Origin of the sequence: Nonomuraea sp. C10, from assembly GCF_008017515.1 — a bacterium.
In the GTDB taxonomy this organism is placed as follows: Bacteria; Actinomycetota; Actinomycetes; order Streptosporangiales; family Streptosporangiaceae; genus Nonomuraea; species Nonomuraea ferruginea.
In genome coordinates this window covers 237501-293094 of sequence record NZ_VPFF01000003.1, presented here as the reverse complement: position 1 = coordinate 293094, position 55594 = coordinate 237501, and the positions used below count along the sequence as shown (strand labels likewise).

Annotated in this window: 53 protein-coding genes and 1 pseudogene (2 of these 54 only partly in view); 22 read left to right on the top strand and 32 right to left on the bottom strand. The window is 71.3% G+C overall.

The features are described from left to right. The 6 genes from FR742_RS32810 to FR742_RS32785 form a co-directional block, all read right to left on the bottom strand. Nucleotides 1-135 carry the 5' portion of a hypothetical protein gene (locus tag FR742_RS32810; protein ID WP_148035200.1) on the bottom strand. It extends 258 nt beyond the left edge of the window, so the window shows 135 of its 393 coding nt (coding positions 1-135); its start codon is at nucleotides 133-135; its stop codon lies beyond the left edge, outside the window. A 68-nt stretch (nucleotides 136-203) separates the two neighbouring features. Further along, on the bottom strand, nucleotides 204-1040 hold the full coding sequence (locus FR742_RS32805; protein ID WP_148035199.1) for a hypothetical protein: 837 nt from the start codon (nucleotides 1038-1040) through the stop codon (nucleotides 204-206). Further along, the gene (locus tag FR742_RS32800; RefSeq protein ID WP_261808926.1) at nucleotides 1037-1354 is read right to left on the bottom strand and encodes a PadR family transcriptional regulator; all 318 of its coding nucleotides are present in this window, start codon (nucleotides 1352-1354) and stop codon (nucleotides 1037-1039) included. Before FR742_RS32800 ends, FR742_RS32805 begins: the two co-directional genes overlap by 4 nt. Nucleotides 1355-1391: 37 nt before the next feature. Beyond that, complete coding sequence (locus FR742_RS32795) at nucleotides 1392-2621, bottom strand: acyltransferase (RefSeq protein WP_148035198.1); 1230 nt, start codon at nucleotides 2619-2621, stop codon at nucleotides 1392-1394. Nucleotides 2622-2724: 103 nt separating this feature from the next. Beyond that, nucleotides 2725-4104, bottom strand: a complete 1380-nt coding sequence (lpdA, locus tag FR742_RS32790) for a dihydrolipoyl dehydrogenase (RefSeq protein ID WP_148035197.1) — start codon at nucleotides 4102-4104, stop codon at nucleotides 2725-2727. A gap of 40 nt (nucleotides 4105-4144) precedes the next feature. Next, nucleotides 4145-4531 carry a tautomerase family protein gene (locus FR742_RS32785; RefSeq protein WP_148035196.1) on the bottom strand — a complete coding sequence of 129 codons (387 nt, stop codon included), beginning with the start codon at nucleotides 4529-4531 and terminating at the stop codon, nucleotides 4145-4147. An 18-nt stretch (nucleotides 4532-4549) separates the two neighbouring features. On the opposite strand from FR742_RS32785, the gene FR742_RS32780 reads away from it, so the two are divergent. The 4 genes from FR742_RS32780 to FR742_RS32765 all read left to right on the top strand — a co-directional run bounded on the left by FR742_RS32780 (nucleotide 4550) and on the right by FR742_RS32765 (nucleotide 9186). Next, the gene (locus FR742_RS32780) at nucleotides 4550-5200 is read left to right on the top strand and encodes a response regulator transcription factor (RefSeq protein WP_148035195.1); all 651 of its coding nucleotides are present in this window, start codon (nucleotides 4550-4552) and stop codon (nucleotides 5198-5200) included. Nucleotides 5201-5203: 3 nt separating this feature from the next. Further along, nucleotides 5204-6418 (top strand): quinone-dependent dihydroorotate dehydrogenase, encoded by a 1215-nt coding sequence (locus tag FR742_RS32775; RefSeq protein WP_261808925.1) that lies wholly within the window; start codon nucleotides 5204-5206, stop codon nucleotides 6416-6418. Beyond that, a complete protein-coding gene (locus FR742_RS32770) occupies nucleotides 6415-6969 on the top strand; it encodes a GNAT family N-acetyltransferase (RefSeq protein ID WP_148035193.1) in 555 nt (184 codons plus the stop codon). Before FR742_RS32775 ends, FR742_RS32770 begins: the two co-directional genes overlap by 4 nt. A 66-nt stretch (nucleotides 6970-7035) precedes the next feature. After that, nucleotides 7036-9186 carry an ATP-dependent RecD-like DNA helicase gene (locus tag FR742_RS32765; RefSeq protein WP_261808924.1) on the top strand — a complete coding sequence of 717 codons (2151 nt, stop codon included), beginning with the start codon at nucleotides 7036-7038 and terminating at the stop codon, nucleotides 9184-9186. Nucleotides 9187-9190: 4 nt separating this feature from the next. Here the strand turns inward: FR742_RS32765 and FR742_RS32760 are convergent, their stop codons facing one another. From FR742_RS32760 to FR742_RS32735, 6 genes are all read right to left on the bottom strand, one after another. Beyond that, nucleotides 9191-10783 (bottom strand): beta-N-acetylhexosaminidase, encoded by a 1593-nt coding sequence (locus FR742_RS32760; RefSeq protein WP_148035191.1) that lies wholly within the window; start codon nucleotides 10781-10783, stop codon nucleotides 9191-9193. Then, nucleotides 10780-11634: an N-acetylmuramoyl-L-alanine amidase gene (locus FR742_RS32755; protein ID WP_148035190.1), complete on the bottom strand. Its 855-nt coding sequence runs from the start codon at nucleotides 11632-11634 to the stop codon at nucleotides 10780-10782. The genes FR742_RS32760 and FR742_RS32755 overlap by 4 nt, the downstream gene beginning before the upstream one ends. A 54-nt stretch (nucleotides 11635-11688) precedes the next feature. Then, a complete protein-coding gene (locus FR742_RS32750; protein ID WP_148035189.1) occupies nucleotides 11689-11937 on the bottom strand; it encodes a hypothetical protein in 249 nt (82 codons plus the stop codon). Nucleotides 11938-12058: 121 nt separating this feature from the next. Next, nucleotides 12059-13093, bottom strand: coding sequence for a LacI family DNA-binding transcriptional regulator (locus FR742_RS32745; RefSeq protein WP_261808923.1), 1035 nt, complete (start codon nucleotides 13091-13093; stop codon nucleotides 12059-12061). Between the two features lie 388 nt (nucleotides 13094-13481). Further along, a complete protein-coding gene (bldC, locus tag FR742_RS32740; protein ID WP_013133571.1) occupies nucleotides 13482-13685 on the bottom strand; it encodes a developmental transcriptional regulator BldC in 204 nt (67 codons plus the stop codon). A gap of 322 nt (nucleotides 13686-14007) precedes the next feature. Next, nucleotides 14008-14871 carry a hypothetical protein gene (locus FR742_RS32735; protein ID WP_148035188.1) on the bottom strand — a complete coding sequence of 288 codons (864 nt, stop codon included), beginning with the start codon at nucleotides 14869-14871 and terminating at the stop codon, nucleotides 14008-14010. A gap of 105 nt (nucleotides 14872-14976) precedes the next feature. Between FR742_RS32735 and FR742_RS32730 the strand changes: the two genes are divergently transcribed. After that, the gene (locus FR742_RS32730) at nucleotides 14977-16056 is read left to right on the top strand and encodes a Glu/Leu/Phe/Val dehydrogenase dimerization domain-containing protein (protein WP_148035187.1); all 1080 of its coding nucleotides are present in this window, start codon (nucleotides 14977-14979) and stop codon (nucleotides 16054-16056) included. A 153-nt stretch (nucleotides 16057-16209) separates the two neighbouring features. Next, nucleotides 16210-16431: a DUF3073 domain-containing protein gene (locus FR742_RS32725; protein ID WP_148035186.1), complete on the top strand. Its 222-nt coding sequence runs from the start codon at nucleotides 16210-16212 to the stop codon at nucleotides 16429-16431. Nucleotides 16432-16626: 195 nt separating this feature from the next. Here the strand turns inward: FR742_RS32725 and purM are convergent, their stop codons facing one another. Continuing rightward, the gene (gene purM / locus FR742_RS32720) at nucleotides 16627-17652 is read right to left on the bottom strand and encodes a phosphoribosylformylglycinamidine cyclo-ligase (protein WP_148035185.1); all 1026 of its coding nucleotides are present in this window, start codon (nucleotides 17650-17652) and stop codon (nucleotides 16627-16629) included. Further along, nucleotides 17649-19085 carry an amidophosphoribosyltransferase gene (gene purF, locus FR742_RS32715; RefSeq protein WP_148035184.1) on the bottom strand — a complete coding sequence of 479 codons (1437 nt, stop codon included), beginning with the start codon at nucleotides 19083-19085 and terminating at the stop codon, nucleotides 17649-17651. Before purF ends, purM begins: the two co-directional genes overlap by 4 nt. A 1712-nt stretch (nucleotides 19086-20797) precedes the next feature. On the opposite strand from purF, the gene FR742_RS32710 reads away from it, so the two are divergent. Beyond that, the gene (locus tag FR742_RS32710) at nucleotides 20798-21184 is read left to right on the top strand and encodes a DUF4190 domain-containing protein (protein ID WP_148035183.1); all 387 of its coding nucleotides are present in this window, start codon (nucleotides 20798-20800) and stop codon (nucleotides 21182-21184) included. On the opposite strand, the gene FR742_RS32705 is transcribed toward FR742_RS32710, so the two are convergent. Beyond that, nucleotides 21181-21618 (bottom strand): sterol carrier family protein, encoded by a 438-nt coding sequence (locus FR742_RS32705; protein ID WP_148035182.1) that lies wholly within the window; start codon nucleotides 21616-21618, stop codon nucleotides 21181-21183. The two genes, FR742_RS32710 and FR742_RS32705, sit on opposite strands and share 4 nt — an antisense overlap. A 124-nt stretch (nucleotides 21619-21742) precedes the next feature. Between FR742_RS32705 and FR742_RS32700 the strand changes: the two genes are divergently transcribed. After that, complete coding sequence (locus tag FR742_RS32700) at nucleotides 21743-23794, top strand: PhoX family phosphatase (RefSeq protein WP_222709217.1); 2052 nt, start codon at nucleotides 21743-21745, stop codon at nucleotides 23792-23794. Nucleotides 23795-23828: 34 nt separating this feature from the next. Then, complete coding sequence (locus FR742_RS32695; protein WP_148035181.1) at nucleotides 23829-25700, top strand: ABC transporter ATP-binding protein; 1872 nt, start codon at nucleotides 23829-23831, stop codon at nucleotides 25698-25700. Between the two features lie 9 nt (nucleotides 25701-25709). Here FR742_RS32695 and FR742_RS32690 read toward each other — a convergent pair whose 3' ends face one another. The 3 genes from FR742_RS32690 to FR742_RS32680 all read right to left on the bottom strand — a co-directional run bounded on the left by FR742_RS32690 (nucleotide 25710) and on the right by FR742_RS32680 (nucleotide 29931). Then, the gene (locus FR742_RS32690; protein WP_148035180.1) at nucleotides 25710-27149 is read right to left on the bottom strand and encodes an MFS transporter; all 1440 of its coding nucleotides are present in this window, start codon (nucleotides 27147-27149) and stop codon (nucleotides 25710-25712) included. 66 nt (nucleotides 27150-27215) lie between these two features. Then, the gene (locus tag FR742_RS32685; protein ID WP_148035179.1) at nucleotides 27216-27878 is read right to left on the bottom strand and encodes a Crp/Fnr family transcriptional regulator; all 663 of its coding nucleotides are present in this window, start codon (nucleotides 27876-27878) and stop codon (nucleotides 27216-27218) included. A gap of 34 nt (nucleotides 27879-27912) precedes the next feature. Continuing rightward, nucleotides 27913-29931: an adenylate/guanylate cyclase domain-containing protein gene (locus FR742_RS32680; protein ID WP_261808922.1), complete on the bottom strand. Its 2019-nt coding sequence runs from the start codon at nucleotides 29929-29931 to the stop codon at nucleotides 27913-27915. A gap of 198 nt (nucleotides 29932-30129) precedes the next feature. Here FR742_RS32680 and FR742_RS32675 point away from each other — a divergent pair, with 198 nt between their 5' ends. Continuing rightward, nucleotides 30130-30912 (top strand): collagen-like protein, encoded by a 783-nt coding sequence (locus FR742_RS32675; RefSeq protein ID WP_148035177.1) that lies wholly within the window; start codon nucleotides 30130-30132, stop codon nucleotides 30910-30912. A 53-nt stretch (nucleotides 30913-30965) separates the two neighbouring features. Here the strand turns inward: FR742_RS32675 and purL are convergent, their stop codons facing one another. Both purL and purQ read right to left on the bottom strand, forming a co-directional pair. Next, a complete protein-coding gene (gene purL, locus FR742_RS32670; protein ID WP_148035176.1) occupies nucleotides 30966-33218 on the bottom strand; it encodes a phosphoribosylformylglycinamidine synthase subunit PurL in 2253 nt (750 codons plus the stop codon). Beyond that, nucleotides 33215-33898: a phosphoribosylformylglycinamidine synthase subunit PurQ gene (gene purQ, locus FR742_RS32665; RefSeq protein ID WP_148035175.1), complete on the bottom strand. Its 684-nt coding sequence runs from the start codon at nucleotides 33896-33898 to the stop codon at nucleotides 33215-33217. Before purQ ends, purL begins: the two co-directional genes overlap by 4 nt. A 414-nt stretch (nucleotides 33899-34312) precedes the next feature. On the opposite strand from purQ, the gene FR742_RS32660 reads away from it, so the two are divergent. Both FR742_RS32660 and FR742_RS32655 read left to right on the top strand, forming a co-directional pair. Next, a complete protein-coding gene (locus tag FR742_RS32660; protein ID WP_148035174.1) occupies nucleotides 34313-35638 on the top strand; it encodes an ATP-binding protein in 1326 nt (441 codons plus the stop codon). Nucleotides 35639-35719: 81 nt separating this feature from the next. Beyond that, a complete protein-coding gene (locus tag FR742_RS32655) occupies nucleotides 35720-35956 on the top strand; it encodes a hypothetical protein (RefSeq protein WP_148035173.1) in 237 nt (78 codons plus the stop codon). On the opposite strand, the gene FR742_RS32650 is transcribed toward FR742_RS32655, so the two are convergent. From FR742_RS32650 to purS, 4 genes are all read right to left on the bottom strand, one after another. Beyond that, on the bottom strand, nucleotides 35948-36940 hold the full coding sequence (locus FR742_RS32650) for a DUF418 domain-containing protein (RefSeq protein ID WP_148035172.1): 993 nt from the start codon (nucleotides 36938-36940) through the stop codon (nucleotides 35948-35950). The two genes, FR742_RS32655 and FR742_RS32650, sit on opposite strands and share 9 nt — an antisense overlap. A 108-nt stretch (nucleotides 36941-37048) precedes the next feature. Then, a complete protein-coding gene (locus FR742_RS32645) occupies nucleotides 37049-37393 on the bottom strand; it encodes a hypothetical protein (protein WP_148035171.1) in 345 nt (114 codons plus the stop codon). A 23-nt stretch (nucleotides 37394-37416) separates the two neighbouring features. Beyond that, complete coding sequence (locus tag FR742_RS32640; protein WP_148037102.1) at nucleotides 37417-37803, bottom strand: ATP-binding protein; 387 nt, start codon at nucleotides 37801-37803, stop codon at nucleotides 37417-37419. A gap of 216 nt (nucleotides 37804-38019) precedes the next feature. Then, nucleotides 38020-38265, bottom strand: coding sequence for a phosphoribosylformylglycinamidine synthase subunit PurS (gene purS, locus FR742_RS32635; RefSeq protein WP_148035170.1), 246 nt, complete (start codon nucleotides 38263-38265; stop codon nucleotides 38020-38022). A gap of 228 nt (nucleotides 38266-38493) precedes the next feature. Between purS and pdhA the strand changes: the two genes are divergently transcribed. The 3 genes from pdhA to FR742_RS32620 are packed head-to-tail and all read left to right on the top strand — an operon-like array spanning nucleotide 38494 to nucleotide 41951. Then, nucleotides 38494-39585 (top strand): pyruvate dehydrogenase (acetyl-transferring) E1 component subunit alpha, encoded by a 1092-nt coding sequence (gene pdhA, locus FR742_RS32630; protein WP_148035169.1) that lies wholly within the window; start codon nucleotides 38494-38496, stop codon nucleotides 39583-39585. Beyond that, the gene (locus FR742_RS32625; protein WP_148035168.1) at nucleotides 39582-40562 is read left to right on the top strand and encodes an alpha-ketoacid dehydrogenase subunit beta; all 981 of its coding nucleotides are present in this window, start codon (nucleotides 39582-39584) and stop codon (nucleotides 40560-40562) included. Before pdhA ends, FR742_RS32625 begins: the two co-directional genes overlap by 4 nt. Nucleotides 40563-40577: 15 nt before the next feature. Continuing rightward, nucleotides 40578-41951 carry a dihydrolipoamide acetyltransferase family protein gene (locus FR742_RS32620; RefSeq protein ID WP_148035167.1) on the top strand — a complete coding sequence of 458 codons (1374 nt, stop codon included), beginning with the start codon at nucleotides 40578-40580 and terminating at the stop codon, nucleotides 41949-41951. A gap of 6 nt (nucleotides 41952-41957) precedes the next feature. Here FR742_RS32620 and FR742_RS32615 read toward each other — a convergent pair whose 3' ends face one another. Continuing rightward, on the bottom strand, nucleotides 41958-42680 hold the full coding sequence (locus tag FR742_RS32615) for an NUDIX hydrolase (RefSeq protein WP_148035166.1): 723 nt from the start codon (nucleotides 42678-42680) through the stop codon (nucleotides 41958-41960). Nucleotides 42681-42760: 80 nt separating this feature from the next. Between FR742_RS32615 and FR742_RS32610 the strand changes: the two genes are divergently transcribed. After that, nucleotides 42761-43054 carry a Dabb family protein gene (locus FR742_RS32610; protein ID WP_148035165.1) on the top strand — a complete coding sequence of 98 codons (294 nt, stop codon included), beginning with the start codon at nucleotides 42761-42763 and terminating at the stop codon, nucleotides 43052-43054. Here FR742_RS32610 and FR742_RS32605 read toward each other — a convergent pair. Both FR742_RS32605 and FR742_RS32600 read right to left on the bottom strand, forming a co-directional pair. Next, nucleotides 43051-43275 (bottom strand): hypothetical protein, encoded by a 225-nt coding sequence (locus tag FR742_RS32605; RefSeq protein ID WP_148035164.1) that lies wholly within the window; start codon nucleotides 43273-43275, stop codon nucleotides 43051-43053. The two genes, FR742_RS32610 and FR742_RS32605, sit on opposite strands and share 4 nt — an antisense overlap. A gap of 128 nt (nucleotides 43276-43403) precedes the next feature. Beyond that, complete coding sequence (locus FR742_RS32600) at nucleotides 43404-45209, bottom strand: acyl-CoA dehydrogenase (RefSeq protein ID WP_148035163.1); 1806 nt, start codon at nucleotides 45207-45209, stop codon at nucleotides 43404-43406. 103 nt (nucleotides 45210-45312) lie between these two features. Here FR742_RS32600 and FR742_RS32595 point away from each other — a divergent pair, with 103 nt between their 5' ends. Both FR742_RS32595 and FR742_RS32590 read left to right on the top strand, forming a co-directional pair. Then, on the top strand, nucleotides 45313-46110 hold the full coding sequence (locus tag FR742_RS32595) for a bifunctional 2-polyprenyl-6-hydroxyphenol methylase/3-demethylubiquinol 3-O-methyltransferase UbiG (protein WP_261808921.1): 798 nt from the start codon (nucleotides 45313-45315) through the stop codon (nucleotides 46108-46110). A 42-nt stretch (nucleotides 46111-46152) separates the two neighbouring features. Further along, nucleotides 46153-46530 (top strand): VOC family protein, encoded by a 378-nt coding sequence (locus FR742_RS32590; protein ID WP_148035161.1) that lies wholly within the window; start codon nucleotides 46153-46155, stop codon nucleotides 46528-46530. 4 nt (nucleotides 46531-46534) lie between these two features. Here the strand turns inward: FR742_RS32590 and FR742_RS32585 are convergent, their stop codons facing one another. Beyond that, entirely contained in the window at nucleotides 46535-46981 is a 447-nt protein-coding gene (locus FR742_RS32585) for a hypothetical protein (RefSeq protein ID WP_187281476.1), read from the bottom strand. A gap of 79 nt (nucleotides 46982-47060) precedes the next feature. Here FR742_RS32585 and FR742_RS46125 point away from each other — a divergent pair. Together FR742_RS46125 and FR742_RS46120 are read left to right on the top strand one after the other, a co-directional pair. Next, a pseudogene (locus FR742_RS46125) lies at nucleotides 47061-47477 on the top strand (GNAT family N-acetyltransferase); the annotation flags it as partial. Between the two features lie 114 nt (nucleotides 47478-47591). After that, nucleotides 47592-47990 (top strand): GNAT family N-acetyltransferase, encoded by a 399-nt coding sequence (locus FR742_RS46120; protein ID WP_261809097.1) that lies wholly within the window; start codon nucleotides 47592-47594, stop codon nucleotides 47988-47990. Here the strand turns inward: FR742_RS46120 and FR742_RS32575 are convergent. Further along, the gene (locus FR742_RS32575) at nucleotides 47969-48511 is read right to left on the bottom strand and encodes a PadR family transcriptional regulator (RefSeq protein WP_148035159.1); all 543 of its coding nucleotides are present in this window, start codon (nucleotides 48509-48511) and stop codon (nucleotides 47969-47971) included. The two genes, FR742_RS46120 and FR742_RS32575, sit on opposite strands and share 22 nt — an antisense overlap. Before the next feature lie 162 nt (nucleotides 48512-48673). Here FR742_RS32575 and FR742_RS32570 point away from each other — a divergent pair, with 162 nt between their 5' ends. After that, the gene (locus FR742_RS32570) at nucleotides 48674-49345 is read left to right on the top strand and encodes an alpha/beta hydrolase (RefSeq protein ID WP_148035158.1); all 672 of its coding nucleotides are present in this window, start codon (nucleotides 48674-48676) and stop codon (nucleotides 49343-49345) included. On the opposite strand, the gene FR742_RS32565 is transcribed toward FR742_RS32570, so the two are convergent. Beyond that, nucleotides 49323-51335 carry a molybdopterin-dependent oxidoreductase gene (locus tag FR742_RS32565; protein ID WP_148035157.1) on the bottom strand — a complete coding sequence of 671 codons (2013 nt, stop codon included), beginning with the start codon at nucleotides 51333-51335 and terminating at the stop codon, nucleotides 49323-49325. The genes FR742_RS32570 and FR742_RS32565 overlap by 23 nt on opposite strands. A 117-nt stretch (nucleotides 51336-51452) precedes the next feature. Between FR742_RS32565 and FR742_RS32560 the strand changes: the two genes are divergently transcribed. After that, on the top strand, nucleotides 51453-53885 hold the full coding sequence (locus FR742_RS32560) for a lysylphosphatidylglycerol synthase transmembrane domain-containing protein (RefSeq protein ID WP_261808920.1): 2433 nt from the start codon (nucleotides 51453-51455) through the stop codon (nucleotides 53883-53885). Here FR742_RS32560 and mgrA read toward each other — a convergent pair. Then, nucleotides 53854-54852, bottom strand: a complete 999-nt coding sequence (mgrA, locus tag FR742_RS32555; protein WP_148035156.1) for an L-glyceraldehyde 3-phosphate reductase — start codon at nucleotides 54850-54852, stop codon at nucleotides 53854-53856. The genes FR742_RS32560 and mgrA overlap by 32 nt on opposite strands. Beyond that, nucleotides 54849-55594 carry the 3' portion of a S9 family peptidase gene (locus tag FR742_RS32550; protein WP_148035155.1) on the bottom strand. 1306 nt of this gene lie beyond the right edge of the window, so the window shows 746 of its 2052 coding nt (coding positions 1307-2052); its start codon lies beyond the right edge, outside the window — the gene reads right to left on this strand; it ends in the stop codon at nucleotides 54849-54851. The genes mgrA and FR742_RS32550 overlap by 4 nt, the downstream gene beginning before the upstream one ends.

Genomic DNA, 55594 nt, shown 5'->3' with positions numbered 1-55594 from the left:
GGTGTCCACCCCGGCCGGGGCGGACCCCGCGAAGAAGAGGATGAGGGCGGCGACCAGGGCCATCACCACGATGTAGATCCAGAGCAGGATCCGAGCGGTCCGAACCGGCCTGGGCATGGGGGTGGCTTCGTCCATGGCATGACCGTAGCCGCCCCGACCTCCCTCATCCGAGGCTTTGCGAACGCTTCTTCCCCGCCTGTCCGCTACCGGAGTCGCCGGGCCCGGCGGGCCGTCACCGCCGAGGCCAGCACCAGAAGGGTGAGCAGCGCCCAGTAGACCAGGCCCTTCCTGCCGTGGTCGGGCAGGTTCGCCGCCAGATAGACCAGACCGGGCGCCACGTAGACGGCCGCGGCCAGCGCCCACCGGCCGTCCCGCACGGCGACCGTGGCCAGCAGGGCCGCGGCCAGCGCCGTCACCTCCACCCCGGCCCAGAACAGCAGCCAGAGGATCTCCTCCCGGTACCCGAAGTTCACGTACTGCAGAGCCCAGCACCCGATCGGCACCAGCGCCCACAACCACGACCGGGACGGCATCCGCCCGGGACGCACGGCGAGGACCGCCAGCCCGGCCACCACCACCCAGTACGGCGCGGGGTGCTCGGACCAGGGGCCGAAGTCGCCCACCCCGTGGGCCTGCAGCGCGGCCGCCGCGGCCAGCGGCAGCGCGAGCCGTACCCATCCCCGCATGATCGCCAGCACGAGCAGGACGGCGAGGGCCGTCCACACGGGGCGCACCAGATGGGGCAGCACGTGCACCTTGCCCGCGTACGTGCTCGCCGCCACGGCCAGCACGCCCACGTGCAGCCCGTCCGCCCACCAGGCCGTGCGCCCACCGGCCTCCCTGACCCGGGCCGCGAGCCCGCCGCCGACCAGGTGCAGCACCTCCCGGGCCGGCGGCCACCGCCGCTCCCCGGTCGCCTCCATCAGGGTGGCGACCAGCTCCTCGCCACGCTCCCGGCGGTAGGCGGGCGGATAGGCCACCAGCAGCCGCCGCCAGGTGCGCTCAAGCGGATCGGCGGCCGATCCGGGGGCGGCCGTCATGCTCCGCTCACCGCGATTCTGCTCGTGACGATCGCGGCGGCGCGCTGGAGCCGGAGGGCCTCGGCGCTGACGGCGGCCACGCCCTCGTCGGTGATCCGGTAGTAGCGCCGCGCCCGCCCGTCGACGATCTCCTCACGGTCGATCGTCACCAGGCCGGCCGCCGACAGCCGGTCCAGCGCCCCGTACAGGGTGCCCACCGCGGGCTTCACCCGCCCGGCAGACTGTTCGGCGGTCCGTTTGATGATCCCGTAGCCGTGCAACGGCTCTTCCAGGAGCGCGGCGAGGATGAAGTACGTCGCCTCGGTCATCTTCATGCCGGACACCATATATCGGCTACCGAAATATATCGGCCTACTTGACGAATCTCGCCGCGATCCGCTTGCCCGCGCGCTGGGCGGGCGCCTCCACCAGCCGGTACGTCAGCGCCGCGCAGCCGAGCAGCGCCCCCAGCACCACCACGCCCAGCCCGGCCCGGTACGGCCACGCGACGGCGGCCGGATCCGCCAGCAGCCCGTCCACGATCTCCAGCAGGATCGGGTGCAGCAGGTAGACCGAGTAGCTCACCATGCCCAGCCACGCCCACCACGCCGGCACCCGCCGCCGCGCCAGCAGCATCCCGGCCGCGAACGTGGCCCACGCCGCCAGCACCGCGCTCGCCCACGGCCACGGGACACCGTCGCCGTGCCAGAGCGCCGCGGCCACGGCCGCGACCGGCACGCTCCCCGCCAGCGCCGCCGCCCGCCACGGCGCGACCTGCCCGTCCCGCACCCGGTACAGGGCCGTGCCGGCGAACATGGTGGCGAGAATCGTCAGGCTCTGCCAGGCCGGGATCCGCCCGTTCACCAGGATCAGCCCGAGCACCACCACCCCGAGCACCAGCGCCCCGGCCCGCCGCGCACCAGGACGCCCGCTCAGCACCCCCGCCAGCCCGCACCCCACCAGCGCGATCACGGCGAGCACGGTGCCGAGCGTCGCCCCGGCCCCGCGCGACAGCAGCACCGACGGCAGCACCCCGCCCAGCAGCACGGCCGCGGCCCCGAACCCGAAGGCGACCTCCGCGCTGCGCCGGTGCACCCCGGCCACGTACAGGGCGGTGACCAGGAGGTAGAAGGCCATCTCGTACGAGAGCGTCCAGAGCACGTTGAGCACGTTCGGCACGTTGAGCAGGTCCTGCAGCATGGTCAGATGCCCGAGCACCGCCGACGCCGGCCGGTCGGTGAGCCAGACGTGCATCGGGTCGACGCCGGAGACGGCCAGCAGCAGGGCCGCCGCCACGGCCACCGCCCACAGCGGGTAGAGCCGGAAGAACCGGCCGGCCCAGAACCCGGCCACGCTGCCCCGCCGCTCCAGCGAGGCGGGGATCACGTAACCGCTCACCAGGAAGAACACCATGACGCCATAGATCCCGGCGTCGAACCAGGGCCCGGTGACGGCGCGCAGCTCCGGGTAGAGCGGGTTGAGCGCGTGCTCGTACACGACCACGAGCGCGGCGACGGCGCGCAGCGCGTCCAGCCAGCCCAGGCGGCTCTCGCGAGGAGGAACGGGCGCGAGGGTCTCCCGGGTCCCGGTGGAATTGGCCATCGAGGCCCGAGGCTACCGCGTGGTACGCCCCTTTTGGCCGGAACCGTAGAAGATCGAGCGAAGGGCGGGAGTTGTCCCGCCCATACCGATCACCCGTTCAGGGTCACATGTTGATCATGTGGCCGGCCAGGCCGTGGATCGCCTCCTTGACCGCCTCGCCCAGCGTCGGGTGGGCGTGCACGTTGCGGGCCACCTCGTGCACCGTCAGGTCCCACTGCTGGGCCAGCGTCAGCTCGGGCAGCAGCTCGGTGACCTCGGGGCCGATCAGGTGGGCGCCGAGCAGCTCGCCGTGCTCGTTGTCGCTGACGATCTTCACGAAGCCGTTGGCGTCGCCCAGGCCGTGCGCCTTGCCGTTGGCGGTGAACGGGAACTTGACCACCTTGACGTCGTGGCCCAGGTCGCGGGCCTGCGCCTCGGTGTAGCCGAAGCTGGCCACCTGCGGCTGGCAGTAGGTGGCGCGCGGGATCATCACGTAGTCGAGCTCCATGGTCTCGGCGCCCGCGATGGTCTCGGCGGCGATCATGCCCATCGACTCGGCGGCGTGCGCCAGCATGAGCTTGGCGGTGACGTCGCCGATCGCGTAGATGTGCGGCACGTTGGTGCGCAGGCGGCCGTCGACCGCGATCGCGCCCCTGTCGGTCAGCTCGACGCCGGTCTTCTCCAGGCCGTAGCCGTCGACGCGCGGCTGGAAGCCGATCGCCTGGAGCACCTTGTCGGCCTCCAGCACCTGCTGCTGCCCGTCGCGCGACACGGTCACCTTGACCGACGAGCCGGTGTCCTCGATGTTCTCCACCCGGGTGGAGGTGTGCAGCTCGATGCCGAGCCGCTTGTAGCGCTTGGCCAGCTCGGCCGAGACCTCCTCGTCCTCCAGCGGCACGATCCGGTCGAGGAACTCCACGATCGTGACCTTGACGCCGTAGTTGTGGAGCACGTAAGCGAACTCCACGCCGATGGCGCCCGCGCCCGCGATGATGACGCTGCCGGGCAGGTCCTCCGAGAGGATCTGCTCCTCGTACGTCACCACCCGGTCCGACAGCGACGTGCCGGGGATCAGCCTGGTGGTCGCGCCTGCGGCGATGATGCAGTTGTCGAAGGTGATCGTCTCGTCGTTCACCTGGATGGTGTTGGCGTCGAGGAACGTGCCGCGCCCGTCGTACTCCGTGATGGAGTTCTTCTTCATCAGGTAGTGGATGCCCTTGACCCGGCCGTCCGCGACCTTGCGGCTGCGCGTGAAGGCGGCGCCGTAGTCGAACGTGACGTCACCCTGGATGCCGAAGGTCTTGGCCTCCTTGGTGAAGATGTGGGCCAGCTCGGCGTTGCGCAGCAGCGCCTTGGACGGGATGCAGCCCACGTTCAGGCAGACGCCACCCCAGTACTTCTCCTCGATGACCGCCGTGCGCAGCCCGAGCTGGGAGGCGCGTACGGCGGCCGTGTATCCTCCCGGACCCGCGCCCAGGACCACGACGTCGTAGTGAGTGCTCATGGTTCGGACCATACCGCTCGCCGGAGGGCTCACCTGACCGTCACCCCCGCGGCTGGACGTCCACCTGGTAGGGCAGTGTCAGCTCGTCGGCGACCTTGCCCCGAATACCCCAGTTGACCTGCGGCATCTCGATGATTGTGATTTCCACGTCTTCTGGCTCGTACGGGAGCCGCTCGTAGATCGTCCGGATGAGCGCGCGCTTGGCGTCGTCGCTGCGGCCGGTGAAGCAGACGATCTCGATGATCAGGTACGAGCCGGAACGCTGGGGACAGACCAGGTCGTCGGCGTCCAGCAGCAGGAACCGGTGGAACCGCTTGTCCTCCGGCAGCCCCCACGCCTCGACCAGGCATCCCTGGAGCAGGTCGGAGACCTCCCGCTGCCGCCCCGCCCACACCTCACGCCGCCCGTAGACCTTCACCTGAGCCATGTCGGTCACTATAGAACCGTGATCCGCATACTGCTGGCCGACGACGAGGCCATGATGCGCGCCGGGGTGCGGGCCATCCTGGCGTCCGACCCGAAGCTCGACGTGGTGGCCGAGGCCGGCGACGGACGCGAGGCGGTCGACCTGGCGATCAGCCACCACCCGGACGTCGCGCTCCTCGACATCCGCATGCCGGTGCTCGACGGGCTGGCCGCGGCGGCCGAGATGCGCAGGGCGGCGCCGGGCACGGCGGTGGTGATGCTGACCACGTTCGGCGAGGACGACTACATCGCCAAGGCGCTGGAAGTGGGCGCGAGCGGCTTCCTGCTCAAGTCGGGCGACCCACGTGAGCTGATCGCGGGCGTGCACGCGGTGGCCGGCGGCGCGGCCTACCTCTCGCCGAAGGTCGCACACCGGGTGATCGCCCAGCTCGCCGGCGGCCGGATGGCGCGCGGCGCGCACGCCCGCGACCGGCTGGAGTCGCTGACCGAGCGCGAGCGCGAGGTGCTGGCCCTGGTCGGCGCCGGGCTGTCGAACGCGGAGATCGCCGGCCGCCTGCACATCGTCGAGGGCACGGTGAAGGCGTACGTGAGCGCGATACTCACCCGGCTGGGCGTCCGCAACCGGGTCCAGGCGGCGATCATCGCCTACGAGGCGGGATTGGTAGCCTGACACGTGATGTATCGCCTCGTGTTCACGCAGGTCTTGCGGCGGTTCGACGCCGAGGCCGTGCACCACCGGACCGTCAGGGGGCTGGCGTTGGTCGCCAGACTGCCCCTGCTCAAGCGCCTGCTCCACAGGGCGCTCGCCCCGCACGACCCGGCGCTGCGGATCACCGCGTTCGGCGTGCACTTCCCCGGCCCGCTCGGGCTGGCCGCCGGCTTCGACAAGGACGCCGCCTGCGCGGAGGCCGTGGCCGCGCTCGGCTTCTCGCACGTCGAGGTCGGCACGATCACCGCGCACGCGCAGCCGGGCAACCCGCGCCCGCGGCTGTTCAGGCTCGTACGCGAGCGGGCGGTGGTCAACAGGATGGGCTTCAACAACGCCGGAGCCCCGGCCGCCGCCCGCCGCCTGCGCCGCACCCGTGGGGTGCCCGCCGTGGTCGGCGTCAACATCGGCAAGACCAAGGTCGTGCCCGAGTCCGAGGCGGCCGCCGACTACGTCACCAGCGCCAAGGAGCTCGCGCCCCTGGCCGACTACCTGGTGGTCAACGTCAGCTCGCCCAACACGCCCGGCCTGCGCGACCTCCAGGCGGTGTCGCTGCTGCGGCCCCTGCTGACCGCGGTCAAGGAGGTCTGCGACAGCACGCCGCGGCGCACCCCGCTGCTCGTGAAGATCGCGCCCGACCTGGCCGACGACGACGTCGACGCCGTCGCGGACCTGGCGCTGGAGCTGGGGCTCGACGGCATCATCGCGACCAACACCACGATCGCGCACGACGGTCCCACCGGCGGGCTGTCCGGCCGCCCCCTCAAGGCCCGCTCGCTGGAGGTGCTGCGGCGGCTGCGCGCCCGCGTCGGCGACCGGCTCACCCTGGTGTCCGTGGGCGGCGTCGAGGACGTCGACGACGTCTGGGAGCGCCTCCTGGCCGGCGCCACCCTGGTCCAGGGCTACACCGGCTGGATCTACGGCGGCCCGCTGTGGGCGTCCCGCATCCACCGCCAGCTCTCCCGCCGCGTCCGCCGCCACCGCCTGACATCCATCACCGCCATAATCGGCCGCACGGCCCCTGCGGATTCCCGCCGTACGGACCCCGGATCCGGAGAGATCGGCCGCGCGACTTCCGGATCCGCGGCGACCGATCGTACGGACCCTGGATCTGGAGAGATCGGCCGCACGGCCCCCGACTCCGCGGAGGCCGGTCGTACGGTCTCCGACGACTCGCGGTGACAGGTCCGGTGGAGCTCGACGGCGGGGTCGTGCTGCGCCCGCTGGCGCTCGACGACGCCGAGCCGCTCGCGGACGCGTACCGTCGCAACCGCGACCACCTGCGCCGCTGGGAGCCGCGGCGGACGGAGGAGTTCTTCACCACGGCGGGCCAGGCCGCGCGGGTGGCGGAGATGCTCAAGATCCGCGACGAGCACCGGATGTTCCCGTGGGTGCTCGCCGACGGCCCGCTGATCGTCGGCATCCTCAACGTGAACGACATCGTGCTCGGCGCCTTCCGCAACGGCCACCTGGGCTACTGGGTCGACGCCGCCCGCAACGGCCGCGGCCTGGCCACCGGCGCGGTGCGGGAGGCCTGCCGCGTCGCGGCGGAGTCGCTGGGGCTGCACCGCCTCCAGGCCGGCACCCTCCTCGACAACCACGGCTCCCAGCGCGTGCTGCGCAAGTGCGGCTTCACCGAGATCGGCGTGGCCGAGAAGTACCTGCACATCGACGGCGAGTGGCGCGACCACCTGCTCTTCGAGAAGATCCTGCATGACGGCCCGCCCGGGTAGGACTGTCGGCACGGGCGGCTAATGTCCGAGCGTCGGATGCCGGACACGACGGCCGGGAGTTGAGTGGTGGCGCGCGCGAGACCCGACGAGGTCGAGGTCACGGTCGAGCAGCTCGTCCACGTCGGCGACGACGACTACACCGTCGCCCGGGTGAGCGCCGACGACCTGCCCTCCTTCATCGCCTCCGGCCGGACGCTGGCCGGGGCGCAGCCGGGGGAGCGGCTGCTGCTCGCCGGCGAGTGGGGCGAGCACCCCCGCTTCGGCGCCCGCCTGCAGGTCCGCCGGTGCGAGCGCATAGCGCCCTCGACCGTCCGCGCCATCGCCCTCTACCTCGGCTCCGGCCTCATCCGGGGCGTCGGGCCGCGACTGGCCCACGCCATCGTCAGCCACTTCGGCGAGGAGACGCTCAAGGTCATCGACACCGAGCCCGGCCGGCTGCGCGAGGTGGTCAACATCGGCGCCATCCGTCAGGCCCAGATCGTCGAGGCGTGGGCCGAGCAGAAGGCCGTCGCCGCCCTCATGGTCGCCCTGCAGGGCTTCGGGGTGAGCCCGCTGCTCGCCGCCAAGATCTACCAGGTGTACGGCGACGAGTCGCTGCGTGTCCTGACCACCGATCCCTACCAGCTCGTGGGCCGGGTGCGCGGCATCGCCTTCCAGAGCGCCGACCGCATCGCGCTGCGCTCCGGCGTCCCCGAGGACAGCCCGCAGCGCGTCAAGGCGGCCGTGGTCGACCGGATCGAGGCGGCCGCGGCCGGCGGCGGCCACTGCTTCGTGCCGCTGCGCGCGCTCGTCGCCCAGGTGGCCGCGCTGGTCGAGCAGGACGAGCCGAAGATCAGGCAGGCCGTCGACGCGCTCCACGCCGACCGCCGGGTGGTCGTCGAGGCGTCACCCTCCGACCCGGGCCGCCTGGTCGTCTACGGCAAGCAGGAACACAGCCGCGAGGTCGCGCTGGCCGCTCACCTCGCCCGGCTCGCCCGCGCCCCGTCCAAGCTGCGGCTGCGGCCCTTCCAGGAGGACGACCGGCTCCACGACGACCAGCGCGCGGCGGTCAACCTGGTGCTGACCAGCACGGTCTCGGTGCTGACCGGCGGCCCGGGCTGCGGCAAGAGCCACACGGTGGCCGCCATCGCCGCCACTGTGCGGGCGATGGGCGGCCGGGTGACGCTCACCGCCCCCACGGGCAAGGCGGCCAAGCGCCTGTCGGAGCTGACCGGGCTGCCCGCGATGACCGTCCACCGCATGCTCGCCCAGCAGCCGGAGGACGACGGCGCGCTGTTCCAGGAGCGGCCGGTCGAGGCCGACCTCATCGTGGTCGACGAGGCGTCCATGCTCGACCTGCAGCTCGCCACCCGGCTGGCGTCGGCCGTCCCGTCCGGCAGCCACCTGCTGCTGGTCGGCGACAGCGACCAGCTGCCCAGCATCGGCCCCGGCCGGGTGCTGGCCGACCTGCTGAGCGTCGAGGAGATCCCGCGCGTCCGGCTCACCCACATCTTCCGCCAGGCGCAGGGCAGCGGCATCGTCAGGGCCGCCCACCACGTGCGCGCCGGCGAGCTGCCCGGGCTGCCCGGCGGCGGCGGGTTCTGGTTCGAGGAGCTCGACGACCCGCAGGCGGTGGCCGACCGGGTCATCCACCTCGCCACCGAGGCCATCCCCCGCAAGCAGGGCATCCGCCCCGACCAGGTGCAGGTGCTCTGCCCGATGCGCAAGGGCGTCACGGGCACCGTCGAGCTGGGCCGCCGCCTGCAGGAGCGGCTCAACCCGCCGGGCGACGGGGTCGACGAGCACTGGTACGGCTCCTCGGTCTACCGGGCGGGCGACCGGGTCCTGCCCATCCGCAACAACTACGACAAGGGCGTCTTCAACGGTGAGACCGCCACGGTCACCGCCGTCGACCAGCGCGAGCGGCTGGTGGAGCTGCGCACCGACGACGGCCGCACGGTCGAGTACGCCTTCGGCGAGCTCGACGAGCTGACCCACGCGTACGCGATCAGCGTGCACCGCTCCCAGGGCAGCGAATACCCGTTCGTGGTCGCCCCGATCGTCGCCGAGTCGGGCGGCATCATGCTGCGCCGCAGCCTCCTCTACACGCTGGTGACCAGGGCCAAGTCGTGGGTGGTGCTGGTGGGCCGGCGCGAGGCCCTGGAGATGGCGGTCCACACCCTCGGCCGCAGACGCAACACCGCGCTGCCGCAGCGGCTGGCCCTCGCGCTGGCCTGACGGGTCAGATGCTGGGCCGGGTCGACTCGGGGTCGTGGGTCATGGCCTCGATGCGGTCCATCACCTCGTCGAGCCGGATGACGCCGGGGAGGTGCGGCCTGCGGCGCTGCCACGGGTGCGGCCCGGCCGGCGGGCGATACTCGACGCCGAGCGCGTCCAGCCGCCCCAGGTGGGCATCCAGGCGGCCGGGGAAGTCGTCCTGGGCGCCCCAGGCGATGTCGGCCAGCGCGCACGCCCTGGGCCACATCCGGTAGTCGAGGGTGCGCGGGTCGGGCACGCGCTCCGTCCAGAGCTGCGCCTGCACGCCGATGACCCGCTCACGCTCCCCCGGAGCCCAGTCGTCCGGGGCGGGGTCGAACGCGGCCACGTCGGCCACGGTGATCGTCTCGCCGATGGCCAGCGGCTCGTCGGGCGAGGCCGCCTCCGCGTAGTCGAAGTAGAGCGGGAAGACCGAGGTGGCCACCACGTCGTGGCCCGCGGCGGCGGCGCGGCGGGCCACGCCCTGCCCGCGCCACGGCATGACGACCGTGTCCGGCCGCAGCCCGCCGCTCACGAACGCCTCGTCCCACACCACCGCGCGGCTGCCCCGCTCGGCCAGCGCGTCGGCCAGCCGCCGCAGGAACCACGCCTGCAGGTCGTTGACCGTGGCCAGGCCGAGCGACTCGCGGTAGGCGTCGATCTCGGGCGAGGCGGCCCACTGGTCGAGCACCACCTCGTCGCCGCCGATGTGCACGTAGGGGGTCTCGCCCAGCGCCCCCAGCAGCTCGTCGAAGATCGTGGTGAGGAACTCGACCGTCGGCGGCAGCGGCGACAGGATGGCGGGGGAGATGCCCCACCGGTCGAGCACGTCATGCGGCTCGCCCGTGGCGCCCAGCGACGGGTAGGCGGCCAGGATCGCCGAGGCGTGTCCCGGCACGTCGATCTCCGGCACCACGGTCACCGCCCTGTCGCGGGCGTAGGCGGCGATCTCGGCCAGGTCGTCCAGGGTGTAGTAGCCGCCGTGCGGGATGCCGTCGAACGCCTCCGGCTGACCGTACGGGTGCACGGCCGAGCGCGGCCGGTGGGAGGACATCTCGTGCAGCAGCGGGTAGGCCCGGCTCTCCACCCGCCAGCCCTGGTCGTCGGCCAGGTGGAGGTGGAGGCGGTTGAGCTTGTGCAGCGCCATCAGGTCGACCAGCCGCATGACCTCCCGCTTGGGGAAGAAGTGGCGCGCCACGTCCAGGTGGAGCCCGCGCCACGGGAAGCGGGGTTCGTCCTCGATCCGCGCCCCGGGCACGGTCCACGACGTCGCGGCACCGTACCGGAAGGCCTCGTCGGGCAGCAGCTGGCGCAGCGACTGGGCGGCGTAGAACGCGCCCGCCCGGCCGCCGGCGGCGATCTCGACGCCGCGCGAGCCCACCGTCAGCCGGTAGGCCTCGCCGCCGAGCGAGGGGTCGAGCCGCAGGTCGATCGCGCCGTCGTCACCCGGCAGCAGGTCCAGCCCCGGCATCGCGGTGCGGACGGCGCCGATCAGGTCGGCCGGCCCCGAGACGGCGGCCCCGGCGGTCAGCTCGTAGGAGGCGGACAAGGGACGGCTGAGCTTCGGGCGAGGGATCATGACTTCAGATAGTGCTGCAAGCCGTTCGCCAGCGCCAGCGCGATCTTCTGGCGGAACGCCGGGTCGCGGAACTTCGCCGCCTCACCCGCGTTGCGCATGTTGCCGGCCTCGATGAAGACCTTCGGCACCGTCGACAGGTTGAGCCCGCCCAGGTCGCCCCGGTAGTCGAGCCCCTTCTTGCCGATGTAGGTGGAGTACGGCAGCCCGGTGCCCTCGCGGAAGGCGCCGCGCACGGCCTTGCCCAGCCTGGCCGAGGCGCCCACCACGGGGTCGACCGGGCCGCCGATCTTCTTCGGCATGATGACGTGGAAGCCGCGGTTTCCTGGGCTGGAGCCGTCGGCGTGGACCGAGATCGCGGCGTCGGCCTCGCTGCGGTTGCCGATCGCGGCCCGCTCGGTGATGCACGGGCCGACGCCGGTGTTGCTGGAGCGGGTGAGCTTCACCGTCGCGCCGCGGCTCCTGAGGATCTTGGCCATGCGCGTGGACACGTCCCAGTTGAAGGCCGCCTCGGAGTAGCCGCTGTTGGTGGAGGTGCCGGTGGTGTCGCAGGCCTTCCACTGGGTCAGCACGTTGACCTTGCGGTTGATTTCCTTCGGGGCGCGGGCGTTGCCTCCGTTGTGTCCCGGGTCGATGACGACGACCCTGCCGTCGAGCGGCCGCACGGAGGGGGCCTTCTCGGCGGGCCGGGCCGAGCCGGCCGACCGGGCGGGCTCGGCGGCCGTGGCGCTCGACGTGGGCCCGGCGTCCCGGCGCGCCATCTGGTCCGCCACGGGGGCACCGGGAACGGCGCCGCCGCACGCGGAGGCGACCAGGCCGCAGGCAGCGAGAAGAGAGGCGGGAAGCGCACGCATGCGCTCCAACTTACGGCAACCTCGTCCGCGGGGTGCGGAACGCCGCGAACCCGCTCACCACACGTGCTCGCCGACCTCCTGACGCTGGAGGAGGGCGGCCAGCTCCCGCGCGTCCTCGGCGTCCAGGCCGAGGACGACGCGGGGCCGGCCCCACGGGTGGTCGAGCGAGTGGGCGACGTAGCTGGCGACGGACTCCACGCCGACGTCGGTGCCCCGGCCCCGCCCGGCGCGCCACTGCGCCCAGGCGCGCTCGAGCTCGGCCGCGGCACGCTGGGCGCACGACACCAGTTCCGGATCACGCATGGCTGTCCCCCCGGATCAGATCGTGGCCGGACCGCAAGTCCGGCCACAATTAGCATGACCCTGGCGAGTTAACCGCCGGGCGGGGCGTCACGGAGCGTGTTGACCGACCTTTGACATCCTCTTAGGCAGGACCCGTGCTGCGCCGCACGATCAGCTCCGGTGTCACCTCGCGTAGCCGGGCGGCCTTGGCCGGCTCGGAGATGCGATCGCTCAGCAGCGCCGCGGCCGTCCGCCCCATCGCGCGCCGGGGCTGGTCGACCGAGGTCAGGGAGATGTGGTCCGACGCCGCCAGGTGGGTGTTGTCGTAGCCGATCACCGAGAGGTCTTCCGGCACCCGCAGGCCGAGTTCGGCCGCGGCGATCAGCACGCCGAGCGCGACCACGTCGTTGGCGGCGAAGATGGCGGTGGGCCTCGGTTCGCGGGTCAGCAGGGCGAGTGCCGCCGTCCTGCCGCCGTCCTCCGAGGCGTCCGCCGCCTCGACCATGATGTAGGGCGCCAGCGAGTGCCTGCGCATGGCCACGAGGTAGCCCTCGCAGCGGGAGGGGCGCGGGCCCTCAATGTGCGCGATGCGCTTGTGCCCGGCCGCGACCAGGTGGTCGATCGCCAGACGCGCGCCGTGCTGGTCGTCGTCGACCACGATGTCGACGCCGTCGAGCTCGATGTCACGTTCCCCGACGACCACCGTCGGGGTGTACGAGGTCGCCTCGATCAGGGTTTCGCTGGTGGGCGCGATGCCTAAGAGCACCAGCCCGTCGACCCGGAGTTCCAGGAAGGCCTCCACGGCCTCGTCCTCGAACGCCGGGTCCCACTGGCTGTTGCCGATCAGCATGCGCAGCCCGTCGCCGTGCAGGCTCTCCTGCAGGCCGTCGAGGAACTCGGCGTAGAACGGGTTGTGCAGGTCGGCGACGAGTGCGCCGACGAGGTGCGTGCGGCCTTCCACGAGGCTGCGCGCGACGGCGTTCGGCCGGTAGCCGAGTTCACGGGCCGCCTGCAGCACGGCCTGGCGCCGGTGCTCGCTCACGTGCGGGGATCCGCGCAGCACGAGTGAGACCAGCGATTTCGAGACGCCGGCTCGCTCGGCGACGTTGCGGATGGTGGGCCTTGGTCGAGGCAGCGCGTCTACCTCTCTCAGCTCGGTGATGGTCGATGACTTCACTGGCGGTCCTGGCATGTGTCTCCCCCGCGATGCGGATGTTGGGGCACCTGTACCACCAAACGATCGAGTTCGCCGCAGGGTACGGCCTGGGTTCCGGAAGCCCGTCATTGCCCGGATGTCCGCAGGTCGGCAAGGGATGAGGCCGGAGCGTTCAGAAGCTCGACGGCGTGCGACGACTGCGTTTCGACCGCGCGACGCTCAGTCGCGCATGGGTCCGCGCGCCTCGGCGGGCGGCGCGGGTGGCGTGGGAAGGAAACCGGGGAAGGATGGCGCCGGGCGGGCGGCGCCAACTCCCCTGTATGACGTCCGAGTCGTCACTGGGGTGGACCGGGCCACGCCGACCTGGCCCACCGTGAGAACCCCCCTGAGGTTGGTGACGACCCTGGTCTCACTCCGAGCGCTGCTGCGGAATCCCCGCCAGCAGTGCGCGAACCTCGGTCTCCCGGTAGCGCCGGTGACCGCCGAGGGTGCGGATCGACGTCAACTTGCCCGCCTTGGCCCACCGGGTGACGGTCTTGGGGTCGACCCGGAACATGGTGGCGACCTCGGCGGGCGTGAGCAGCGGCTCGGCCTCGGGTGTACGAGCTGACATTTGTGCGGCCTCTCCTCCGTGTGGACCGGCTTCGCGATCCTGCGACTGCCTTTGCGCGTGTCACGGATGTCCCTCTATGACCCAGAGCGTGCGGCTTTTCTGGGCCATATACGGCATCACCCGATGTGACCATACCGCCACGCAGAGCGATTGGCGAGCCCTTCTTTGACCCAACTGCCCGCCCCTGCGGCGATGTCACGCTCGGTGATTCTAGCGACACGTTTCGTGGTATCGCAGTGAAAACGGCAAACTACTCAGTTCGCAGAAGTGAGCAGCCGCGACTCATGACCTACTCATGCAGGTCAGACGGTCGTATTGGGGTTCAGTTGGAAGATTCCAGGAGTTGCATTGACTTCCAGCGAAGGATGACCCTCTGGTACATGGCATAGGCAAGCTCTTCTTGACCCGTGTCCAGCCCCGTCAGGGCCGCGGAAAGCTCCGCCACCGACTGGTCGGCCTGCAGCGCCTCGTCGTTCATCAGATGCACCAGGCCGCCGTAGTCGAGCTCCACCAGCGAGTGGGGGTGGAACTCCTCCAGCCACCGCGCCACGTCCTCCACGTCGAAGTTGGGCGCGGTGTCGCCGAGGTTGCGCCGCAGCACCTGCAGCGCCCGCGCGGCCCGCCTCCTGGCCTGGGCCATGGACGTGACGTAGATGAGGTTGCGCCCGGTGGCGGTCGTCACGTCCTGTCCGGGCACGGAGGCGCCGAGCACCAGCCAGCGCTCGTTGCCGTCGAACGGCACGAACCACGAGGGTGGCACGTGCCAGGCCGTGGTGCGGATGTGGGTGCGCAGTGCGTCGGAACCGGCGCCGCGCTTGTAGCGGTCGAAGTCGTCGGCCGTCTGCTCGGCGATGGCATTCGGGACGAACCGGTCCATCAGCTTCACAGGGACACTGCCCCGGAGCCTTGAGAAGGCCAGCCACGAGCGCAACCGGGTCTGCCAGGGGCAGACGTACAGACGGTCCTCGACACGCCGCAGGTAGGCGTTGGGGCTCTCCTGCGCGGGTACGACTTGAGGAGGCATGCCAAGCAGGCGCCTGACCGACTCCCCGTGCTCGGCTTGGAGCGCGTTGGCCCGGCGCGGACGGTCGCGAGAATCGGCATAGTCGGCCCAGACCTTGCGCTCGGATTCGGAGAACGCGGTCAGCGGCTCATAGACGCGGAGGTAGGCGGCATAGGGCAGCACGGAGGCATCGTGTCATGAAGCCAACCCGCCGTGCATCGTCGTGCCGACTACGCTTGAGTGATCTCCGCCGCGAAGGGGCGGCGGACCGGACAGGGAGTCACTACCGTGACCGACGTCTTCGGTGCGTCCCACAAGGACGTTCACGAGCAGGTCGTCTTCTGCGCCGACGAGCAGAGCGGCCTTCGCGCCATCATCGCCATCCACAACACCGCACTCGGCCCCGCTCTCGGGGGCACCAGGTTCTACCCGTACGAGAGCGAGCAGGCCGCCCTGGCCGACGTGCTCAACCTCGCCAAGGGCATGGCCTACAAGAACGCGCTGGCCGGCCTCGACCTCGGCGGCGGCAAGGCCGTCATCATCGGCGATCCCGCCCGCGACAAGAGCGAGCCGCTGCTGCGCGCGTACGGGCGCTTCGTCGAGTCGCTCGGCGGCCGCTACATCACGGCCTGCGACGTCGGCACCTACAGCGAGGACATGGACCTCATCGCCCGCGAGTCCCGCTTCGTCGTGGGCCGCACCGTCGCCCACGGCGGCGCCGGCGACTCCTCCATCCTGACGGCGTTCGGCGTTTTCCAGGGCATGCGCGCCTCGGCCGAGCGGGTCTTCGGCGCCCCGACGCTGCGCGGCAGGCGGGTCGGCGTCGAGGGCGTCGGCAAGGTCGGCCACCGCCTGGTCAGCCTGCTCCGCGACGACGGCGCCGACGTGGTGATCTGCGACGTCAGCGAGCGGGCGATCGACCGCGTCAAGCGGCTCCACCCCGAGGTCGACGTGGTCGCCGACGCGCGGGAGCTGACCGCGGCGGACATCGACGTGTTCGCGCCGTGCGCGCTGGGCGGGGTGCTCGACGACGCCACGGTGTCCACGCTGCGCGCCAAGGTCGTCTGCGGCGCGGCCAACAACCAGCTCGCCCACTCCGGCGTGGAGAAGCAGCTCGACGAGCGCGGCATCCTCTACGCACCCGACTACGTCGTCAACTCCGGCGGCGTGATCCAGGTGTCCGACGAGATCGGCGGCTTCGACATGGAGCGCGCCCGCGCCAAGGCGATGGGGATCTACGACACGACCCTGAAGATCTTCGCGATCGCGTCGGAGGAAGGCGTACCCCCGGCGGTGGCAGCGGATAGGCTGGCAGAGCGCAGAATGTCGGAAGTCGGGCGGATTAGGGGCATTTGGCTAGGGCGCTGACGCCCCGCGCTCATACGACGTACCGAGCTGGGCACAAAACAGGTACGGTAATAGGCGAACGATAGGCTGACGCCCGATGCAAGGGCGGCGTCAGCGTGTGGTGCGTTAGCGACGAGGGGTCGGGAGACGACCCCACACGAGGGGGTCGAGCCAATGGGGCGCGGCCGAGCAAAGGCCAAGCAGGTCAAGGTTGCTCGCCAGCTGAAGTACAACAGCGGTGGCACGGATCTCGACCGACTTCGCGACGAACTCGGGGTCGGAGACTCCAGCAACGACGACGCCGACGACCTCAACGACGAGCTGGCGGATCGCTATGCCGATTACGCCGACGACTACGGAGACGACGACGGCGGACGATCGTCCGGCCGCCGCTAGCCGTTCTCACTCTTCCCGTTGACCGTGGCGAGTGCCCGGCATCCGCCGGGCGCCCAGCCCGAAGCGCGCAAGCCCCACGGGCCACCCGTGGGGCTTCGTCACGCTCGCGTCGTGCCGGGTGAGAGGTGTACGTGTCCGGCGACACGGGATGGCCGGGCGCGATCAACCGGTAGCGCCCGGCACGCCGTGAGGCGTTCAGCGGTAGCGGGCGCGGCCCTCGCCGGGCACGACCTCGCCCAGCACCCACGCGGGCAGCCCGCGCCCTTCCAGCAGGCGGACCGCCTCGTCGGCGACCTCCGCCGGCACGATCGCCGCCATCCCGACACCCAGGTTGAACGTACGGTCGAGGTCGGCCTGCGCGATGCGGCCGTGGCCCGCCAGCACCTGGAAGATCGCCGGAGGAGTCCACGACGAGCGGTCGAGCACCGCGTCCAGATGGCCGGGCAGCGAGCGGGACACGTTGCCCTCCAGCCCGCCGCCGGTGATGTGCGCGTAGGCGTGCACCTCGACCGTGCGGGCCAGCTCCAGGCAGTCGAGCGAGTAGATGCGCGTCGGCTCCAGGAGCTCCTCGCCCAGCGGCCGGCCCAGCTCGGGCAGCTCCGCGTCGAGGGAGAGGTCGGCCAGCTTGAGCACGTGGCGCACCAGCGAGTAGCCGTTGGAGTGGACGCCCGACGACGCCAGCCCCAGCACCACGTCGCCCTCGCGGACCCGGTCGGGACCGAGCATCGCGTCGGCCTCGACGACGCCCGTGCCGGCGCCCGCCAGGTCGTACTCGTCGGGCCCCATCGCGCCGGGGTGCTCGGCCGTCTCGCCGCCCACCAGCGCCGCGCCCGCCAGCCGGCAGCCCTCGGCCACCCCGCCGACGATCTCCGCGACCCGCTCGGGCACGACCTTGCCGCAGGCGATGTAGTCGGTCATGAACAGCGGCTCGGCCCCGCACACCACCAGGTCGTCGAGGACCATGCCGACCAGGTCGACGCCGATCGTGTCGTGCTTGCCGTAGCGCTGCGCGATCATGACCTTGGTGCCGACCCCGTCGGTCGACGTGGCCAGCAGCGGACGCCGGTAACGCAGCAGCGCCGACGCGTCGAACAGCCCGGCGAAGCCGCTGGCGTCGTCGACCACCTCCGGGCGGCGCGAGCGGGCCACCTTGTCCTTCATCAGCGCGACCGCGCGCTCGCCCGCCTCGATGTCGACGCCCGCGGCCTCGTAGGTGGTCACGCCTTGCTCTCCAGGACGAACTTGCCGACGTTGTCTTCGTCGATCGGGATCGGGTAGGAGCCGTCGAAGCAGGCCCGGCAGAGCCGCTCGGCGGGGATCGTGGTGGCCTTGGTGAGCCCTTCGAGCGAGATGTAGCCAAGCGAGTCGGCGCCGAGCGAGGCCCGGATCTCCTCCACCGACAGCGAGCCCGCGATCAGCTCGGCGCGGGTGGCGAAGTCGATGCCGTAGAAGCACGGCCACGCGACCGGCGGCGACGAGATCCGTACGTGCACCTCGCTCGCGCCGGCCTCCCGCAGCATCTTCACGATGGCCCGCTGGGTGTTGCCGCGCACGATCGAGTCGTCGACCACGACCAGGCGCTTGCCCTCGACGACCTCGCGCAGCGGGTTGAGCTTGAGCCGGATGCCGCGCTGGCGGATCGTCTGCGACGGCTGGATGAACGTGCGGCCGACGTAGGAGTTCTTCACCAGGCCCTGGCCGTAAGGGATGCCGCTCTCCTGGGCGTAGCCCACGGCGGCGGGGGTGCCGGACTCGGGCGTCGGGATCACCAGGTCGGCCTCGACCGGATGCTCGCGGGCCAGCACCCGGCCCACCTCGACCCGGGTGACCTGCACGCCGCGCCCGGCGATGGTCGTGTCGGGGCGGGCGAGGTAGACGTACTCGAACAGGCAGCCCTTGGGCTCCGCCAGCGCGAACCTGCGCGAGCGGACGCCGCGCTCGTCGATCGTGAGCAGCTCGCCCGGCTCGATCTCGCGGACGAACGTGGCGCCGACGATGTCGAGCGCCGCCGTCTCCGACGCCACCGCCCAGCCGCGCTCCAGCCTGCCCAGCACGAGCGGGCGGATGCCCTGCGGGTCGCGCGCGGCGTAGAGCGTCGTCTCGTCCATGAACACCAGTGAGTACGCGCCCTTGACCTGCGGCAGCAGCTCGGCGGCGGCGTCCTCGACGGACCGGCTGCGATCCTGCGCGAGGAGCGTGGTGAGCACGTCGGTGTCGGTGGTCGCCCGGGTCGTGCCGGGCTCCAGACGCTGGGCCAGCGCCGGGGTGTTGATCAGGTTGCCGTTGTGGGCCAGGGCGAGCCCGCCCACGTCGGTCGAGCTCAGCGTGGGCTGCGCGTTCTCCCACACGCTGGAACCGGTCGTGGAGTAGCGGCAGTGGCCGATGGCCAGGTGGCCGCGGAGGGTGCCGAGCACGGACTCGTCGAAGACCTGGGCCACCAGGCCCATGTCCTTGTAGACGAGGATGCGGCTGCCCTCGCTGACCGCGATGCCCGCGGACTCCTGGCCGCGGTGCTGCAACGCGTACAGCCCGTAGTAGGTGAGTTTGGACACTTCCTCGCCTGGCGCCCAGACGCCGAACACGCCGCAGGCGTCTTTCGGCGCGCGGTCGTCGGGGTCCAGGTCATGGCCGAGCCGGCCGTCGCCCTTCAGCACGTAGTTCAGTCTAGGTCGGCCGGCTTCGTGCTCGCACACCCGGGGTGCGTCCTCGCCGGACCGCGCCCGTTTGGACGGAAGATGACCGGGGGGTTACCCGTGTCGTCAGGTTTCAAGTGCCGCTCCTGCGAAAAGGTGAAGTATCCGGCATGCAGACCCCGTCGGGAGAGCGGAACGTGACCACACCTGGCGACCCGAACGACCACCCCGAACCGGACCGCCCCTGGTGGGCCGAAGGCGCCCCGGATGACCCCGCGGACGAGCGTCCTCAGGGGGACGCCGGCGATGACGGCGGCCGGACGGAGGAGCCCGGCGAGGGTGAGGAACCTCTCGCTCCGAAGCCTCCCGTCGTGCCCGAACCCGACCGGCCCTCCCGCCCCGGTCCGGGTCCCGTGGAACCGGAACCCTCGCCCGGTCCGGGTCCCGTGGAACCGGAACCCTCGCCCGGTCCGGGTCCCGTGGAACCCGAACCCTCGCCCGGTCCGGGTCCCGTGGAACCCGAACCCTCTCCGGGTCCCGTTCCTGGGGAACCCTCTCCGGGGCCGGCGCCCGGGGGAGGGCCTGGGGAGCCGCGGCATCCGGACCTGCCCGAATCACCGGAGACGCCGCCACCCGCCCAGGTGCCCGACGAGAGTGACACCGAGCGGACGGCGGTGTTCGAGGTCCCGCCCCGGGACGATGACAAGGGCCGCGCCTATCCCACCCCCGGCGGCACTCCGCCGTACCCCGGGTGGGAGGGCACCTCCGAGGACCAGCCCACCACCCCCGGTGCCCGGCCCCCGTCCCGCTACGAGGAGCCCGAGGACCGCACCCCGTCCCGCTTCGAGGAGCCCTCCACGGGTGAGCCCCTGCCGTTCGCGGAACCTCCGTACGAGAGCGGTCCCGACGTCCCTCGTCCCGGCCGGCCGGAGGGGGACGAGCCTCACGGCGCGCGTCCGGGTCGTCCGGAAGGCGAGTCCTACGGCGCGCACCGTCAGCAGCCCGGCAGCGGTCCGCAGGCCTACGGCGCCCACCGTGTCCCGCCGCCCGATGACACTCCCAGGTACGGCGAGGACTGGCCCGAGGGCGAAGCCGGTGCAGCTCCCGGACAGCGCCCCGCCACCGGCGAGGGCCCGGGCCCACGCGGGCCCGAGCAACCGCCGTACTGGGCGCACGGCGAAGGCCGCGGGGCCTTCGCCGACAGCGGAAAGCGTCCCGAGAGCGGAGAACCCACCGGCGGCCGTCCGCCCTCCGAGGGCCGACCCACCGCCCCCGGAGCCACCCCACCACACGAAGGAACTGCAGAAGGAGCCCCCGAGCCGCACGGCGGACCGGAGCGCGGAGCGCCGCCTCACGGGGGGCCGGAGGGCGCGGAGTCACCTCAGGGCGGGCCGGAGCGCGGAGGCTCGCCGTACGGAAGACCGGAGGGGGCGGAGTCGCCTCAGGGCGGGCCGGAGCGCGGAGGCTCGCCGTACGGCAGACCGGAGGGGGCGGAGTCGCCTCAGGGCGGGCCGGAGCGCGGAGGCTCGCCGTACGGCAGACCGGAGGGGGCGGAGTCGCCTCAGGGCGGGCCGGATGGCACGGAGCCGCCGTACGGCAGACCGGAGGGGGCGGAGTCGCCCTACGGGAGGCCGGAGGGTGGGGCGTCGCCTTATGGAGGGCCGGCGTCGCCGTACGGGGGGCCGTCGCCGTACGGGGGAGCCGGGGGTGGGCCGTACGGGGAGCAGGGGCCTGTGCCGGGGACGTCGCCGTCGAGTCCGTACGGGGGGCCGCCGGGTGGGGGACCGGGGTACGGCGAGTGGCAGGCCGCGCAGCCCGGGAGCGGGCTGGCGACCGCGTCGCTGGTGCTCGGGGTGGCGAGCCCGTTCCTGGTGTTCGTGTGCTTCATCGGCCTGCTCACGGCGATCCTGTCGATCGTGTTCGGCATCGTGGCGCTGGTCCGGCGGGTGGGCAAGGGCAGGGCGATCACCGGGATCGCCTTCAGTGTGCTGGCGTTGCTGGTGTTCGGCGCGGTGTCCCTCTGGTTCTGGGACATCGTGCAGGATTGCGGCCGGTTGCCCCAGGGCCTCGCGGACCGGTGCTTCGAGGAGCGGATCCCGTGGATGCGGGGCCCGCGCTAGACCGGCAGGTGGGCTGACAGGTCGGCGCGGGCGCCGCTGGCCGAGACGGTGCCGGCGGCCACCGCTTCCGCCCAGGTGAGGCGGCCGGTGGCCAGCTCGATCCAGGTGCGCGGGTCGGTCTCGACGACGTTGGGCGGGGTGCCGCGGGTGTGGCGGGGGCCGGCGATCGCCTGGACGGCAGCGTACGGGGGGACGCGGACCTCGACGGTGCGGCCGGGCGCGGCGGTGACGAGCCGGTCGAGCAGGTGGCGCACGACCAGGCGGGCCGCTGAGCGCTCGGGCTGGAGGCCGCGGTCGTAGGCGGCGAGCACGGCGGCGACGAGCGCCCCCGTGAGGGCGTCGGCGGGCCCGTCGTAGGGCGGCCGGTCGAGCGCGACGAGCTGGTCGTCGAGGGCGGATCTCAGCTTCTCGGGGTCGATTCTGCGTGGTGGCACCGCCCCATTGTCCTCTGACGGGCGACGGTAAAGCGTTCATCGAGGCGGTGGGGTTCGTTCATCTCGGGTTGGTGCGGTGACCGTAACGTCCCGGCGGGAGAACCGCGCAACCTTGGAGGACCCTGTGGCGAACCTGTCGCCGCGCCGGCTGCTGCCGCTGCTTTCCACCCCGCACAAGGGTGGCCGATCCGCGATGACCTGTCAGTTCCGATGCGGCAACCAGTGCGCGCACGACGTGGCCAACACCAGCGGTAACCCGTACTTCGGCGAGGTGGCCGAGCAGGCGCTGTCCCGCCGGGGCGTGCTGCGCGCCGGTGCGCTGGGCGCGCTGGTGGCCGGCGCCGGCGTGACGATGGGGGCGGCCCCGGCGATGGCCGACCCGGGCAGGTCCGGCCCCCCGCGTGGCAAGGGCGGGCTCGGCTTCGAGCCGGTGGCGCCCAATAAGGCTGACGCGCTGACCGTGCCCAAGGGGTACAGGTCGTCGGCGGTGGTGCGCTGGGGTGACCCGGTGCTGCCGGGCGCGCCCGCGTTCGACTTCGACAACCAGACGGCCGAGGCGCAGGCCATGCAGTTCGGCTACAACTGTGACTACGTGACGCTCTTCGAGATGAACCGCAACCGCGGGCTGCTGTGGGTGAACCACGAGTACACCGACGAGAACCTGATGTTCCGCGGTTACACCGACGGGACGGCGGCCACCGAGGAGCAGATCAAGATCGCGATGGCGGCCCACGGCGGCTCGGTGGTCGAGGTGGAGCGGGTCCGCAACACGGGCGAGTGGAAGCTCGTCACCAACGGGCGCCGCCGCTACAACCGGCGGATCACGGTGTCGACGCCGATGCGGTTCTCCGGTCCGGCCGCCGGCAGCGACCTGCTGAAGACGGCCGCCGACCCCAAGGGCGTCAAGCCGGTCGGCATGCTCAACAACTGCGCCGGCGGCACCACCCCGTGGGGCACGGTGCTGACCGCCGAGGAGAACTTCAACCAGTACTTCGTCAACGGTGACAAGGTCCCCGAGGCGCAGAAGCCGTACATCACCCGCTACAGCATCCCGTCGGGCACCGCGGGCCGCCGGTTCGACCGGATCGAGGAGCGGTTCGACCTGGAGAAGCACCCGAACGAGGTCAACCGGTTCGGCTGGATCGTGGAGATCGACCCGTTCGACCCGGACTCGACCCCGATCAAGCGGACCGCGCTGGGCCGCTTCGCGCACGAGGCCGCGACGACGACGATCTCCCGTGACGGCCGCCTGGTCGCCTACATGGGCGACGACTCGCGCTTCGAGTACGTCTACAAGTTCGTCTCCAAGGGCCGCTACATCAAGGGTCACGACCGGCACAACCGCACCCTGCTGGACGAGGGCACGCTGTACGTCGCCAGGTTCACCGGCGACAGCCCGAAGGAGGAGCTCGACGGCTCGGGCAGGCTGCCGTCGGACGGCGCCTTCGACGGCTCGGGCGAGTGGATCCCGCTGGTGAGCGGCGACAGGTCGTTCGTCGAGGGCATGACCGCCGCGGAGGTGCTGGTCTACACCCGCGCCGCCGCCGACAAGGTGTCGGCCACCAAGATGGACCGCCCCGAGGACATGGAGCGCAACCCCGTCACCGGCGGCGTCTACATCGCGCTGACCAACAACTCCAACCGCACCCCGGCCCAGGTGGACGAGGCGAACCCGCGGGCCGCCAACAAGCACGGCCACGTGGTGGAGCTGATCGAGCAGCGCGACGACGCGGCGGCCAAGAAGTTCTCCTGGTCGGTCCCGCTGGTCTGCGGCGACCCGAACGACCCCTCGACCTACTTCGCCGGGTTCGACAAGACCAAGGTGTCGCCGATCTCCTGCCCGGACAACCTGGCCTTCGACCCCGACGGCAACCTGTGGATCTCCACTGACGGCAACGCCCTCGGCACCAACGACGGCCTGTTCGTGATGCCGGTCAAGGGCAAGGAGCGCGGTTACGTACGCCAGTTCCTCACCGTGCCGGTCGCCGCGGAGACCTGCGGCCCGCTGATCAGCGACGACCAGCTCAGCGTGTGGGTCGCGGTGCAGCACCCCGGCGAGGCGGACGGCGCGACGCCCGACCGGCCCGCCAGCCGCTGGCCTGACGGCGAGGGCAGCCAGCCGCGGCCGTCGGTGGCCGTGGTCTGGCACGAGCGCGGCAAGAAGATCGGCGCTTGACCTAAAGAGAGGTTCAGGTTTTAGCCTCCATGCCATGAGCATGGAAGTGACTGCCTGGCATCAGCTGTATTCACTGAACAACGAACCGGAGCGTCGCCAGATCTCGAAGGCGACGCTCCGCCGCGTGTGGGGGTTCGCCCGGCCGCACCGCCGGAAACTGACGCTGTTCCTGGGCCTGAGCGTGGTGATGGCGGCGCTGGCGGTGGCCCCGCCGGTGCTGGCCGGCCGGGTGCTCGACGCGATCGGCGCGGGCGAGCCGGTGGGCGTGGTGGTCGGGCTGGCGGGCCTGATCGCCGGTCTGGCCCTGGCCGAGGCGGGGCTGGGGCTGGTGGCCCGCTGGCTGTCGGCCGGCCTGGGGGAGGGCCTGATCCTGGACCTGCGCACGGCGGTCTTCGACCACGTGCAGCGCATGCCCGTCGCGTTCTTCACCAGGACGCGTACGGGCGCGCTGGTGAGCAGGCTGAACAACGACGTGATCGGGGCGCAGCGGGCGTTCACCGACACGCTCTCCGGCGTCGTGGGCAACGTGGTGACGCTGGTGCTGGCGATCACCGTCATGATCTCGCTGTCGTGGCAGATCACGCTGCTGGCGCTGCTGCTGCTCCCGGTGTTCGTGCTGCCGGCCCGCCGCATGGGCACCAGGATCGCCCGGTTGCGGCGGGAGGCCGCCGACCACAACGCGGCCATGGGGTCCCAGATGACCGAGCGCTTCTCGGCGCCGGGGGCGACGCTGGTGAAGCTGTTCGGCCGGCCTGTCAGGGAGTCGGCCGAGTTCGCGGCGCGGGCCGGGCGGGTACGCGACATCGGGGTGCGCACGGCCATGACCCAGTCGGCGTTCATCACCGCGCTGACGCTGGTCTCGTCGCTGGCCCTGGCGCTGGTCTACGGGCTGGGCGGCTTCTACGCGCTGGCCGGGCGGCTGGACGCGGGCTCGGTGGTGGCGCTGGCACTGCTGATCACCCGGCTCTACTCGCCGCTGACCGCCCTGGCCAGCGCCCGGGTGGACGTGATGAGCGCGCTGGTCAGCTTCGAGCGCGTCTTCGAGGTGCTCGACCTGGAGCCGCTGATCAAGGAAAAACCGGACGCGCGGGCCGTGCCCGAAGGGCCGGTGTCGATCGAGTTCGACGACGTGCGCTTCGCGTACCCGTCGGCGGACAAGGTGTCGCTCGCCTCGCTGGAGGAGGTGGCCGCGCTCGACACCCGCGGCGGCGTCGAGGTGCTGCACGGCGTCTCCTTCACCGCCGCGCCCGGCCAGACGGTCGCCCTGGTGGGCTCGTCGGGCGCGGGCAAGTCGACGATCGCCCAGCTCATCCCGCGGCTGTACGACGTGGACTCGGGCGCGGTGCGGATCGGCGGCGTGGACGTGCGCGACCTGGCCGCCGACTCCATCAGGGGGACGCTCGGCATGGTCACCCAGGACGGTCACCTGTTCCACGACACGATCAGGAACAACCTGCTGTTCGTCAGGCCGGACGCCGCCGAGGAGGAGCTGTGGGACGCGCTGCGCCGGGCCAGGCTCGGCGACCTGATCGAGTCCCTGCCCGACCGGCTGGACACGGTCGTGGGCGAGCGCGGCTACCGGCTGTCGGGAGGCGAGCGCCAGCGGCTGACGATCGCCCGGCTGCTGCTGGCCGGGTCGCGGGTGGTCATCCTGGACGAGGCCACGGCCGCGCTCGACTCCACCAACGAGGCGGCCGTGCAGGAGGCCCTGGCCGAGGCGCTCGACGGGCGCACCGCGGTGGTGATCGCGCACCGGCTGTCCACGATCCGCGCCGCCGACGTCATCCTGGTCATCGAGGACGGCCGGGTGGCCGAGCGCGGCACGCACGCCGAGCTGCTCGCCGCCGGCGGCCGCTACGAGGAGCTGTACCGCACCCAGTTCGCCGAGCCCGTCGTCGCCGTGTGAAGCCGTGGCCTAGCGGCGGGGGGAGCGGGCCAGGGCGGCCAGGGCGGCGCCGGCCAGGGCGACCGCGAACAGCACCGCGTACGTCCGCTGGAAGCCGGCCATGAGCTGGTCGAGCGCCACCGGTGAGAGCCGTGAAAGCGTCCCGGCGTACACCTGGGCCCGGACCTCGGGGCCGACGGCGCTGCCGAGCACGCTCAGCGACAGCCCGACGCTGAGCACCACGCCGACGTTCATCACCATGAGCCGGAATCCGTTCACCACGCCCAGGCTCCCGCTCGGCAGCGCGCCCATCACCTGGGTGGTGTTGCCGGTCAGGAAGGTCCCGCTGCCGCAGCCGGCCACGAACAGCCCGAGCCCGATCACCCAGTACGGGGTGCCGGGGTCGGTCGCCAGCAGGAGCGCGCCGAGCCCGGCGGAGCTCATCAGGGCCCCGCCGATGCTCAGCGCGTACGGCGACACCCTGCGCCCGAGCGCGCCCACGATCGGCGAGGCCAGCCCCATGCCCACCGGCACCGGCAGCACGCTCAGCCCGGCCTCGAAGGGACCGAGCCCTCTGGCCGCCTGGAAGTAGAGCGCCACCACGAGGATCAGCGAGGCCCTGGCGACCGCGTTGCAGAAGGAGGCCAGGTTCGCGCAAGCCAGCATCCGCCCGCCGAACAGGCGCAGGTCGAGCACCGGGTGGGCGGCCCGCCGCTCCACGATCACGATCAGCGGCACCAGCAACGCGAACACGCCGGCCCCGGCCAGCACCACCGGGCTGGTCAGCCCGCCCGACCCGGCCTCCGACAGGGCCAGCAGCACCGCCGACAGGGCCGCGAACACCAGCGCGTTGCCCAGCGCGTCCACCGGGCGCCGGGGCCCGCGCGGCATCTTGCGCAGCGTGACCGCTCCCCAGACGACCGCGGCCAGCCCGGCGGGCACGTTGACCCAGAAGATCCACTGCCAGCCCGCGGTGGACGCGATCAGCCCGCCCAGCGTGGGCCCGGCGAGCTGGGCGACCGACAGGGTGCCCATGTAGACGCCCATGCCCTGGCTCAGCCGGTCGGGCGGGAAGGCCTCGGTGATGATGACGGTGCCGTTGGCCAGGATCATGGCCGCGCCCACGGCCTGCAGCACCCGCATGGCGACCAGGAACCACACGTCCGGCGAGAACCCGGCCAGCAGCGAGGCCAGGGTGAACAGGGCGAACCCGGCCAGATAGACCTCCCGCCGGCCGAGCAGGTCGGCGACCCGGCCGAAGAACATCAGGCTCGCGGTGTTGGTCAGGAGGAAGGCCAGCAGGATCCACCCCGACTGGAACGGGGTGGCGTGGAAGTGGCGCACGACGGTGGGGAGCGCCACGTTGAGCGTGCTGCCGGCCATGCCGATGAGGATCAGCCCCAGACTGGTGACCGAGCACACACGCCACGCGTAACGTAACCGGGCCTGATCGGGGGAGACGGCGACCATGCCTTCCACTATGACGTACGACGTACGCCCGCGGTCAGCTGGGTGAGGGATATTCTAGAATTCTGTTCACCGAGCGCGTTTGCGCAGTCCCTCCAGGTCGTGGATGACCACCCGGCGCCGCCCGGTCTCGATCAGCCCGCGGTCGCGTAACGTGCGCAGCGCCTTGCTGACCGCCTCCCTGGACGCGCCCGTCCACCCGGCGAGCTCGTCCTGCGACAGCGGCAGCGCCACCCGCACCCCGCTGTTGGTCTTCTCGCCGTAGCGCTCGGCCAGCTCGATCAGCCGGGTGGCCACCCGGCCCGTGGTGTCGAACGCGCCGTACTCGATGCGCTTGCGGTCGGAGTCGCGCAGCCGGTCGGTGACCATCCGCATGAGCAGCACCGCGATCCGCCCGTGCTCCTGGAGGAAGCCGGGGAAGTCGCGGACGACGATGCCGGAGATGGGCTCCAGCGCCGTCACCGTGGCCGAGCGGGGCGAGCCGTCGATGCTCGACATGTCCCCGAGCAGCCCGCCCGCCCCGCGCACGGCCAGCACCACCTCGGTGCCGCCGCTGGTGTGGGAGGACACCTTGACCCGGCCCTCGGTCAGCACGAGCACCCAGTCAGATGTGTCGCCTTCCGACATGACCGTCGCCCCGCGGTCCCACCTGCGCGGCCGGCCGGCCGCGCGCAGGGCCTCGATCTCGTCGTCGGTGAGCATGGAGAGGAACTCGCCCGGCTCTGCCTTCATGCGCCCGATTATGTCCGTACGACGAGCGTCGTAGCTATCGCATTGACGTGAGAACGTACGCCTCGACGAGTTCCTGCTTGCCCTTCAGGCTCAGCTTGCCCAGCGGCCGCACGGTGACGCCGTCGCCGAGACCCTTGAGCGTGGCCGAGCCGATCACCACCGTGCCGGGTTCGGCCAGCGACTCCAGCCGGGAGGCGACGTTCACGCAGTCGCCCATCGCGTTGAAACCGCGCAGTTCCGGGCTGCCGATGTTGCCCACCAGCGCCGGCCCGGTGTTGACCCCCACCCGGAACGTCGGCCACGGCTCCTGGCCGGTCCGCCGCCACGCCATCTCCTCGGCCACCTCGGCGGCGGCCCGCTGCATCGCCAGCGCGGCCGCGCAGGCGGCCTTGGCGTGCCCTTCCTGCGTGGCCGGGGCGTTGAACAGGGCCAGCATCGCGTCGCCGACGAACTGCACGATCGTGCCGCCGTTGGAGAGGACGCACGGCACCGCGGCCGTGTGGTAGCGGTTGAGCATCTCCACGATCTCGCCCGGCGCGACCCGTTCGGAGAACGAGGTGAACCCCTTCAGGTCGGCGAAGAGCGCGGTGACCTCCTTGACCTGGCCGCCCAGCTCGGCCTGGGCCGGGTCGGCGAGCAGCGCGTTCGCCACGTCGGGCGACATGTACTGCCGGAAGAGCGTGTGCAGCTCGCTGTAGAGGCGGGCGTTCTCCAGCGAGATGGACAGCTGCCCGGCCAGGGTGGCGGCCAGCGCCTCGTCCTGCTCGGTGCGGCCGATCGGCACCTCCAGCACACCGGCCAGCCGGTTCTTGACGGTCAGCGGGAAGGCGATGCGGCCGTCCCCCCTGACGGGGACGTCGCCGGGGAACTCGTACGAGCGCGACCCGATCTGCGCCTGACCGTCGGACACCAGCCCGATCCGCACGTCACCGTACGCCTGCCTGACCCGGTCCAGCGCCGCGGCCAGCAACGCCTGCTCCGGCAGGCCGACGCGGGTCTGGGCGCTCACGTCGACGAGCGCGCCCAGCCGCTCGGACAGCTCGCGCTCGTCGGCCAGCGCCCGGCCCGCCCGGTCGAGCACCGCCGCCTGGCCCTCGCTCAGCCGGAACTTGCCCGACAGCCGGGAGGCGGCCAGTGGCTCGCCCCGCCGCACGTGCTCGACCAGCTCCTCCAGCGCGCGGTCGTAGTCGCGCTGGATGCGCCGCACGGTCGCCGAGAGCGCCACCGAGTCGAACAGGCCCGCGCTCGACCCCTCCCGCCTGAACTGCAGGTAGGCGCTGTAGGCGACGAACCCGAAGGCGAACGTCAGCAGGACATGCCACTCCCACCAGGTCAGGTGCCAGTTGAGCTGCGGCATCCCGGCGATCATGCACTCGGCCAGCAGCGCGTACGCCGTGATCAGGCTGATCAGCATGGCCGACGGCCGCCGCCTGTGGAGCACGAACATCATCACGGCGGCCGCCGCGTAGAGCGCCAGCCCCGGCACCGACAGCCACACCACCCAGACCACCGGGTCCGTGAGCGGCGGCCGGCTGAGCGGCGTCACGTCAGGGACCAGCGAGGCCAGCCCCCACAGCGCCATGAACCCGAAGAGCACGCCGCGGATCACGTGCTGCGCCCTGAACACCTGGCCGGCCGCCCGCTCGCCCAGCGGCAGCGCCGAGGCGAACGCGAACCCGGAGGCGATCGTCAGCCCGACCGTCTGCCCCAGGTCGAAGCCGAGCGACCCGGTGGGCAGGATCACCTTCGGGGTGGCCAGCCCGTGCAGGAAGAAGAAGCCCGCGCTGCTGATGAACACCATGGAGACCAGGAACAGGCGGGCGTCCTGCCGCTTGCGCGAGGCCTCGCTGATGAGCGTGCCGAGCCCGACGTTCAGCCCGGCGACGATCACGATCATCCAGAAATGGCTGGGGTTGTGCTGCCACTCGACGTTCAGGTGCGGCTGCGCGAGCAGCAGCCAGAACCCGAGCAGCGGCAGCGAGAGGTGGATCACCCAGACGACCCCGCGCACCGGCTGGGTGGCGGGAGGAAGGTAAGGCGCGGGCGTCGGCACGCCCTGATTATCCCCGCGGGACCGGGCCTGCCAATGCGTCTTTTTACGCGCATCAACCTTCATGACAGGTCAAGTAACGTCAGAACATATTGTCACGCACTGTTTCGTAATCGACACGTTATGTGAGAGCTGTCATCCATTGGAACGGTTGACGCGTGAGAACCATGAGCAACATCCGTACCTGAGAGGGACCATTCGATGAAGATTCTGCGCGTGGCCGCGGTGGGCGCGCTGGCCGCCTCACTTCTCACCGTGGGGGGCGCCGCCACCGCCTCTTCCGCCACCACCGCCGCCGCGGCCGGCGAGGTCACGGCCTGCGTGCACAAGAAGTCGCGGTACGTCCGGATCATCAACGCGTCCGGCAAGTGCAAGCCGGCCGAGATCCGGATGAAGATCGGCGGTGGCGAGACGGTGACCCAGACCGCGGTCACGTCCGGTCCCAAGGGCGACACCGGGGCGCAGGGCCCCAAGGGTGACACCGGCGCCCAGGGGCCGCGCGGCATGCGCGGCCCCCAGGGCAAGCAGGGCGCCCAGGGCCCGAAGGGCGACACCGGGCCGCAGGGCCCGAAGGGGGAGCAGGGCCCGAAGGGTGACACCGGCCCGGCCGGTCCCAAGGGTGACAGCGGCCCGGCGGGGCCGAAGGGTGAGAAGGGCGACAAGGGTGACACCGGGCCGGCGGGTCCCCAGGGCAAGCAGGGCGTCCCGGGACCGAAGGGCGAGAAGGGCGAGCCGGGCAGGGACGGTAAGGACGGCGGCGGCAGCTTCACGACCTACACCAAGACCCAGCAGTTCTCCCGCAACGGCGCCAGCGCCAACTGCCACCAGGGTGACCTGGCGACCGGCGGCGGCTTCGCCGTCAGCTCGGGCACGCAGGTCATCGCCAGCGCCCCCACCGGCCCCGGCACCTGGACCGTCACGATCCAGGGCCAGGGCCAGACGAGCGGCACCGTCTACGTGGTGTGCCTGAAGAAGAGCTCCTGACACACCGAAAGGGCCGGTACGGGGCGCGTACCGGCCCTTTCTCGCGTCCGGTCTCAGCCGAAGAGCGCCGGCAGCGTGGCCGCGTGCGTCTCCCGCAGCTCCTCGACCGGCACCTCCAGCACGCCCTCGACCACCAGCGACGTCCCGCCGGTGACGCCCAGCCCGTAGCACGGCACGTCGTGCTCGGCGCAGAGCTTGGCCAGGTCGTCGAACGCCTCCGGCCGCACCACGACCAGAGCCCTGGCCGCCGACTCGCTGAACAGCTCGGTGAACGGGTCGCCGGTGAGCGTCACCCGGGCGCCCACGCCGCGCGCCATGCAGGACTCCGCCAGCGCGATGGCCAGGCCGCCGTCGGACAGGTCGTGTGACCCCTCCAGCAGGCCCCGCGCGGCCGCCGTCACCAGCACCCGGCCCAGCCCCTGCTCGGCCTCCAGGTCCGCCTCGGGCGGCAGGCCGCCCAGGTGGCCGTGCTCGACGTGCGCCCACTCCGAGCCGCCGAACTCGGCCCGCGTCTCACCCAGCAGCGCCACCCGCAGACCCTCGCCGGTGAACCCGGTCGGCACCCGCCTGGCCACGTCGTTGATCACGCCGAGCACGCCGACCACCGGGGTCGGATTGATCGCCGTCGACCCGGTCTGGTTGTAGAAGGACACGTTGCCGCCGGTCACCGGCACGCCCAGGATCCGGCAGGCGTCGGCCAGGCCGCGCACCGCCTCGGCGAACTGCCACATCACCTCGGGGTCCTCCGGCGAGCCGAAGTTGAGGCAGTTGGTGACGGCCAGCGGCCTGGCGCCGGTGACGGCCACGTTGCGGTACGCCTCGGCCAGCGCGAGCTGCGCCCCCGCGTACGGGTCGAGCTTGGCGTAGCGGCCGTTGCCGTCGGTCGACAGCGCGATGCCGCGGGTGGTCGGCTCGGCCCCCTCGATGTCCTCCGCCACACGCAGCATCCCCGCGTCCGCGGGCTGGGCGAGGACCGTGTTGGAGCGTACGTACCGGTCGTACTGGCCGGTCACCCACTCCTTCGACGCCAGGTTGGGCGAGCCGAGCAGCCGCAGCAGCGTCGCGCGCAGGTCGGACGGGCGCTCCAGCCGGTCGGGGGTGTCGGCGTTGAGCGCCGCCTGCCCCGACGGCTCGTGGTAGGGGCGCTCGTAGACCGGGCCGTCGTCGGCCGCGGTGCCCGGCGGGATGTCGACGATGACCTCGCCGTTCCAGGTCATCACGAGCCGGCCGGTGTCGGTCACCTCGCCGATCACGGTGGCGGGGACGTCCCACTTCTCGCAGATCGCCATGAACGCCGGGATGTCGGAGGGCCGGACGACGGCCATCATCCGCTCCTGCGACTCGCTCATCAGGATCTCCTCCGGGCGCAGGGAGGGATCGCGGAGCGGGACCAGGTTGAGGTCGACGTCCATGCCGCCGGTGCCCTTGGCGGCCAGCTCCGTGGTCGCGCAGGACACGCCGGCCGCGCCGAGGTCCTGGATGCCGACGACCACGTCGGCCGCGTACAGCTCCAGGCAGCACTCGATGAGCAGCTTCTCCATGAACGGGTCGCCCACCTGGACGGCGGGCCGCTTGGCCGCGGACTCGTCCTCGAACGTCGCGCTGGCCAGCACGCTCGCGCCGCCGATGCCGTCGGGGCCCGTCGAGGCGCCGAAGAGGACCACCTTGTTGCCCGGCCCCGGCGCGGTCGCCAGCTTGATCTGGTCCTTGCGCAGCAGGCCCACACAGAGCGCGTTGACCAGCGGGTTGCCGATGTAGCACGGGTCGAAGACGACCTCGCCGCCGATGTTGGGCAGGCCGAGGCAGTTGCCGTAGTGGCTGATGCCCTCCACCACGCCAGGCAGCACCCGGCGGGTGTCGGCCTGGTCGGCGCCGCCGAACCGCAGGGAGTCCATCACCGCGATCGGCCGCGCGCCCATCGACATGATGTCGCGGACGATCCCGCCGACGCCGGTGGCCGCACCCTGGTGGGGCTCGACGTACGAGGGATGGTTGTGCGACTCGATCTTGAACGTGGCGGCCCAGCCGTCGCCGATGTCGACCACGCCCGCGTTCTCGCCCATGCCCACCAGCAGGGCGTCGGAATGCGGAGCCTTGGTGGCGAACTGCTTGAGATGCACCTTCGACGACTTGTACGAGCAGTGCTCGGACCACATGACGCTGTAGATGGCCAGCTCGGAGCCGGTCGGGCGGCGGCCCAGGATCTCGCGGACCCGGTCGTACTCGTCCTGCTTCATGCCCAGCTCGGCGAAGGGCATCGGCTCGTCGGGGGTGACCTCCGCACGCTTGACGGAGTCGGTGCTCATGCGTCCACCAGCTTCTTGAGAATGGAGGTGAAGAAGCCGAGGCCGTCGGTGCCCGGCGCGCCGACCAGCTCCTCGACCGCGTGCTCGGGATGCGGCATCAGGCCGACGACGTTGCCCGCCTCGTTGCGCACCCCCGCGATGTCGTTGAGCGAGCCGTTGGGGTTGCCGCCCACGTAACGGACCACGACCCGCCCGGTGGCCTCCAGCTCGGCCAGCGTCTCCGGGTCGGCCACGTAACGGCCCTCGCCGTGCTTGACCGGCAGCGTGATCTCCTGACCGGCCGCGTACGCGTTCGTCCACGCCGTGTCGGCCGTCTCGATCCGCACCCGCTGGTCGCGGCAGACATAGTGGAGCGAGGCGTTACGCGTCAGCGCGCCCGGCAGCAGATGGGCCTCGCACAGGATCTGGAACCCGTTGCAGGTGCCCAGCACCGGCAGCCCCGCCCGCGCGGCGGACACGATCTCCTCCATCAGCGGCGCGAACCGGGAGATGGCCCCGCACCGGAGATAGTCGCCATAGGAGAAGCCGCCCGGCAGGAAGACCGCGTCGACCCCCTTGAGATCCCGGTCGGCGTGCCACAGCGGCACCGGCTCCCCGCCCACGAGGCGCACGGCCTTGGCGGCATCCTGGTCGTCGAGTGTGCCTGGAAACGTCACTACGCCCACGCGGGCAGCGCTCATGACTGTCGTCCCCTCCGAGGAGTTGCGCAGCCGCCATCTCCGTGGCAGGCGGCGGTCACCTCAGGCTATCTGGTGCGCCCCGATGCTCCTCATCAACCTCCGCCCTTCGTACGCCCACCCAAGGCCCTCGCTCCGGCCGCCGACATCGTCCTCGCCACTCAGGCGCTTCGCGCCGATCAACTCGGGCAGTGCTCACCAGGCGGGCTCCGCCCGCAGCCCAAGGCCCTCGCTCCGCTCGGACGCCCTTCCAGAGGGCTACCGCCCGACGCCCCACAAGCGGCCATAGGCATCAGGAGATCCGGGGCCCGGCGTCGAATGCGCGAGCGGACGAAAACATCAGTTGATCATGGACGTTTCTGACATGAAGCGGGGGACAATCCTGATATAAATCGGAGACGTTTCTCGCCTTAACACATGAAGATCCAGGTCAGGAGGGGTGCCTCGGTGGACGTGGACTCGCTGGTAGATCGCAATCTGAAGGACGTCATTCGCCGACGTCTGGCCAGTCGTCCCGTGGTGGTCCTGACCGGCCCCCGCACGGTGGGCAAGAGCACGCTCCTCCGCGCCTGCGCACACCTGCACGACGTTCCGGTGATCGATCTCGACGATCCCTCGGTCCGGCGATCGGTAGAGGCCGATCCGACCCATTTCGCGACGACTCCCGTCGAGCCCGTCTGCTTCGACGAGTTCCAGCACGTACCTGAGATCCTGTCCGCGATCAAAGCGGAGCTCAACCGGGACCTCCGCCCCGGCAGATACATCCTCACCGGATCCACGCGCTACAGCTCGCTGCCGCGACTGGGCCAGGCGCTGACCGGCCGGGCTCACGTCATGACCATCTGGCCGCTCTCCCAAGGCGAACTACGCGGTCGCCGGGAGAACTTCCTGGAAGCCCTGTTCGCCGACCCCCGAAGCCTCATTACTCCTGCACCGTCGCAGACCTCACGGGCCGACTACGAGTCGATGATCCTCACCGGAGGCTTCCCCGTGGCGCTCGGCCTGCCGGAGGCCGAGCGCACCGCCTGGTTCAAGGACTTCGTCTCGATGGTGATCGATCGGGACGTGCTCGAAATCCGAAAGGTGCGCCAGCGCCAGGTGCTGCCCCTCATCCTCCGCCACCTCGCCGCCCGCACCGCGAGCACCGTGAAAGCGAGCGACATCGGTGCTGCGGTGGGCCTTGACCAGCGGCTCGTGGGCGATTACATCGGGCTGCTAGAAGCCGTTTTCCTCATCCACCGACTGGAAGCCTTCGGCCGCACGCTCGGCGGCAAAGTCGCCAGATCGCCGAAAGTGCACCTCATCGACAGCGGCCTGGCCGCGCACGTACTCGGTATCACCCGGCGAAAGCTCAACCGGCGCGACCCGGCCGCGCTCACCGAATTCGGGCGCGTGGTGGAGACGTTCGCGGTGAACGAACTCGTGAAACAGGCGGGCTGGTCGGAGGAGTTCGTCGAGTTCAGCCATTTCCGTACGCGGGATCAGCGTGAGGTCGACCTGGTCATAGAGTCGCACGAAGGCGACGTGGTCGGCGTCGAGGTCAAGGCGAAGGCCTCGATAGAGGAGAAGGACTTCCAGGGGTTGCGGCTGTTGAGGGACCGGCTGGGGCCGAACTTCGTGGCCGGCGTCCTGCTCAACTTGGGGCAGCAGTCGTTCCGCCACGATGACCGGCTTTTCGTCATGCCCCTCGACAGGCTCTGGACGCGACCGCAAGAGGCGGTCGCTCAGGAAACCGGGGGTTGAACGGAGCTTTCTGCTGCTGCGGGTTAGCGGGTCTGGCGGGGGGCAGCCGAAGGGGGAGGCGTCCATCGAAGGAGGGGCATCATGGTCGTCAAGCCCGCTGAGGACGAGCACCCCAAGCAGTTCACCCTGCCCATGGTCGGCACGATCACCGTGCCGGAGTGCCCGCACCTCGCCTTCTACGTGGTCCTCGTCTCCATGGGCGCGCTGGGAGTCGTGGAATGGCCCGTCGTGGCCATCGTCGGCGTGGGCCATCTGCTGGCCAGCCAGACCCGCTTCCCCAGGCTGCAGCAGGCCGGAGAAGCCGTCGAGTCAGCGTGAGCCGGGCGGGCGCTCAGCCCACGTGGCCCAGCGCCAGAGCCACTCCAGAGGCCCTTGGCGGTAGCGGCGCAGCCAGAGGGCGGAGAACAGCCACTGGGCCGCCAGGACGGCTCCCGCGGTCAGGAACGCCACCTGAGAGGACTCGCCGATCGGCAGGCCGAGGAGGTGGGCGGCGGCCAGGACGAGGACCGTGGCGGTCAGGTAGTTGGTCAGGGCCATCTTGCCCAGCGGCGCGAAGACGACCCGCAGCACAGGTCGCAGCGGCGTTCTGAGCAGGACCAGCAGGGCGCACACGACCACGCCGGCGACCAGCAGATCGGCCAGGCCGGTCGCGAAGGACGGGCCCGCCCCGGGCCTCGTCCACAGTGCGGCGGCCGCCCCCGCCGCGAAGACCAGCCCCAGGAGGAGCGGCCACAGGGTGGACCGTTCGATGTGCTCGATCACCCCGTACCGGACCAGCGCCGAGCCCAGCAGGAACAGCCCGGCGATCAGCAGGGGCCCGCCCCCGGCGACCAGCGCCGCGGGGATGAACACGGCGGCGAGGCCCGCCACGGCCCACCGGGGCAGCCAGGAAGAAGGCAGCAGCACCAGCAGGCCGACGACGGCGTACTTGGTCAGGATCTCGCCCGGCCACAGCAGCATGTGCAGCAGGCCGATCGCGAGCAGCGCCGCGATCCGGCGCAGGAGGACCAGCCACGGGCGGGCGGCGCGGTCGGCGGCGGAGTCCAGCAGCAACGAGAACCCGATGCCGAACAGCAGGGAGAAGATCGGCAGCCCGAGCCAGGGGTCCCAGTCGCCCAGCGGCTGGGTCACGACGGCGGTGCCGCCGGTGGCCATCAGCTGGATGTTGGCGAGCAGGATCTCGCAGAGGGTGAACCCGCGGAGCACGTCGAGCGCGATGATGCGGGGCCGCCCGGACGCGGGCGCGGCGGGCGTGAGCGGGTGGCCGGGAAGGCGTTCTGGGGGGAGTTCTGCGCTTGGCATGGGGCCCCATCCTGCAAGGCCACCGAGAGGACGACACCGGCCGGAAGCAGGATCCACGGCGTTCGTGATCATACTTTCGGCCGGTTCGGCGCGAGACGCCGGCCGCTGTCAGTAGCTGTCGCGCCAGCGGTACCAGTGGCCCCGCAGATGCTTTAAGGACGAGGCGACCGACGGGTTGGAGTCGTCCACGGGCGCCCGGTCAGGGCTCCACACGTAGCCGTACGGGTCCACGCCGGGCCCGTGCTCGCCCACCTGGAAATAGACCCGGTCACCCTTCCGGAAAACGGCCTGGAACCCGGCCTCTCCGACCTTCCGCGGCCGGACCGCGTCGTCGGGACCGGTGGCCCGGGCCACGCGCTCCATCGCGGTGAGGGATCGTACGACGAGCTGGTCGTCGCCGTGCCCGCAGGACGCCAGGGACACCAGCGCGACGCAGGCGAGCGCTTTCTTCATGCGTTGAGCGTAAGCGGGAGGGATCAGACCGCGGCGAGTTCGCGGGAGCGGGCGGGCTCTTCGTTCTCCCAGGCGAGCTGCTTGCGCAGGTGGACCGTCGTGCCCCGGCCCGGCGTGATGCCGAAGGAGATCTCGTCGACCACCGAGCGCATGATGAGCAGGCCGCGGCCGTTCTCGGTGTCGGGGGGCGGGAAGCGGAGCGGCATCGACGGCAGGCCGGAGCCGTTGTCGGCCACGCGCACGTCGCAGCGGCCGTAGCCGATCGACGCAGAGACCTCGTAGCGGTTGGCGGGGCCGCCGTGGCGCACCGCGTTGGAGCATGCCTCGGAGACAGCGAGCAGCATGTCGGCGATGCACGACTCACTCACGTTGAGCGATCGCATCGCATCGCCAAGCACTCGCCTGACCATCGGGATGCCGATCGCATCCCGTGGCAGTGCCAACGAGAACTCAATGTCCACCGGACTCCTCCGGGCTCCGGAATGTCACCTGGAGTAGGTTTCCCCGTGAAATCGGGGCTAACCGCAAAATCACGCGGTTGTTATTTACTGTTGGCATGCCCGTGGCATTGTGGTACGCCGGAATGCGGCTTTAGCCACGTCAGGCCCTATGTGAAATGTGCTGTCCTACTCTTCCACTCTGACCGTGAAGTCCTCGATCACGGTGTTGGCGAGAAGAGTCTCGGCCATCTTTCGGACGTCCGCAATGGCCGACTCGTCGGCGGGGCCGTCGAGCTCCAGCTCGAACCGCTTGCCCTGGCGCACGGCCGACACACCGGAGAAGCCCAGCCGGGGCAGCGCTCGGGCGACCGCCTGGCCCTGCGGGTCGAGGATCTCGGGCTTCAGCATCACGTCAACGATCACGCGCGCCACTGCGTTCCTCCTGGGTACGGCGGGGTTGGCAAACCACAGCCTACCGGCGTGTGTTCGCCGCCAGAACGTGGGGAACGGGGAGGGCATGGGGCTTGCGCGAAGGACTGTGACGTCTGCCACCATGGCCTCAAGCGCGTACGAACCACCATCACACGGTCCGACGCACCCAAAGGCCGGTCAGAGGTGGAAAACCCATCGACACCGGTCCCGATTGCACAGGAGTGGCACGTGACCATCGACGCCTCTCGTGGTGCCGAAGCACCCCCGGAGCTCGTCCAGCTACTCACCCCCGAGGGCGAGCGGGTCCAGCACCCCGACTACGACATCGACCTGACACCGGAAGAGGTCAGGTCCCTCTACCGCGACCTCGTCCTCGTGAGGCGCGTCGACCTGGAGGCCGTCGCCCTGCAGCGCCAGGGCGAGCTCGGCATCTGGGCCTCGCTGCTCGGCCAGGAGGCCGCGCAGATCGGCTCCGGCCGGGCGCTGACCGACGCCGACATGGCCTTCCCCACCTACCGCGAGCACGGCGTGGCGTGGTGCCGCGACGTCGACCCGGTCAAGCTCCTGGGCCTGTTCCGCGGCGTCAACCACGGCGGGTGGGACCCGAAGGAGCACAACTTCCACCTCTACACGATCGTCATCGGCAGCCAGACGCTGCACGCCGTCGGCTACGCCATGGGCATCCAGCGCGACGACGCCGACGCCGCGACGATCGTCTACTTCGGCGACGGCGCCACCTCGCAGGGCGACGTGAACGAGTCGTTCATCTGGGCCAGCGTGTTCAACGCGCCGATCGTGTTCTTCTGCCAGAACAACCAGTGGGCCATCTCCGAGCCGCTGGAGAAGCAGACCCGCATCCCGCTCTACCGCAGGGCGTCCGGGTTCGGCTTCCCCGGCGTCCGGGTCGACGGCAACGACGTCTTCGCCTGCCTCGCCGTCACCCGCCAGGCGCTCAAGAACGCCCGCGAGGGCCAGGGGCCCATGCTCATCGAGGCGTTCACGTACCGGATGGGCGCCCACACCACCACCGACGACCCCACCCGCTACCGCGTGGCCAGCGAGCTGGAGGCGTGGAAGCTCAAGGACCCGATCGAGCGCGTCAAGGCCTACCTGTTCAAGAACGAGCTGGCCGACCAGGAGTTCCTCGACGCCGTCGAGGCGGAGGCCGACCAGCTCGGCGCCGACCTGCGCCGGCGCTGCCTGGCCCTGCCCGACCCCGAGCCGACGGCCATCTTCGAGCACGTGTACGCCGAGCCGCACGCCCTGATCGACGAGGAACGCGCCCAGTTCGCCGCCTACCTGGAAGGGTTCGAGCGATGACGGTGATGAGCCTGTCCAAGGCGCTCAACGAGGGCATGCGCAAGGCCATGGAGGACGACCCCAAGGTCCTCATCATGGGCGAGGACGTCGGCAAGCTCGGCGGCGTGTTCCGGGTGACCGACGGGTTGCAGAAGGACTTCGGCGAGGACCGCGTGATCGACACGCCGCTGGCCGAGTCCGGCATCATCGGCACCGCGATCGGGCTGGCGCTGCGCGGCTACCGGCCGGTGTGCGAGATCCAGTTCGACGGGTTCGTGTTCCCGGCCGCCGACCAGATCATCACCCAGCTGGCCAAGATGCCGATGCGCTCGCTCGGCGCGATCAAGCTCCCGGTGGTCGTACGGATCCCGTGCGGGGGCGGCATCGGCGCCGTCGAGCACCACAGCGAGTCTCCCGAGGCGTACTTCACGCACACCGCCGGGCTGCGCGTGGTGGCCTGCTCCAACCCCGCCGACGCCTACTCGATGATCCAGCAGGCGATCCGCTCCGACGACCCGGTGATCTTCTTCGAGCCCAAGCGGCGCTACTGGGAGAAGGCCGACGTCGACACCGCCGACACCGGCTGGTGGACCCCCATGGACAAGGGCCTGGTGGTGCGCCCCGGCACCGACCTCACCCTGCTGACCCACGGGCCGATGGTCAAGACCTGCCTGGAGGCCGCCCAGGCCGCCGAGGAGGAGGGCCGCTCCCTTGAGGTGATCGACCTGCGCTCGCTCAACCCGCTCGACCAGCCGCTGGTGATGGATTCCGTACGGAAGACGGGGCGGGCGGTCGTGGTGCACGAGGCGCCGGTCAACAACGGGTTCGGCGCCGAGCTGGCCGCCAGGATCACCGAGCGGTGCTTCTACCACCTGGAGTCCCCGGTGCTGCGGGCCGGCGGCTTCTCCACCCCCTACCCGCCGTCCAAACTGGAGGAGCACTACCTTCCCGACCTGGACCGGGTGCTCGACGCCGTCGACCGCGCCTTCGCGTACTGACAGGGGGTTGTGCAGATGAGACGCGAGTTCAGGCTCCCCGACGTCGGCGAAGGGCTGACGGAGGCGGAGATCGTCCGCTGGCGCGTCCAGCCGGGCGACGAGGTCAAGGTCAACCAGATAGTCGTCGAGATCGAGACGGCCAAGTCCATCGTCGAGCTGCCCATCCCGTGGGACGGCGTGGTGGCGGCCCTGATGGCGGAGGAGGGCCAGACGGTGGACGTCGGCGTCCCCGTCATCGCGGTCGACACCCTGGAGGAAGCCGGCACCCAGGAGAGGCTGGCGGAGGACCTCGTCCCCAACCCGCCCGAGGAGGGCGCGGTCGAACCCGGCGCCCACGGCGGCCCCGCGCCCAAGGAGGAGCGTCAGGCGGTCCTGGTCGGCTACGGCGTCAAGACCGGCACCACCCGACGTCGTCCCCGCAAGACGCCCACCCCCGCCACGATCCCGGCCCCTCCCGTGGCCAACCCCGCCAGGACCGCCACCCCGGGCGCGGGCGAAACCGCCGAGGCCGAGGAACCCGCGCCTGCGGCGCCGGGCCGGGTGGCCGTGCTGGCCAAGCCGCCCGTCCGGAAGCTGGCCAAGGACCTGGGGGTGGACCTCACCACCCTCACCGGCACCGGCCCCCAGGGGACCATCACCCGCGAGGACGTGCACGCGGCCGTCGCCCAGGTGACCCCCGCGGAGACCCCGGACGAGGAGCGCGTCCCCGTCAAGGGCGTGCGGAAGATGACCGCCCAGGCCATGGTCGGCAGCGCCTTCACCGCTCCGCACGTCACCGAGTTCCTCCAGGTCGACGTGACGGAGACGATGACCGCCGTCCGCCGCCTGCGCGCGATGCCCGACTTCGCCGAGGTCAGGGTCTCGCCGCTGCTCCTGGTGGCCAAGGCCGTCCTGGTCGCGGCCGCCCGCCACCCGATGATCAACTCGGTGTGGGACGAGGCGAGCCAGGAGATCGTGGTCAAGCGCTACGTGAACCTGGGCATCGCCGCCGCCACCCCGCGCGGCCTGCTGGTGCCGAACATCAAGAACGCCCACCGGCTCCCGCTCCCCGCCCTGGCCCGCGCGCTCAACGAGCTGGCGGAGACGGCGCGGGAGGGCCGCACCCAACCGGCGGAGATGGCCGGCGGCACGATCACGATCACCAACGTGGGCGTGTTCGGCGTCGACACCGGCACCCCGATCCTGAACCCGGGCGAGAGCGCCATCCTCGCCTTCGGCCAGGTGCGGGACATGCCGTGGGTGGTCGACGGCGAGCTGGCGGTGCGCAAGGTGACGACGCTGGCCGTCTCCTTCGACCACCGGGTCGTCGACGGCGAGCTGGGCTCCCTGTTCCTGCGCGACGTCGGCGCCATGCTGGAGGACCCCCTCCACATGCTCGCCTGGAGCTGACACCCGTCAACGGATCGCCTCCTCCCTCGCCGGTCTGAGCAGCGGCGGGTGGAGGAGGCGGGCGTCGCCGGCCCGGTAGAGCCTGGCCCGGGGGCCGCCGCGCGTGCCGCCGGTCTCGGTGGTCTCGCCGGTGCCCTCCACGAAGCCCGGCACCGAGAGGACCTTGCGGTGGAAGTTGCCCGCGTGCAACCGCGTCCCCCACACGGTCTCGTAGATCAGCCGCAGCTCGGAGACGGTGAACGTGGCGCCCGCGAACGCCGTGGCCAGCGGCGTGTACTCCAGCTTGGCGCGGGCCCGTTCGACCCCGTCGGCCACGATCCGCGCGTGGTCGAACGCCAGCGGGGGCAGGTCGTCGACGGCGTGCCAGCCGGCCGTCGCCGCGTCGGCCCCGGCCCGGGGGTCGGGCAGGTCGGGGGCGAAGGCGAGGTACGACACGGACACGACCCGCATGCGGGGGTCACGCGCCGGGTCGCCGTAGCTGCCGAGCTGCTCGATGTGGGCGGGCCGGGTGCCGAGCCCGCGCTCCTCGGCCAGCTCCCGCGTCGCCGCCTCCGCCAGGTCCTCGCCGGGCCCGAGGAACCCGCCCGGCAGCGCCCAGGATCCCGCGTACGGCTCGGCGTCGCGCTCGACGATGAGCACGTGCAGCCGCCGGTCGCGGATGGTCAGCGCCACCACGTCGACGGTCACCGCGACCGGCGCGTGCAGCCGGGAGGCGAGGGAGTCTTCCATGCACCATCGTCTTTCTCAGTACGAGTAAATCTCGCAGTGAGAATAATGAGGCGGTCGATCGTTGTCGATAGGGTTCGCCCATGATTCGTCACGTGGTGCTGTTCACCTGGTCACCGGAGGCAACCGAGGAGCAGAAGGCCGCGGTCGCGGCCGAGCTGCGCGAGCTCCCCGGCCAGATCCCCGAGATCCGCTCCTACCTGCTGGGCCCCGACGCCGGCATCAACCCCGGCAACCACGACTTCGCGGTCGTCGCCGACTTCGACAGCGAGGACGACTATCGCGCCTACCGCGACCACCCGCGCCACCAGGCGGTGATCGCGGAGCACATCAAGCCCATCCTGGCGACCCGGGCCGCCGTGCAGTTCGGCTGTTAGATCTCCGGCGGGTGGTTCTCCCGGTGCATCAGCCGGCCCTCCGAGGTCTGGCCGCGCCTGGGCGCCAGCACGATGCTCAGCACGACGCCGACCCCGCCCACGATCATGAAAATGAGACCGATGACGTCCATGTGGACGCTGTCGCCGAACACGTCGGGCTCGATCGCGAACCTCAGGATGGCGCCGAGCGTGAGGAAGAAGATGCTGACCCCGACACCCATCACGACCTCCAGACGGCAAACAGTGCGTACGCCCACGGTCATACCCGAGTATGGGCGATCACTACCTCGCCTGGAAACGCGGGACGCCCGCTCCGTGTCCGGAACGGGCGTCCTGGGCTGGAGAACCTTTAGAAAGCCTCCTCCGGAAGCTCCATGAGCTCCAGGCCGGTGCCGGCGAGCACGCGGCGCTCGGCGGACAGGCGCGGCAGCACCGTCTCCGCGAAGAACCCGGCGGCGGCGACCTTGCCCTGGTAGAACGGGTCCTCGCCGTCGGCCAGCTTGGCCAGGGCCACCTCGGCCTGGCGCAGCAGCAGCCAGCCGATCACCAGGTCGCCCAGCGCCAGCAGGAACCGCGTGCTGTTCAGGCCGACCTTGTAGACCTCCTGGGGCTTCTCCATCGAGCCGAGCGCCCAGCCCGCCATGGTGTCGCCCATGACCTTGACCTCGGCCGCGGCCTCGGCGAGCAGCTTGCGCTCCTCCTTGAGCCGGCCGTTGCCGGCCTCGGAGGCGGCGAACTCGTTGATCTCGGTCAGCAGCTTGCCGATGGCCGAGCCCTGGTTGCGCAGGATCTTGCGGAAGAACAGGTCCAGGCCCTGGATCGCGGTCGTGCCCTCGTACAGGGAGTCGATCTTGGCGTCCCTGATGTACTGCTCGATCGGGTAGTCCTGCAGGTAGCCCGAGCCGCCCAGGGTCTGCAGCGAGCGCGACAGCAGCTCGTACGAGCGCTCCGAGCCGACCCCCTTGACCAGGGGCAGCAGCAGGTCGTTCATCTCGTGCGCGTGCCGGTCGTCCGGGTCGATCTGGACGGCGTCCTGGAAGGTGGCCGTGTAGAGCACGAGCGCCCGCATGCCCTCGGCGTAGGACTTCTGCAGCATGAGCTCGCGGCGCACGTCCGGGTGGTGGGTGATGGTGACCCGGGGCGCGGTCTTGTCGGCCTGCCTGGTCAGGTCGGCGCCCTGCACCCGCGACCTGGCGAACTCCAGGGCGTTGAGGTAACCGGTGGACAGGGTAGCGATGGCCTTGGTGCCGACCATCATGCGGGCGTGCTCGATGACCATGAACATCTGCTTGATGCCCTCGTGCACCTCGCCGACCAGCCAGCCGATCGCCGGGTGCTTCTCGCCGAAGGTGAGCTCGCAGGTCGTGGAGACCTTCAGGCCCATCTTGTGCTCGACGTTGGTCACGTACACGCCGTTGCGCTCGCCGAGCTCGCCGGTCTCCAGGTCGACGTGGTACTTCGGCACCAGGAACATCGACAGGCCCTTGGTGCCGGGGCCGTGGCCCTCGGGCCTGGCCAGGACCAGGTGGAAGATGTTCTCCGTCATGTCCTGCTCGGCGCTGGTGATGAAGCGCTTGACGCCCTCGACGTGCCAGGTGCCGTCGTCCTGCCGTACCGCCTTGGCGCGGCCCGCGCCGACGTCGGAGCCCGCGTCGGGCTCGGTGAGCACCATGGTGGCGCCCCAGTTGCGCTCGATGGCCAGCTCGGCGAAGCGCTTCTGCTCGGGAGTGCCCACCTTCCACAGGGTGTAGGAGAAGCTGGGGCCGGCCGCGTACATGTAGAGCGCGGGGTTCGCGCCGAGCACCAGTTCGGCCGTCGCCCAGGCGAGGCTGCGCGGGATGCCGGGGCCGCCCAGGTGCGGGGGCAGGTCGAGGTGCGCCCAGCCGCCGTCGACCAGCGCCTTGTACGACTTCTTGAAGCCTTCGGGCAACGTCACCGAGCCGGTCGCGGGGTCGAACACGGGCGGGTGGCGGTCGCCCTCCTCGAACGAGTCGGCCAGCACGGTGGTGGACAGCCGGTTGACCTCGTCCAGGATGCTGCGCGCGACGTCCTCGTCGATCTCCGCATAGGGACCGCTGCCGAGGATCTCGCGGCGCCCGAAGACCTCGAAGAGGTTGAATTCGAGGTCACGAAGGTTGCTCTTGTAGTGGCCCATGGGTGCAGCTCTCCTTGAACCGGTGCGTTTCTCTACTGGCCAGTAACCTTACTAGGAATGCTACCCGCGGGTAACCAGAGATATGCATGGCATGCTCGACTCCATGGACGCCGATGAACTCGCCGCGCTGTGGCGAGAGCGCCTGGGATCCTGGGCCATTCCGGAGGAGATCCTGGCCGCCGCGCCGGCCGATCCCTGGTCCTATCCGCTGGCACGCTTCACCAGCCGCACCGACAGGGCGCTCGCCGAGCGCGATGACGGCCCCACCCTGACCCGGATGTCCGAGGCGCTGCCCGTAGGGGGCACGCTGCTGGACGTCGGATCCGGCCCGGGCGCCGCGTCCCTGCCGCTGCACGAGCGGATCGGCCACCTGTACGCGGTCGACACCTCGGGCGAGATGCTGGAGGAGCTGGCGGCCCGCGCCGACAAGCTGGGCGTGCCCGCCACCACCGTCGAGGGCCGCTGGCCCGACGTGGCCGGGCGGGTGCCCGAGGTCGACGTGACGGTGGCCGCCCACGTGGTCTACAACGTGCCCGACCTCGACCGCTTCCTGCTGGCGCTGGACGAGCGCACCCGCGGCCGGGTGGTGCTGGAGCTGCCGAACCGTCACCCGATGAGCTGGATCTCGCCGCTGTGGGAACACTTCCACGGCATCGTGCGCCCGGTGCGGCCCATCGCGGAAGACTGCGTGGCGCTGGCGGCCGCGCTCGGCTTCGACGTGCACGTCGAGGAGCGCGAATCCCCGCTGGAGCGCTTCGACTCGCTGGAGGAGCTGGCGGCGAGCGCCTGCCACCGCATCTGCCTGGAGCCGGCCAGGGCCGAGGAGGTCGGGCGGACGGCGCTGGAGCTCGGCATGTGGCCGCTGCCCCGCGACCGCTGGGTCACCGTCTGGTGGGACTAACCGGTTTGACGTGGTCGCCGGTGTCGCGATTGGGTGGACGACATGATCGAGCTTCAGTGCGTGAGCGTCGACTGCGCCGACCCGTACAAACTCGCCTCGTGGTGGGGTGAGGCCCTCGGGCTCCCGCTCGGCGAGGGCGACGTCCCGGGTGACGACGAGGTGATGCTGGAGACCGGCCGCTACCCGTTCCTGCTCTTCATCCGCGTCCCGGAGGGCAAGCAGGTCAAGAACCGGCTCCACCTCGACGTCAGCGCCACCGCGGGCAGCACCCGCGAGCAGGAGGTCGAGCGGTTGCTCGGGCTCGGCGCGACCGTGTACGAGGACCACCGCACCGAGGACGGCAAGGGCTGGGTCACGATGCTCGACCCGGAGGGCAACGAGTTCTGCGTGTGCCGGAGCCAGGCCGAGCGCGAGGCGTGAGAGGTCATCGCGTCAGGGCGCGTCCCTTGAGTGTCGTCGTCAGGATGCCCGCGATGACGTACACGAGCAGGCCGTGCCACCCGGCGTCGAAGAGCCCGCCGAGCCAGTGCGCGTCGTCGAAGACGAGCTGCACCGGATAGTCGAGCACCGCGGCCATGCCGGCGGGCATCAGCGCGAACTTCCACGGATGGTTCAGCCCCCACTGGCGTGCCTGGCGGGTCACGCGGTCGCCCTCGTTCGGCTTGGTCACCGCGCCGATGGAGGCGATGAGCGCGAACAGGGCGATGCCCAGGCCCAGCGCCCACGACAGGTCACCGCCGCCGGTCATGAGGCCGGTGCCGAAGCTCGCCGCGGCGATCGCGCCGCCGCCGACGGCGGCGGCCTTCCACGGGGCACCGCGCAGCGCCGCGCCGGACAGGGAGACTTCATCGCGTCGGGTGATTTCGTTCATGTCCTCAGCGTGCCTTTCGGCGTCCCTTGCCCACATCGGGGATGCACCCTGATTTCGACCCTGGTACGAGGGTGTTGGCATGATGCGGGCCATGAGCGAAGTCGTGATCGAGCGGTTCGGCGCGGACGAGTGGGAGCGGTTGAAGGCGGTCCGGTTGCGGGCGCTGCGGGACGCGCCCGACGCCTTCGGGTCGTCCTACGAGAGGGAGAGCGGGTTCACACCCGATACGTGGCGGGAGCGGCTGTCCGGGTCGTGGTGGCGGGTGGCCGTCGCGGAGGGCGGCGACGTGGGGCTGGTCTGCGTGCGGGTCGAGGAGGGCCGGGCGCACCTGCTGTCCATGTGGGTCGCGCCGGAGGCCAGGGGCCGCGGCGTCGGCTCGCGGCTGGTGGACGCGGCGATCGGGCGGGCCCGGGAGGAGGGCCTGGACGAGGTCGAGCTGTGGTGCGTCGACCACAACACCGCCGCCAGGGCGCTCTACGCGGGCAAGGGGTTCACGCCCAGCGGGAAGGCCATGGGCCTGCCGTCCAACCCCGACATCCCCGAATCCCACTATGTCCTGTCACTGCTCTTCCGGACGGCCCGTGCGGACGACGTGCCCGCGATCGTGGCCATGCTGGCCGACGACCCGCTGGGGGCCGAGCGCGAGGGCGACCCCGGCGACCCGCGCTACCTGGCCGCCTTCGAACGCATCGACGCGGACCCGTGGGACGAGCTGATCGTGGCCGAGCGCGACGGGAAGGTGGTCGGGACCATGCAGCTGACCTACCTGGCCGGGCTGTCGCGGCTGGGCGCCGAGCGCTGCCAGATCGAGGCCGTGCGCGTGGCCGCCTCGACCCGGGGGCAGGGGCTGGGCCGGAAGATGATCCAGTGGGGGATCGACCGGGCCCGCGCCCGCGGCTGCGCGATGGTGCAGCTCACCTCCGACAAGTCACGCGACGGCGCGCACCGCTTCTATGACGCGCTCGGCTTCACCGCCTCCCACGAGGGCTACAAGCTCTCGCTGAGCTGATCGAGCATCCACCTGCACCACTCGGCCCGGTGGCGCTCGTACCCGAGTCCGCAGCGCAGTGCCGCGTAGTTGCCCCAGCGCGGGTCGCCGAACCCGGGCGGCCCACCGATGGCCTCCTCCTCGCGCTCGTACTCGGCCAGCCGCGCCTCGTGCTTGGCGAGCTGGTCCGCGAAGAGCCGGCGCAGCGCCGCCGGGTCGGCGAGCGCGGCGGCGTACGTCTTGAGCACCAGCTCGTCACGCTCGGGCCGCTCGCGCGGCGGATCGGTGATCCACCCGCGCAGCGCGGCGGTGCCCTCGCCGGTCAGGCGGTAGATCTTCTTGTCCTGCGGCCCCGGCCCGGCCTCCGTCTCGTACGACACCAGCCCTTCGGCCAGCAGCTTCTGCAGCTCGGTGTGGATCTGGCTGTGGCCTGCCGTCCAGAAGTACGACAGCGGCCTGCGCATGGACGCGGCGATGTCGTACCCGGTGCGCTCGCCGCGGGCCAGCACGGCGAGGATCGCGAATCCCAGCGTTGAGGTCATGGTCCGTCCAGGGTATTGTGCCGGACACTATGTCAGAACTGACATAGTTTCCGATGGAGAGGGGCGGCCATGCGGGTGATCGCGGGCTCGGTGTTACTCGTCTTGGCGTTGACCGCTTGCGGGGGCACGGACCGAGCCGCACAGCCGGCGCCGAGTCCGCCCGTGGCCTCTCCGACGCCCACCACGCCCGCGCCCACCCCCACGCCCACGAAGACCAAGGCCAAGGGGCCGAACGTGAGCGGCTGCTACACCCGCGACGATGGCGAGATCTTCACGTACGGGGACGGCCTGCCGGGCGTCATCACGGGCGACGGCGAGACCGGCGTGGTCATCTCCTACGAGAACAACGGCAACGTGTGCACCTGGCGCCCGCTCTCCGACCGGCTGGTCGCCGCCGGCTACCGCGTGCTGCTCTACGCCAGGAAGTTCGACGCCAGCCCCGAGGACACCGCGCTGGCCATGGCACGCAGGCTGGCCAAGAAGGGCGCCGAGCGGGTGTTCTTCGCCGGCGGCTCCATCGGCGCCACCACCGCCGTCCCCGCCGCGACGAAGTTCGGCGAGCGCGCGGCCGGGGTGATCGCCCTGTCCGGCGCCATCGACGCCGAGGACGCGGCCGAGCTCACCGTGCCGTTGCTCCAGATCGGCACCGAGAACGACGGCTACGGCGGCGCCGACGACCTCCAGGCGGCCCATGACGCCGCCACCCGCGCCCCCGACCGGCAGATCCATGTCATCCAGGGCGAGAGCGTGCACGCCTCAGAGCTGTTCCGCGGCTCCTACGGCGGCGAGGTCATCGACCGGATCGTCGCGTTCATGGACCGGCACAGGGGATGAGCTCCACCCGGTTGTCGTGGTAGACCGCGCCCCTGCCCAGGTCGGCGTCGCGCTCCTCGACCACCGCGTTCGCGTTCGCGCCGCCGGGGCTGAGCTTGGGCCAGCGCCCCTTGGGCGAGGCCACCACGCCGGGCGCCACCCGGTCGCTGACCTCCACGTCGGCCAGGAACTCGCCGAAGGCGTTGCGCACCCGTACCCGCTGCCCGTCCGACAGCCCGCGGGCCGCCGCGTCTGCCGGATGCACCAGCACCACCGGGTCCTTGGCCCGCCGCAGCAGCTCCGGGTTGTTCGCGAACGTGGTGTTCAGGAAGGTGTGCGGCGCCGGGGTGATCAGCACCAGCCCGCCGTCGGTCTGGGAGGACCGCGACGGGACGTACGCCTTGCCGCGCGGCGGGAAGCGCATCCGGCCGGACCTGGTCGGGAAGCCCTCGGCGAACGGGGTGAAGGGCTCGGGGTAGTTCATCCGCACCCAGCCCTCCTTGCGCAGCCGGTCGACCGTGATGCCCTCCAGCGACGGATGGCCGCTCGACAGCAGGTCCTCGGCCAGCTCCAGGTCCGAGTCGAACAGCGACGGCTCGGTCATCCCCATGTGCGCGGCCAGCCGCCGGAACGTCTCGGTGGTGGACAGGCACTCGCCGGGCGGGGACGCCGCGGGCTCGTTCCACAGCAGGTAGAGGTGGCCGTAGCCGGCGTGCAGGTCGAAGTGCTCGGTCTGCATGGTGGCGGGCAGCACGATGTCGGCGTAGTCGACGGTGTCGGTCGGGAACTGCTCCACCACCACCGTGAACAGGTCCTCGCGGGCCAGGCCCGCCCGCACCGCGTTGCCGTCGGAGGTCGAGCCCGCTGGGTTGGCCGCGTACACCCACAGGCACTTGACCGAGTCCGGCTTGGCCAGCTCCGAGCCCAGCCGGGTCATGGTGAGCGTGCGCACCGGGCCGGGCAGCAGGTCGTCGCGGGTGTCGATGGAGAGGTGCGCGTGGCCGCTGGTCGAGTAGGCCACCCCGCCGCCGGGGTGGCGCCAGTCGCCGGTCACGCCGGGGATCGCGGCGATCGTGCGCAGGGCGGTGCCGCCGCCCGCGTGCCGCTGGATGCCCATGGTGGCGCGGATGGCGGTGGGGCGGGTGCGCGCCAGCCTCGTCCCCAGCCTGTGGACCGCCTCGGCCGGGATGCCGGTGATCTCCGCCACCCGCTCGACCGGATACTCCAGGATCTCCTCCCGGAAGCTCTCCCAGCCCTCGGTGTGCGCGGCCAGGAACTCCTCGTCCTGGGCGCCCTCGGCCAGCACTACGTTGAGCAGGCCGAGCGCGAGCGCCGCGTCCGTGCCGGGCCGGATCGCCAGGTGCTCGTCCGCCTGGTCGGCCGTGCGGGTGCGGATCGGGTCGATGGCCACGACGTGGGCGCCGTCCGCGCGCGCGTCCTGGATGAACTTCCACAGGTGGTGACCGCTGGTGAGCGGGTTCGTGCCCCACAGCAGGATCAGCTTCGCCTGCGCGAAGTTCTCCGGGTCCATGCCGCCGGGGGTGCCATTGGTCAGCGTCAGCCCGGAGTTGCCGGCGGTCGAGCAGATGTTCAGCCAGTGACGGGACGCGCCCAGCATGTTCCAGAATCGCCGCCCCGCCACGCCCTCGCAGCCCTGGAGGTAACCGAGCGACCCGGTGCCGAGGTAGGGCCAGATCGCCTGGCCGCCGTGCTCCTCGACGATGCCGCGCAGCCGTACGGAGATCTCCTCCAGCGCCTCGTCCCAGCTGATGCGCTCGAACCGGCCCGACCCCTTGGGCCCGACCCGTCGCATCGGGTAAAGGATGCGGTCGGCAGCCCTGGAGTGTTCCAGATAACGGTTGACCTTCACGCACAGCGCGCCGCGGGTGTAAGGATGATCGGGATTGCCGCGCATCGAGACGGCCTGGCCGTCACGCACGGTGACCACCCAGGAGCAGGTGTCAGGACAATCGAGCGGACAGGCCCCCAGAACCCTCAATTCACCTGGCATAAGAGACAGACTACGGGCAAGAGGTCGGGTACCCGATGCCCGATCCCAGGTGACGATTCGGGACACTAAGGCCGCAAGAACGTACGGTCCCGCGAGGAAGGTGCAGAATCGCTGTCGGTGGCCGAAATCAATGAACACGAGGACGCGGAGGGATCTCCCGAGAGGAGCCCGTCCGCCGCCGGAGCGCGCGCCGAGCCTGACGTGTACGTCGTCGAGCCGCTCCTGCCGCAGCGCCTGCGCCGCCCCTCCGACCTGCTGCGCCTGCTGGCCACCCTGGCCGCGCTCGGCGCCGTGATCCTGCTGGCCCTCGTCGCCAAGCAGACCCTGTACGGACTGGAACGGGACGTCACGGAGGGCACCACCCTCGTCCCGCTGCTCAGCCGGATCGCCACGTTCATCGGCGGCGCCGCGGTGCTCATCGTGCCCGTCGCCTTCGCCGTGGAGCGCGTCTTCCACCGCGACGGCCTGCGCGTCGCCGAAGGGCTGATCGCCGCCATCATCGGCATGGTCGGCGCGTTCCTGACGGGCCAGTGGCTCCTCGCGGGCAACGCCGACGACCTCAGCCAGCTGCTCACCGGCGGCCGCAGCATCGAGCCGCTCAACACGCTGCTCACGTCCGTCCTCGCCTACACCACCGCGGTGCGCGTCTCCCGCCGGCCGACCTGGCGCGCGCTCATGTGGACGGTGATCGCGCTCTACATCCTCGCCCTCTACTCCGGCAGGCAGATCACCCTGCCGGGCGCCATCGTCACCGTCCTGGTCGGCATGGCCATCGGCTACGCCACCCTGTACGGGATCGGCAGCCCCAACACCAGGCCGCCGGGGAACGCGGTGGTGGCGGCCCTGCGCAAGCTGTCGTTCGCGCCGGTGTCGGCCCGCCGCATCGAGGACGACCACCAGGGCAGCCGCCGCTACTCCGTCGGGCTCGCCGACGGCGCCCGGATCGACGTCACCGTGCTCGACCGCGACCGCCAGGTGGCGGGCCTGCCGTACCGGCTGTGGCGGCGCTTCCGGCTCAGCACCGAGACCAGGCGAAGAGCCATCCGCTCGCTCCGCGCCGAGCTCGAACGGGAGGCCCTGATGGCGTACGCCGCGCAGGCGGCGGGAGCCAGCACGCCCAGGCTGCTCGGCACCAGCGAGATCGGCACCGAAGCGGCGCTGCTCGCCTACGAGCACATCGACACCCGCCCGCTCGACGAGGTGCCCACCGAGGAGATCGACGACGACATCCTCCACCAGATCTGGGAGCAGGTGTCCCTGCTGCAGATCCAGCGCCTCGCCCACCGGCGGCTCACCGGCGAGGGTATCCACCTCGACAAGGCCGGCCGGGTCGTGCTCACCGACGCCCGCAGCGGCGAGATCGCCGCCGGTGACCTGCTGCTCCGGCTCGACATCGCCCAGCTCCTGGTCTACCTGTCGCTGCGCGTCGGCGCCGAGCGGTCGGTGCGCGCGGCGAACGCGGTCATGGGCACGGAGTCGCTCGCCGCGGCCATGCCGCTGCTCCAGCGCATCGCGCTGACCCGCGAGACCCGCTCGGCCCTGGCCAAGGACAAGAACCTCCTCGGCGTCATCCGCGAGCAGATCGTCGCACTCGAACCCGAGGTCAAGGTCGAGGAGATGCGGCTGGAGAGATTCCGGCCGCGCACCCTGGTCACCATCATCGCCAGCACGCTCGCCGCCTACTTCCTGCTCTCCCAGCTCAGCCAGGTCAACCTGGTGCAGGTGGTCGTCCAGGCCAACTGGGCCTGGTCGGTGCTGGCACTGGTCGCCTCGTTCGTCAGCTTCGTGGCCGCCGCGGTCATGCTCAGGGGCTTCGTGCCCTACTCCCTGCCGCTGTGGCGGACCACGCTCGTGCAGTTCGCGGCCTCGTTCGTGAAGCTCGTCGCGCCCGCCGCCGTCGGCGGCGTCGCCATCAACACCCGCTACCTGCAGAAGCGCGGGATCGCGCCGGCCCTCGCGGTGGCCAGCGTGGGCGCCTCGCAGCTCGTCATGCTGGCCTTCCACATCGGGCTGCTGCTGCTGTTCGCCTACATCACCGGCTCCAACACCGCCAGCACCTTCACCCCGTCACGCGGCCTGGTCGTGGCGCTGCTGGCGGTCGCCCTGCTGGTCGTGGTGCTGCTGGGGGTGCCGCCGCTGCGCCGCCTGGTGACCCGGCGGATGAAGCGGCTGTTCTCCAACGTGCTGCCCCGGCTGCTGGACGTGCTCCAGTCGCCGCGCAAGCTGATCGAGGGCTCGATCGGCACCCTCATGATCACGCTCACGTTCGTGCTCTGCCTGTACGCGTGCGTGCACGCCTTCAACTGGGAGATCGGCTTCACCACCGTGGCGGTCGTCTACCTCACGGCCAACGCCATCGGCTCGGCCGCGCCCACGCCTGGTGGCCTGGGCGCGGTCGAGCTGTCGCTCACGGCGGGCCTGACCGTGGCCGGGGTGCCCGCGGAGCTGGCGACCTCGGCCGTGCTGCTCTACCGGCTGCTCACGTTCTGGCTGCCGGTGCTCCCCGGCTGGGCGGCGTTCACCTACCTTCAGCGGCACGAGGCGCTGTGATCGCGTCGATCGCCTTCAGCTCGTCCTCCGTGAACACCGGGCCCTCCACGCACGCCACGTTGTCCTCCAGCTGACGCACGCTGCTCGCGCCGATCAGCACGCTCGTCACCCGCGGGTCCCTGAGTGTCCACGACAGCGCCATCTGGGCCAGCGTCTGGCCCCGCTCCCCGGCCAGCTCGTTCAGCGAGCGGGCCAGCTCCGCGTCGATCCGGTCGGGGCTGAGGAACCGGCTGGTGGCCGCCCGCGAGTCCGCCGGCACGCCCTGCAGATAGCGGTCGGTCAGCAGGCCCTGCGCCAGCGGCGAGTACACGATGCACCCCATGCCCGCCTCCTCCAGCACGTCCAGCAGCCCGTCCTCGATCCATCGGTTGATCATCGAGTAGGACGGCTGGTGGATGAGCAGCGGCGTGCCCAGCTCCCGCATGATCCTCGCGGCCTGCGCCGTCCGCTCCGCCGGATAGTTGGAGATGCCCGCGTACAGCGCCTTGCCCGAGCGCACCGCCCGGTCCAGCGCCCCCATCGTCTCCTCCAGCGGCGTGTCGGGATCCGGCCGGTGGCTGTAGAAGATGTCGACGTACTCCAGGCCCATCCGCTCCAGCGACTGGTCCAGGCTGGCCAGCAAATACTTGCGCGACCCCCACTCGCCGTACGGGCCGGGCCACATGTCGTAGCCGGCCTTGGTCGAGATGATCAGCTCGTCCCGGTACGGCCTGAAGTCCCGCCGGAAGATCGCGCCGAAGTTCCGCTCCGCCGACCCGTACGGCACCCCGTAGTTGTTGGCCAGGTCGAAGTGCGTGACGCCCAGGTCGAACGCGCGGCGCAGGATCGCCCGCGAGTTCGACAGCGGGCGGTCGTCGCCGAAGTTGTGCCAGAGCCCCAGCGACACCGCCGGCAGCCTGAGCCCGCTGCGCCCGCTCCGGTTGTACGGCTGCCGCTCGTAGCGCCCCGGATCGGCCAGATAGGTCATGCCGTGCCCCTCTCCACTATCCAGGAGAGCGCGAACGCCTCCTCCCGCCAGGCGTCGTAGCGCCCGCTGCGCCCGCCGTGGCCGGCGCCCATCTCCGTCTTGAGCAGGAACGGCCCGCCCGCGGCCGTCTCACGCAGCCGCGCGATCCACTTGGCCGGCTCGTGGTACAGCACCCGCGTGTCGTTCAGGCTGGTGATCGCGAGGATAGGCGGGTACGTCCTGCCGTCGACGTTCTCGTACGGCGTGTACCCCTTCATGTAGGCGTACACCTCCGGATCGTGCAGCGGATCGCCCCACTCGTCCCACTCGATCACGGTGAGCGGCAACGACGGATCCAGGATGGTGTTGAGCGCGTCCACGAACGGCACCTCGGCCACCACGCCCGCGAACTCCTCCGGCGCCAGGTTCACCGCCGCGCCCATGAGCAGCCCGCCCGCCGACCCGCCGCGCGCGATCACCTTCGAGCTCCACCCGGCCTGCTTGACGTGCCGGGCCACGGCCACGAAGTCGGTGAACGTGTTCCGCTTCCTGGTGAGCTTGCCGTCCTCGTACCAGCGGCGGCCCATCTCACCGCCGCCGCGCACGTGCGCGACCGCGAACACGAACCCCCGGTCGAGCAGTGACAGCCTGGGCACCGAGAACGCCGGGTCGATGGACGTCTCATAGCTGCCGTACCCGTAGAGCACCGTCGGCGCCGGGAGCGTGCTGTCCTTGCGCTTGACGATCGAGACCGGCACCTCGG

What these genes read in the sequence shown, in the direction of transcription:
- FR742_RS32565 (WP_148035157.1), bottom strand. Translation starts at nt 51,335, where the DNA reads ATGCCAGGTGAATTGAGGGTTCTGGGGGCCTGTCCGCTCGATTGTCCT.
- bldC (WP_013133571.1), bottom strand. Translation starts at nt 13,685, where the DNA reads ATGTCAGCTCGTACACCCGAGGCCGAGCCGCTGCTCACGCCCGCCGAG.
- FR742_RS32795 (WP_148035198.1), bottom strand. Translation starts at nt 2,621, where the DNA reads ATGGCCAATTCCACCGGGACCCGGGAGACCCTCGCGCCCGTTCCTCCT.
- FR742_RS32655 (WP_148035173.1), top strand. Translation starts at nt 35,720, where the DNA reads ATGGTCGTCAAGCCCGCTGAGGACGAGCACCCCAAGCAGTTCACCCTG.
- mgrA (WP_148035156.1), bottom strand. Translation starts at nt 54,852, where the DNA reads ATGACCTATCTGGCCGATCCGGGGCGCTACGAGCGGCAGCCGTACAAC.
- FR742_RS32805 (WP_148035199.1), bottom strand. Translation starts at nt 1,040, where the DNA reads ATGACGGCCGCCCCCGGATCGGCCGCCGATCCGCTTGAGCGCACCTGG.
- lpdA (WP_148035197.1), bottom strand. Translation starts at nt 4,104, where the DNA reads ATGAGCACTCACTACGACGTCGTGGTCCTGGGCGCGGGTCCGGGAGGA.
- FR742_RS32625 (WP_148035168.1), top strand. Translation starts at nt 39,582, where the DNA reads ATGACGGTGATGAGCCTGTCCAAGGCGCTCAACGAGGGCATGCGCAAG.
- FR742_RS32755 (WP_148035190.1), bottom strand. Translation starts at nt 11,634, where the DNA reads ATGCGTGCGCTTCCCGCCTCTCTTCTCGCTGCCTGCGGCCTGGTCGCC.
- FR742_RS32800 (WP_261808926.1), bottom strand. Translation starts at nt 1,354, where the DNA reads ATGAAGATGACCGAGGCGACGTACTTCATCCTCGCCGCGCTCCTGGAA.
- FR742_RS46120 (WP_261809097.1), top strand. Translation starts at nt 47,592, where the DNA reads ATGCTGGCCGACGACCCGCTGGGGGCCGAGCGCGAGGGCGACCCCGGC.
- FR742_RS32605 (WP_148035164.1), bottom strand. Translation starts at nt 43,275, where the DNA reads ATGGGTGTCGGGGTCAGCATCTTCTTCCTCACGCTCGGCGCCATCCTG.
- FR742_RS32645 (WP_148035171.1), bottom strand. Translation starts at nt 37,393, where the DNA reads ATGAAGAAAGCGCTCGCCTGCGTCGCGCTGGTGTCCCTGGCGTCCTGC.
- FR742_RS32760 (WP_148035191.1), bottom strand. Translation starts at nt 10,783, where the DNA reads ATGATCCCTCGCCCGAAGCTCAGCCGTCCCTTGTCCGCCTCCTACGAG.
- FR742_RS32595 (WP_261808921.1), top strand. Translation starts at nt 45,313, where the DNA reads ATGGACGCCGATGAACTCGCCGCGCTGTGGCGAGAGCGCCTGGGATCC.
- purL (WP_148035176.1), bottom strand. Translation starts at nt 33,218, where the DNA reads ATGAGCACCGACTCCGTCAAGCGTGCGGAGGTCACCCCCGACGAGCCG.
- FR742_RS32675 (WP_148035177.1), top strand. Translation starts at nt 30,130, where the DNA reads ATGAAGATTCTGCGCGTGGCCGCGGTGGGCGCGCTGGCCGCCTCACTT.
- FR742_RS32610 (WP_148035165.1), top strand. Translation starts at nt 42,761, where the DNA reads ATGATTCGTCACGTGGTGCTGTTCACCTGGTCACCGGAGGCAACCGAG.
- FR742_RS32620 (WP_148035167.1), top strand. Translation starts at nt 40,578, where the DNA reads ATGAGACGCGAGTTCAGGCTCCCCGACGTCGGCGAAGGGCTGACGGAG.
- FR742_RS32695 (WP_148035181.1), top strand. Translation starts at nt 23,829, where the DNA reads ATGAGCATGGAAGTGACTGCCTGGCATCAGCTGTATTCACTGAACAAC.
- FR742_RS32575 (WP_148035159.1), bottom strand. Translation starts at nt 48,511, where the DNA reads ATGACCTCAACGCTGGGATTCGCGATCCTCGCCGTGCTGGCCCGCGGC.
- FR742_RS32725 (WP_148035186.1), top strand. Translation starts at nt 16,210, where the DNA reads ATGGGGCGCGGCCGAGCAAAGGCCAAGCAGGTCAAGGTTGCTCGCCAG.
- FR742_RS32590 (WP_148035161.1), top strand. Translation starts at nt 46,153, where the DNA reads ATGATCGAGCTTCAGTGCGTGAGCGTCGACTGCGCCGACCCGTACAAA.
- FR742_RS32785 (WP_148035196.1), bottom strand. Translation starts at nt 4,531, where the DNA reads ATGGCTCAGGTGAAGGTCTACGGGCGGCGTGAGGTGTGGGCGGGGCGG.
- purQ (WP_148035175.1), bottom strand. Translation starts at nt 33,898, where the DNA reads ATGAGCGCTGCCCGCGTGGGCGTAGTGACGTTTCCAGGCACACTCGAC.
- FR742_RS32615 (WP_148035166.1), bottom strand. Translation starts at nt 42,680, where the DNA reads ATGGAAGACTCCCTCGCCTCCCGGCTGCACGCGCCGGTCGCGGTGACC.
- FR742_RS32690 (WP_148035180.1), bottom strand. Translation starts at nt 27,149, where the DNA reads ATGGTCGCCGTCTCCCCCGATCAGGCCCGGTTACGTTACGCGTGGCGT.
- FR742_RS32600 (WP_148035163.1), bottom strand. Translation starts at nt 45,209, where the DNA reads ATGGGCCACTACAAGAGCAACCTTCGTGACCTCGAATTCAACCTCTTC.
- FR742_RS32585 (WP_187281476.1), bottom strand. Translation starts at nt 46,981, where the DNA reads ATGAACGAAATCACCCGACGCGATGAAGTCTCCCTGTCCGGCGCGGCG.
- FR742_RS32640 (WP_148037102.1), bottom strand. Translation starts at nt 37,803, where the DNA reads ATGGTCAGGCGAGTGCTTGGCGATGCGATGCGATCGCTCAACGTGAGT.
- FR742_RS32685 (WP_148035179.1), bottom strand. Translation starts at nt 27,878, where the DNA reads ATGAAGGCAGAGCCGGGCGAGTTCCTCTCCATGCTCACCGACGACGAG.
- FR742_RS32660 (WP_148035174.1), top strand. Translation starts at nt 34,313, where the DNA reads ATGAAGATCCAGGTCAGGAGGGGTGCCTCGGTGGACGTGGACTCGCTG.
- FR742_RS32650 (WP_148035172.1), bottom strand. Translation starts at nt 36,940, where the DNA reads ATGCCAAGCGCAGAACTCCCCCCAGAACGCCTTCCCGGCCACCCGCTC.
- FR742_RS32750 (WP_148035189.1), bottom strand. Translation starts at nt 11,937, where the DNA reads ATGCGTGATCCGGAACTGGTGTCGTGCGCCCAGCGTGCCGCGGCCGAG.